Genomic DNA, 55,777 nt, shown 5'->3' on the forward strand with positions numbered 1-55,777 from the left:
GGCATGACGCCGCAGACGGTGAATGCCTACTACAGCTCCACGATGAACGAGATTGTCTTCCCGGCCGCCATCCTCCAGCCACCGTTCTTCGACCCGGAGGCGGACGACGCGACGAACTACGGCGCCATCGGCGGCGTCATCGGCCACGAGTTCAGCCACGGCTTCGACGACCAGGGCAGCCGCTCCGACGGCGACGGCAACTTGCGTGACTGGTGGACGCCCGAGGACAAGACGGGCTTCGAGCAGCGCACCAACATGCTGGTGAATCAGTACAACGGCTTCAGCCCGCTGGAGGCCATGAACGTCAACGGCAAGCTCACGCTGGGTGAGAACATCGGTGACCTGAGCGGCCTCACCGTGGCGTACCAGGCCTACAAGCTGTCCACCCAGGGCAAGACGCCACCCGTCATCGACGGCTTCTCCGGCGACCAGCGCTTCTTCCTGGGCTGGGGGCAGATCTGGCGCGGCCTGTACCGGGACGATGCCATGCGGCAGATGCTGCTGACCGACCCCCACTCGCCGCCGCGGTACCGCGTCAACGGCGTCGTCCGGAACATGCCGGAGTTCTACGAGGCCTTCGGCGTGAAGGAGGGGGACGCCAACTGGCTGCCGCCCGAGCAGCGCGTCAAGATCTGGTAGCCCCGCGGTATGGGGCCGGTGGACAGCGGCCACGGGCTGTTTAGGCTGGAGGCGTGAACGCTCTCGCTGTCCGGCTCGTCTGTGGCCTGCTGTTCTCCGTGTTGGTGTTGGGGGCCATCGTGAAGCCCCCTGACAACTTCAGTCAGGGGCTGGGAATGCTGCTCCCAGCCACCATGCTGTTGGGCGTGGCCCTCAAGGGGCCGCGGCGCTCCATCATCCCGAAGCGCCGCGCCTCCGCCACGGCGGCTCCCAAGGTCGGGGAGCCGCCTCGGCCCTGAGCGTCAGGGGAGGGTGGCTCCCGTTCAGGCCTTCTTCGCCGCCGACGGCTTGTTGATGTTGGCGAAGAAGTCGTTGCCCTTGTCGTCCACGACGATGAAGGCCGGGAAGTCCACCACTTCAATCTTCCAGACGGCCTCCATGCCCAGCTCGGCGTACTCGAGCACCTCCACCTTGGTGATGCAGTCCTTGGCCAGCCGCGCCGCCGGGCCGCCGATGGAGCCCAGGTAGAAGCCACCGTGCTTCTTGCAGGCCTCGGTGACGGCGGTGGAGCGGTTGCCCTTGGCCAGCATCACGAAGCTGCCGCCCGCGGCCTGGAACTGGTCCACGTACGCGTCCATGCGGCCGGCCGTCGTCGGGCCGAAGGAGCCCGAGGCATAGCCTTCCGGCGTCTTCGCCGGGCCCGCGTAGTAGACCATGTAGTCCTTGAGGTACTGGGGCATGCCGTTGCCGGCGTCCAGCACCTCCTTGATCTTCGCGTGGGCGATGTCGCGCGCCACCACCAGGGGGCCGCTGAGCGACAGGCGCGTCTTGATGGGGTAGCGCGACAGCTCTGCGCGAATCTCGCTCATGGGGCGGTTGAGGTCGATCTTCACCACCTCGCCGCCCAGCTCCCCGTCCGTCGTCTCCGGCAGGTACTTCGCCGGGTCGGCCTCCAACTGCTCCAGGAAGATGCCGTCCTGGGTGATCTTCCCCAGGATCTGCCGGTCCGCCGAGCACGACACCGCGATGGCCACCGGGCAGGACGCGCCGTGGCGGGGCAGGCGGATGACGCGCACGTCGTGGCAGAAGTACTTGCCGCCGAACTGCGCGCCAATGCCGGTGCGCTGTGTGAGCTTGAGGATCTCCTGCTCCAGCGCCACGTCGCGGAAGCCGCGGCCCAGCTTGTTGCCCTCGGTGGGGAGCGAATCCAGGTAGCGCGCGGAGGCGTACTTGGCCGTCTTCAGCGCGTATTCGGCGGAGGTGCCACCAATGACGATGGCCAGGTGGTACGGCGGACAGGCCGCGGTGCCCAGCGAGCGGATCTTCGCGTCCACGAAGTTCAGCAGGCTCTGCGGATTGAGCAGCGCCTTCGTCTCCTGGAACAGGTAGCTCTTGTTGGCGGAGCCGCCGCCCTTCGCCATGAAGAGGAACTTGTAGGCGTCACCGTCCGTCGCGTAGAGCTCGATCTGCGCGGGCAGGTTGTTGCCGGTGTTGACCTCTTTGTACATGTCCAGCGGCGCCATCTGGGAGTAGCGCAGGTTCGACGTCTGGTACGTCTCGAACACGCCGCGGGAGATGGCCTCCTCGTCATTGCCGCCGGTGATGACGTACTGGCCCTTCTTGCCCATGACGATGGCGGTGCCCGTGTCCTGGCAGGAGGGCAGCACGCCGCCGGCGGCGATGTTGGCGTTCTTCAGCAGCTCCAGCGCCACGAAGCGGTCGTTGGACGACGCCTCGGGGTCCTCGAGGATGTGGGAGAGCTGCTTCAGGTGTCCGGGGCGCAGCAGGTGCGCGATGTCGCGCATGGCCTCGCGGGTGAGCAGGGTGAGCGCCTCGGGCGCGACCTGGAGGAAGGTGCGGCCGCCGGCTTCGAAGGTGGAGACGTGGTCCTTGGAGAGCAGCCGGTATGGCGTCTCGTCCTTGCCCAGCGGCAGCATGTCCTGGAACTGGAAGTCGGTCATACCCGTAGGCGTAGCGCTGATGCGGCCCTCGTGGGTAGCTGGAACTCGTGGCGCGAGAAAACCTCCCAGCATGGGAGCTACAAGTCCCTTCACTCCAGATACAGCCTGATACATGGATAGAGGAGGGAAGGTGGGCGAGGGTTGGCTGGTCGTCAGCCCGGGTGGCGGACAACTCGCGGAGCCGCCAGGTTGTGCGATGCTGTGAGCCCCCGTGGCCGCCATCTCCGTTCAAGTTCCCCTTCTTGTTTTCATGGCCCTGCTCGCCGCCTCCGCGCGCGCGGCGGAGCCGTCCGCCGTGGAGCAGCGGGCGCGCGAGGACCTGGACCGTCAGCTCCAGGAGATGGTGAAGACGCCGCCGCCGGAGATCGTCATCTCCTTCGAGGGCCTTCCCGGAGCGGGCACGTCGCGCGGCTACAAGCTGGTGGAGGCGGACTTCCTCGTCAACGGCCAGCCCCTGGCCATCCCCGGCCTGGACAAGCTCAACGGCCCCGGGCTGCACCGGCTCGCGGTGCTCACGGTGGAGGAAGGCTCCTACACGCTCGTCTCGCACGTCACCTACGCCAACGAGTCCTGGAACCTCTTCAGTGAGGAGAGCGGCTTCCTCTGGAAGCTGACGGCGTCGGTGACGGTGCAGGTGCAGCGCGGCCTGCGGGCGCGGGTGCGGGTGCTGCCCGCCATCAACCCCACCGCGCCGGACCCCCGGCTGAAGCTGAAGCTGTCCCATGACGTGAAGGCGGAGATGACGGCCGCCATGGCGGACGTGGCCATTCCTGACGTGCCGGATGCGGGTGCGCCCGTGGCCGCGGTGGCGCAGGCTCCCGCGAAGCCGCCCCCGCCCCCCGTGACGACCCCCATCTCGCCGTCGCCGCCCGTGGTGGCCGCGCCGGTGAAGACGGTGGAGGCGCCGGAACAGGGGCCGGTGGCGCCCGCGAAGCTGCTGCTGAAGGTGCTCGCGGGGAAGCGGCCCGCCGCGGCCACCGTGTACGTGAAGTCCGTCAGCGGGGCGCCGCAGCGGGTGATGGTGGACCGCAAGGCGCGCAAGCCGGTGGAGGTCCTGTTGCCGCCCGGGGAGTACCGGCTGGACGTCCTGTCCCAGGGCTACCTGGCGCAGACGCGACAGGTGACGCTCTCCCGGGAGGCGGTGCCCACGGTGTCCTTCACCCTGGCGAAGGCACCGGTGTCGAAGTCCCAGAAGGTCCGCCTGAAGAATGAGGTCGTGGAGCTGCCGCGCATGCCGCGCTTCGCGGAGAAGCAGGCCGCGCCACGCAAGGGAACGACCGCGGGACTGGCCCTGCTGATGGACATGTTCGTGCGGGACGAGAAGCTCCGGCTCCGCATTGAAGGCCACACCGACAACCGCGAACGCCCCGCGGCGGCCGCCCGCAAGACGCTGTCCGAAGCCCGCGCCGCAGCCGTGGCCAAGGCCCTGGTCGACGCGGGACTGGACGCGTCGCGCATCGAAACCGTGGGCCTGGGCGACACCCGGCCCAAGGCGCCGAACCTGTTGCCTCGTGGGCGCGAGCTGAACCGCCGCGTGGAGTTCGTGCTGCTGCGCAAGGAGTAGGTGGACAGGTCGGCCCATCAGGGCGGACTGCCGGGCTGTTCGGACGCGGCACCGGAGGGGGGGATTCCATCTCCGCCGACAACCGAGTCTCGGGCCGCGCACTTGCGGCGCGTCGCGGAGCGACAAGATGGGCTTGGGTTCACCCGAACGGAATCCCCAACATGAGACGAGGTGCCGGGAAATGCGTTCGATACGGCACAGTTCGCGGGCCCACCGCGGGGTGATGGGTTCTGAATAGAGCCTCGGTGCACGCGTCTGTCCTCATGAACACGACGGCGGGCCCTGAGCTCACGAGGACGCACCCCATGAACCGCATCGCTTCCGCGCTGGTTGCAGCCCTTCTCCTCACTGGCAGTGCCCAGGCCCAGGGTTACGGCCCCCGTCCCACGCGCGTGGAGCGGGGCGAGCTGCGCGATGACCGCCGCGACCTGGAGGACCTGCGGAAGCTGCTGTCCCGCTTCGACGCCGCGTGGAGCAGCCGGAGCGAACGGCAGATGGCGAACGTGGAGGTCAGCCTGCGCAAGCTCCTCCGTGCCGAACTGGCGGAGAGCGAGCGGGAGCTGTCCAAGGACAGGGCACAGTCGCGGCGGACCCGGCGGGATGCGCGCGTGGCTCAGTGGGGCGGTCCCCGGGCGGCCATGTGGGGCCGTGCCTCCGCAGTCGAAGCGCGGAACGACCTGCGCGCCGAGCACGCCGCGCTGCGGACACGGAAGGCCATTGCCCGTGAGCTCGACGAAATCGAGGGACTGCGGCAGCCCGGGGCCTTGAGCTACAAGCGCACGCTCATCCTGGAGCTCATCCAGGTGGCGGAGCGGGAGCTGAACCAGACCCGGCGGGAAGTCCGCGACGACCGGCGCCCCTCCGGCCGGCGCTATTGAGCGCCTGCCGCAAGGCCCCGCCCGCTAGGTCCGGCGGTGGGGCTACTCCGCTTTCTTCGGCGCGGTGGCGGAATCCACCACGCGGTGCACCGGGTACAGCTCACCCGTGGTGATGGCGCCATCGAGAAACTGCCAGCGGCAGAAGCCATCATCGGAGTGGGGCTCCAGCAGGTACACGGCGAGCGTGCCGGCGCGCTGGGCCGTGGGCACGTAGAGCGTCCCCGCGGGGAACTCGTGCGTGGTGCGCTCGGGGGCCACCGTGAGGACCGTCTCGAAGCGCACCGGCTTGGGCTTCTGGCTGAGCGGCACCTCGGCCTCGCCGGGCGGCGGCACATTCGCCGCCACGTCGGGGCTGAACGTCTCCTCGCGCCGGGCCACGCGGTAGCTGTCCACCGTGAACGGCCGGGACTTCGGCAGCCGCTCGAACTGGATGCCATGGCCCTCCAGCCGTGACGCGAGTTCCGGGGGGGCCAGATAGGCCTCGGGGGTGCTCACGGACTGGGTGGGAACGAAGGTCCGGTGGTGCGGCATCGCGTAGGTGCGCTTGCGCTTTCCGGGGTAGCGCCGCGCGGCGATGCTCGCCTCGTCGAACGCGAGGATGTTCGCCGTGTCCCCGGGCCGTGCGTATGCGGGGTACTCGAAGGCCAGGGCTCCCTTGTCATCGCGCGTGGCCACGCCGTAGTTGATGCCGACGAGCGCCTCCACGTCGGGAGACTTGCCCCGCGCGATGATGTCCGCCTGCGTCTCGTCGGTGATGGCGCGGTAGGTGGCGGCGTTCCGGGCCGCGTCGCGGAAGAGCTCCAGCAGCCACGCGCGCATCACCGCGCAGCGGCGCGGGAAGTCGATGTAGCTGTACGTCTCCAGCAGCACGTCCAGCCGGCCGAGCAGGCCCCGGTAGTGGCTGCCAAAGCGCGGCAGCGCCGGGTACGTGTGCCAGCCCGAGCGCGGATCGCCTTCGTCCTTGTAGTTGCCGTACCAGAAGCTGTCGAAGCCATGGCGGCCCTGCACGGCCTTGGCGACGCGCTCCAACATGCCCCGGTTGTAGGCGCGAAGCTTGGAGAAGAGCGGCTCGTTCGAATGGGACGTGTCGAACGTCAGGTCAAAGGCGTGGATGCTGCCGTCCGTGGTGTGGCAGTCGATGAAGACATGGGGCCACCAGGTCTGGTGCAGCGCGGCCATGGCGCGCGTCTCCGGGGCCTCCTGCTTCGTGCTGTCCCGGTTGAGGTTCCAGCCTTCGCCCGTGTAGCGGGTGCCCACGCCGCCCTCGGGGTTCACCTGTCCCTCGAGGTCCTTGAGGTTGAGCTTCCGGTTGTTCGGGCTGATGCGGTCGTTGCCGTCGGGGTTGAAGTTGGGCACCAGCACCAGGCACACCTTGTCGAGCAGCGTCTGCCCGAGCCGGGTGAGCGTGAGGTCCCGCGCGAGCGCGAGCAGGGCCTCCTTGCCTTCGACTTCGCCCGCGTGGATGTTGGCCTCCACCATCACCACGACCTTCTTCTGCTTGCGCGCCTGCTCGGGCGTGAAGCAGCCGCGGTCGCTCACCACCAGGGCCACCAGGGGCTGGCCTTCGCCGCTCTGGCCGAAGTCCACCCTGCGGGCGAGCTTCGTGCGGCGGCAGAGCTCGTCCACGAAGGCCAGCACGTCGGAGTGAAGGGACGTTTGCGTGTAGTTCGACGCTTCAGCGCGGGTCAGCAGCCGGTTCATGGGGCGCATCCGAGCGCTCCCGCCCAGGCGCGTCAAGTCCCGCCGCGCCGCTGGAAAAGAGTGAGCCCGAGCAGGGTGTCCTCCTGCCCGGGCTCGGGGTGCTGCCATGGATGAGACCCGCACGTTTAAGTTCCTGCCTGCGGTTGAGACCTCGGGTCCTGCGATTGAACGACCGCCGCGCAAGGGGAAATGGAGCGGCGGGCTGGAATTGCACCAGCATCACGAGGGAGGGGGCGGGAACGGTTGATCGGGCCTGCGACAGCGAATGCTGAGTCTGGAGTGAGAATTTGAGTTTGGGGTGCTTCGCGCGCTCGTGATGCCGCCTGCCTCTACCGTGATTGGGCTACCCCGCCGCAGGTGGTGCTGAATGGCGGGGGCAGGGCTCGAACCTGCACTGGGGACGGCCGGAGAACGCTCGGCGTGAGGCTGCTGCTGAGTTTGAGTCTGGACTCCAAAAGGTCTGCGGCCGTGAGCCTAGCCGAACAGGTAGCCGAGGAGGGCCTCGCCGGCCTTCATTTCCTCCACCTCGACGGCGTTCGCCTCTTCGCGGGCGAACTTGACGGCCTGCTGCAATTTCTCCACGCGCTCCAGCAGGTCATTCATGCGCGTGGCGGGGAGCGCCCCCGAGAACTTCACCGTCTTCCAGTAACCGACGACGATGTCCTCGTAATAGACCTCCACCTGGGCCGGGTGCTTCTCGGTGGCCTCGGACTTCACGTGGTTGCGGGGAACCTTCTTCGTCTTCGCCGTCTGCACGGGCTCGGTGGCCCACAGGCCCTGCGCCGGGTCGGGAACCCACGACTCCGACGGGTCCAGTGTGGGCAGCTTCTTCACGAAGGTGTGAAGGTCCACGAGCTGCTTCTCGAGGAAGAGAAGATAGGTGGCGGGAACACCCTTCAGCAGGACCCGGCCATCCACGCGCACGTCCGCCTTCGCGTGACAGTTGGTGAGGTCCTTGGTGGCGGTGACGTCGAAGAGCCGGGTGAGAATCTCTTGCGTCTTCTTGAGGACGTCTTGCGTTCGTACCTGCACGCGGGTGGATTCGGGGGGGAAGCGCTCACCCTCCTCGTCGCGGGGCTGATACGTGCGGGAGATGCCGCTGAGCAACTGCGGCTTCTGGAGGTCGTGATGGGCCTGGGTCAGCTCTTGCTGGGAGCGGTTCTTGACGCCCTTCTCGACGGCGATGATCTGGTTCAGCTTCGGCATGACGCCCCTGACGCAGCTTGGCGTCTCGCCCTGACATGCCATGTGGGATTCAGGCCTGTAGGGGGGACTCAAGAGGAGTCAGCTCGCCGCCGGGAGTGCGCTCCGTCCGCAGCTGGCCCGGGGATCCGGACGCCTGGGCCTCGTCCGTCGCAGTGTGTGCGTCCATGGGGGTGAGCCCTCATGCATGACGTCAGCACAGCGCCGCGCCCGGAAGGTCGCGCGGAAGGAGACACGCGTCATGACGGAGCAAGAGGCCTACGTGAAGCAGATGGATGCGGAGAAGCGGAGGCTCGACGCCCGGATTGCCGAAACGGAGGCGCAGGCAGACGTCCGCCAGGCTAGCGACGAGCTCAAGGACATGTCCGGCATTCGCCGCGTCTTCGACACGTTCCGCATCAAGCTGGATGAGCTGAGCAAGCGGCAGACGCAGAACTTCGACCAGGGCAAGGCCGAGCTCCGGAAGTCCTACGACGACACCAACCAGGCCGTCATCGAGATGGAATCCAAGATGGCGCTCGTCCGTGCCGGCTACGAGCGCAAGCGGGAGGCGGAGCTTCGAGCGCTTGGCGCGCAGGTGGATGGTTGGGAGGCGTCCGCCACGCAGTCCCGGGCCGAGGACTCACGGCTCACGCGGCAGGAACTCCAGTTCATCCGTCGCTCGCTCCATGACACGGAGTCCGCGCTGCGCCGGTTGATGAGCAGCCACGGCGAGAACTGGTCGAAGCTGAAGAAGGACTACGAGGACTCGTGGCGCGAGCTGCGGGAGCGCTCCGACAAGATTCGGGGGGGCGCGGACGTGCAGCCGTCCTCTCGCGCCTGAACCTGGACGGTACGTGGTCCGGACCGGGGGCGGTCCGGCCTCGCGCCGGGGATTGCGTACGCTGCGTCAGAACGCGCGGTTCACCGCGTAGCCGCAAATCTTGTGCTCGGCCTTGTACGTGTTGGGGCCGGGGATGCCGTCGATGGGGCCCGTATAGCCGAAGCTCCGGCCCACCGTCTGGACGCGCGTCCAATAGACCTTCCCGGGGATGCCGTCCTCCTGCGCGGACGTGCGGGGGCCGCCGCGGCGGTTCAGCTCGCGCGCGGTGATGCGCACGCGGGCCTTCTCCGTGTTGGGCCCGGTGACGCCGTCAATGGGCCCCGTGTAGCCGTAGTCGCGCCGGGCAACCGTCTGGATGCGCTTGTAGTAGATGGGGCCGGGGATGCCGTCGTACTCCGTGGTCGTCTGCGGCAGCCCGCCACTTGTCGGAGGAGGCGCGCCGCCGCCCGCGATGTGCCCGCCCGCGTAGTCCATGGACCAGCCGAGGTAGCGCGCGCCTGTCGCGGCCGAATAGCCGTGGACGCTGTTGACGCCGATGGCATCACCCCAGGACTGCGCCAGCTTGCGCGTGGCCATGAACACGGTGCCGCCACCGCCATTCAAGTCCGCGCCGACGTGGCCGTCCGCGCCAATGTCCCACCAGTGAAACGCACCCGTGGGCGCCTGGGTCGGGTCCATGGAGCTGATGCGTGATGCGCGGAACGCCTCGATGGCGGAGGGCCGCGCCGAGGACTCCGGCAACTGGCCGAAGCGCCACATCAACGAACCACACCACTGGTCCCACGTGCCTCCGTCCCGCTTGGGATTGGCGGCGGCGAAGGCCCGCGCCCTGTCATAGATGGGCGAGTTCAGCTCGGACGTCTCGGTTTCGAGCGCGTCAGGATTGAGCGTCTCCGTGTCCTCGATGGCACCACCACACGCACCAAGCACGATGGCCGCTGACACAAGCGCGGTGCTCCACGTCATCCTGTTCGTCTTCATCCCATGGCTCCTGTCATGGCCGTTCAACGCGAGGTTGTCGGCGGGAGCATGGTTGGAGTTTCCAGGAAACTAAGTTTTGCCTGTGCCTGGAGTTTTCCTGCGAACGTACTCCCAAGCTTCGATGAGCCTGCGCGTTTCCTCCTGCGCCAGGGCCTGCAGTTTGGGGCCGAGCTGCGCGACCTTGTCCGGATGGTACTGGGCCACCAGCGACAAATAGGCTCGCCGTGCATCCGCGAGCGGAGTGCCGGGCGTGATTCCCAGCACCTCCCATGCAGACGCCACCGGTTCCGGTTCAGGTGCGCGAGGCGCTTCGGTGCGAGGTTCCGGTTCCGGCTCCACGTCTGGCGTGTCGTCCGCGTCGTCGGCTTCCTCGGCCTCCGCTGCTTCCTCCTCTTCGGGGGGCTCGGCGGGAGGCGCGGGCCGGTCGAAGCCCACGCCGCAGGTGGTGCACAGGAGCCGCTCCTGGGGCTCTCCGGATGCGGAGGGAACCACGCGTGTGTCGAAGCAGTCCCCACACACGATGTTGCGGCACGACTCACAGCGCGCGGCGGAGGGAGCGTCATCCAGGTCCTGGCCGCACCGGAGACAGTCGTCTGGCAGGGGGGCCTCTTCGCCACACCGCACGCAGTGGGCCCACGCGCGGTCCAGGCGGTGCTCGCACTCCGTGCACTCCAGGTCGCCGCCGCTCGCGGGCTCCCAGTGCTTCGTTTCTCCGCACCACGGGCAGTAGGGCATCAGCCACGCCAGCTTCCCGGTGCAGTCATCCGCGTCGCAGTCGAACTCGATCCGGTAGCCCTGGGCCACGGGCTCGGGCGCGTTGGCCTCGTCGAAGGACTCGCCACATGCCCAGCAGTGATTGAAGAGCGGGTGCGAGGGTGCCTCGCACGCCACGCAGACGGGGTTGCCGTGCTCGGCCTTCCATTCGACTTCGTCGCCGCAGCCGGGGCAGAAGCCCATGGCCTGCGTGACGTCCGGGTGCTGGCAGGATGACCTCGCCGCGTGGGCGGCTCGCTCGCGCTGTCCTGGCGGGGCGGGGAACGGGGGCTTGATGCCTTGCTCCGTCAGGTGCTCCCACCAGCAGGCGCGGCAGACGCGGCCCCGGGCCTTCCGGTTCTCGTGGCCGGGCGCCACCGGGCGTTGCCGGAAGTCACCGACCTCCAGGACCTGCGTGCTCAGGCACACCTGGCAGACCGTGTCGCCGCAAACCTCGCAGCTTCCCGCGAGGCGGCGGACGCCCAGGCCCAGGATGCCGGCGGTCAGCACCTCCCTGCAGCAGGGGCAGGCTCGCATGGACTCCTCTCGCGGGATGGCCGGGCCGGGTGGGGCTCGGGTGGCGGGTGGGCCTCACGCATGCCCCATTCAGCCGGCCAGGTCCAGCGCGCTTACTCGCAGCCGATGCGCCGCGGGCCCACGGCGAGCTCGTCCATCCACCAGTCGGTGGGCACGGAGAGCCCCTGGTAGAGGAACACGCCGGCCTCGAGCACGGTGAAGTCGCTGACCTTCTCGCGCACCGGCCGCTCCTGGGTGGGCGGGTCGGAGAAGACGAATGTCTCTGGCCACTGGAGCTCGGTGCCATTGAGCCAGACGCGCGGCTCGGCGGCCTCCGGTTGCGTGCCATTGGCACCGTCGAAGAGCCATTCCAGACACGCCCATTCGTCGAGCACGAGCGGGGTGTCCGACACCTGCACCCATTCGGGGAAGCCCGGCGGCTCGGGTGGGTGCCAGATGGACATGTATCGCTGCCGGTAAGTGGCGACCTCGTACCAGTCGAGCGTGTCTATGGCTCCACCCGTCTGGCCGGGCCTGGGGTAGCGGGCATTGAAGAGGCCCGCGTGCGACATGGGGCGCGCGGGGGACGTGTAGATGTAGGCGCGGCCCCACAGCACCGGGCCGAAGTGGGCGGGCAGCTCGAAGCGGAGCGTCTTCTTGGGCCCCCCTTGGCTTCCCTCCGTGCCGCCAACGAGCTGACGGGCATGCAGGGCATACCGGCCCCGGTACGCGCGGGTGTCGTCCACGAGCAGCTTGCCGCTGAGCTCGTCGCGGTAGGGCGTCCAGCCGTCGGGGAGGCGGCCTTCCTCGAAGTCCCAGCAGAGCGCTCCGGGGGACTCACAGGCGTGAAGGGGCCGGTCCCCGGCCTGCCTCGCGGGAGGCGGGTGGGCGCAGGCAGCCGCCAGGAACACCAGCATCAGCCGGGGAACCCACCCGCAGCGTCGAGCTCGCATGTCACGACCCAGTTCGGTGAATCCAGGGAAAATAGGATGGCGGCGGGGTGGGGGACAAGCCGGGGGAGGTGACTATCGAAGCCGCGTGGACGCGCTTAATCCAGGCTATATCCAGGGTTTGGGACGTCTTCGCGACGCGCCCGTGCCCTCTACAACAGGACGATCCACGTGGCCGGAAGCAGCCTCCTCACCCTGATTGATGACATTGCCAGCCTGCTGGACGACATCGCGGCGATGACGAAGGTCGCGACCCGGAAGACCGCTGGCGTGCTCGGGGATGACCTCGCCCTCAATGCCCAGCAGGTCTCCGGCGTCAAAGCCGACCGCGAGCTGCCCGTCGTCTGGGCTGTCGCCAAGGGCTCGATGGTCAACAAGGCGATTCTGGTGCCCGCGGCGCTGGCCATCAGCGCGCTGGCGCCCTGGGCCATCACCCCGCTGCTGATGCTGGGGGGCGCCTTCCTGTGCTTCGAGGGCTTCGAGAAGGTGGCCCACAAGTTCCTGCACGGCAAGGAGGAGCAGGCGGCGCAGAAGCAGGAGCGCGTCAATGCGGTGGCGGACCCGTCGGTGGACCTGGTCGCCATGGAGAAGGACAAGATCAAGGGCGCCATCCGCACCGACTTCATCTTGTCCGCCGAAATCGTCGTCATCTCGCTCGGAACGCTCACCGCCGCGTCCTTCGGGATGCAGGTCGCGGTGCTGACGGGCATCGCCATCCTCATGACGGTGGGCGTGTACGGCCTGGTCGCGGGCATCGTGAAGCTCGACGACGCGGGCCTCTACCTGATGCAGGCGGAGGGCGGGTTCAAGCGGAGCCTGGGCCGGGGCATCCTGGCCACCGCGCCGTACCTGATGAAGGGGCTCGGCATCGTGGGCACGGCCGCCATGTTCATGGTGGGCGGCGGCATCCTCACGCACGGCATCGCGCCCCTGCATCACTTCATCGGGCACGCGGGCGCCGCGGCTGCGGCGGTGCCAGGCGTTGGCGGACTGCTGGGCGCGCTCGTGCCGTCGCTGATGGACGCGGTGGTCGGCATCATCGCGGGTGGCCTCATCGTGCTGCTGGTGATGGGCGCCACGCGGGCCGTCCAGTCGGTGCGGGCCAAGCCGAGCTGAGCCAGGTCGCCCCTGCGTGCCCGGGTGCTCCGGGCACGCAGGCGGCGCTTCACGCGCGTCCGCTCCAGGCCTGGACGTGGCGCAGGATGGCGGCGTTCACATCCCGGGCATGGGTAATGGGCCCCATGTGGCCCACGCCTGGGAACACTTGCAGCTCCGCGCGAGGCAGCACCCGGGCCAGCGTGTCGAGCACCCGCCGCTCGAAGGTGGGCGTGCGCTCTCCACCCAGCAGGAGCGTGGGCACGGCAATCGTCGCGTACGTCTCACGCGTCGTCTTGTCCGACGAGAGGCTGACGACCTCCTGGAAGACCTTCCAGCCCACCTTGAGGAAGGCCTGCTGCGTGTCCGCGTTGAGCGCGTCCCACGCGCCGGGCCCGTTCCATCCCGACACGAACGCGGACAGCCAGGCCTCGCCGGTGCCTTCGAAGGTGGACGGCAGGTCGGGCGCCCCTTCCCAGTCGTCCGGTTCGAGCACGCCGAAAGACACCGGCTCGAAGACGGCCAGCGACTTCACCGCCTGGGGACGTGACAGCGCGAGCTGCATCGCGAGGAAACCGCCGTAGGAGTGGCCCACGAAGTGCGCCGGCTGCTCCAGTCGCGCCGCCAAGGCCTCCAGCGCCGCCAGGTCCTGTCGAAAGTGGAAGGGCGTTCCCGCGGGCCACTCGCTGGAGCCGCCGTAGCCAATCAGGTCCGGAATGACGGCCCGGTGGGTCGTGGCCAGGGTGTCGCCCAGCTTCCGCCACTGGCGGCCGGAGAATCCGCCGCTGTGCACGAGGACCACCCGTTCTCCGGCGCTGCCCACATCGCGATAGGCGAGCGTCTGCCCGTCCACCTCCAACGTCTTCGTTGCCGTGTCGGTCGTCATGCCGTTTCGTCCACCTTCACCACGAGCTTGCCGAAGTTGCGGCCTTCCAGCAGCCCGAAGAAGGCCTCGGGCGCGTTGTCGAGCCCGTTGACGATGTCCTCGCGGTAGCGCACGCGTCCCTCGCGAACCCACGCGCCCATCTCCCGGTAGAAATCCGGAAGCTGGCTGACGAACTCCGACTGGATGAAGCCTCGCAGCGTCAGGCTCTTGGAGAGCACGTCGCGCATGACGAGGGGCAGCCGGTTCGGTCCCTCGAAGGGGCCCGTGCTGTTGTACCAGGCGATGAGGCCGCAGACGGGGACTCGCGCGAACGGATTGAGGAGCGGGAAGACGGCGTCCCAGACCGCGCCGCCCACGTTCTCGAAGTAGACGTCCACGCCCTTGGGGCAGGCTTCCTTCAAACGCTCGGCGAAGTCCGGAGCGCGGTGGTCCACGACCGCGTCGAAGCCAAGCTCGTCACGCACGTACGCGCACTTCTCCGGTCCGCCCGCGATGCCCACCGCGCGAGCCCCCTTGATCCTGGCCAACTGCCCCACCGTCGCGCCGACAGGACCGCTGGCCGCGGCGACGACCACCGTCTCGCCCGGCTGAGGCCGTCCAATCGTGAAGAGGCCCGAGTAGGCGGTGAATCCCGGCATGCCGAGCACGCCCAGCGCGGTGGAGACAGGGGCGGCGGCCGGGTCGAGCTTGCGCAGACCTTCACCCTTGGACAGCGAATAGGTCTGCCAGCCCGAGTAGGAGAGGACGATGTCGCCTTCCGCGTAGCCCGGATGCCGGGAGCGGACGACGCGGGCGACGGTGCCGCCGACGATGACCTCGCCCAGGTCCAAAGGACGGGCGTACGACTTCGCGGTGCTCATCCGGCCTCGCATGTACGGGTCCAGCGACAGGTACTGGACCTTCAGCAGGAGTTCACCTTCGCCGGGCTCCGGCACGGAGACGTCCTCGATGCGGAAGTTCTCCCGGGTGGGCCGGCCTTCGGGCCGGGATGCGAGCACGATTCGTCGGTTGGTCAGGTCACTCAACGGATTCCTCCCTGGCAAGTGCGGCTTCCCTAATGACCGTGCTGTGGAGCGTCAATCGAAGTGACGTGCCCATACCGGTCAAGCGCGTGAGCGCTGCGCACGGTGCCCGGCTGGCTGGAATTCTCATGGAGCCCCTTGCATGAGCAGCCTGTACGGGGGAAGACGGATGGATGGCATGGAATCCTCGCGTCATGAACTCCGACCCACGAGGGCGGGATCCGTCAGACGTCCTACGTGAGCTGCGGCGGCAGCTGGGGCCTGGGATGGGGCGCCGCCTCCTGTTCGCGGTGCTCGGCCTGTTCCTGCTGGTGGGGCTGATGACCAGCTACGCCCAGGTGGAGCCGGACGAAGTGGGCGTCATCCTCCGGCTGGGGCGCTTCGTGGGAACGGTGGAGCCGGGCCCGCATTTCCGGGTGCCCTTCTGGGTGGACCGCATCGTGAAGGTCCCGGTGCAGCGTCAGCTCAAGGCAGAGTTCGGTTTCCGCACGGAGGCCTCCCGCTCGCGCGCGGGCTCAGCCTATGCGGCGGAGTCATCGGACATGAAGCGCGAGTCGCTCATGCTCACCGGTGACCTCAACGTCGCGGTGGTGGAGTGGATCGTCCAGTACAAGATCAAGGACCCGTACCAGTACCTCTTCAAGGTGAAGAACGTGGAGAGCATGCTCCGGGACATCTCCGAGGCATCGATGCGGGCCGTCGTGGGAGACCACTCGGTGAACGAGGTCCTCACCACGGGCCGCCAGGCGGTGGCCACCCAGGCCAAGCTGCTGCTCCAGGACCTGGCGGACCGCTACGAGACGGGCGTGGACATCCAGCAGGTGGTCCTCCAGGACGTGAACCCGCCCGACCCCGTGAAGCCGTCCTTCAACGAGGTGAACCAGGCCATCCAGGAGAAGGAGCGCGTCATCAACGAGGCCTACGCCGAACTGAACCGCGTCATCCCCCGCGCGAAGGGCGAGGCCGAGGAGGCGCTGCGCAGCGCCGAGGGCTACGCCATTGAACGTGTGAACCGCGCCAAGGGTGAGGCGGACCGCTTCGCTCGCGTCTACGAGGAGTACCGCAAGGCGCCGGACGTCACCCGCCGCCGCATGTACCTGGAGACCGTGAGCCAGGTGCTCCGGAGCGCCGGGCAGAAGGTCGTCCTGGATGAGTCCGTCAAGGGGCTCACGCCGCTGTTGAACATGCAGGCGACCGACCCCGCGGTGTCCGGGAGCGCGAGCCAGACGGAGGGCCGCCGATGAGCCGCCTTGTCATTCCCCTTGGCGTATTGGCCGTACTGGTCGTCGTGGTCGGCTTCTCCGCGACCTACACCCTGAGCGAGCACGAGCAGGCCGTCATCACCCGGTTCGGCGAGCCGAAGGGCTCGTCCGTCGTGGACCCGGGGCTCCACTTCAAGATGCCCTTTGTCGACACGGTGAACCGCTTCGACAAGCGGTGGCTGGACTGGCGCGGTGACCCGAACCAGATTCCCACCAAGGACAAGAAGTACATCTGGGTGGACACCTTCGGACGCTGGCGCATCGTGGACCCGCTGCGCTTCTTCCAGCGCCTGCGCGACGAGCGCAACGCGCAGTCCCGGCTCGACGACATCATCGATGGTGAGACGCGCAACACCATCGCGTCGTTCGCGCTGATTGAAGCGGTCCGCTCCACCAACCGCCCCTTCGAGGACGACGAGTACACCGCCGAATCGGAGCGGGCCGAGTCGCTGGAGCAGGTCGCCCAGGGCCGGGACAAGCTCACTCGCCAGATTCGGCTGCGGGCCGCGGAGATCGTCAAGGAGTTCGGCGTGGAGCTGGTCGACGTGCAGATCCGCCGCATCAACTACGTGGACGAGGTCCAGGTAAAGGTGTTCGAGCGGATGATCTCCGAGCGCAAGCGCATCGCCGAGCGCTCCCGCTCGGAGGGCATGGGCCGCGCGGCGGAGGTCCGGGGTCAGCGTGAGCGTGACTTGAAGGAGATCCGCTCGGCGGCCTACCGCAAGGCCCAGGACATCACCGGCGCGGCGGACGCCGAGGCGACGAAAATCTACGCGGAGGCCTTCGGCCGGGACCCGGAGTTCTACCAGTTCATGCGGACGCTGGAGGCCTACCCGGATGTCGTGGACGCCTCCACGTCGCTGTTCCTGGGCGGCGACTCCGAGTTCTACCGGTACCTGCGCAGCTCCAAGAAGTAGACGGGAAGGGCGGGGCGTCAACGGCATCCTGGCCGCAGATGCCCCGCTTCCGTGCCGTACGGAGAGGGCCTGGACTGCCTGGGCCGCTTACGGCACGTAGGGACAGTCGAAATAGATGTCGTCAGAGACGCTGTCCCCCATGAACTGGCGGACCTCGAATCGCACGTGCGCCACGGTTCCCGGTGTGCATCTGCCGAAAGCCATCGCGGTCATCGTGATGTCATCGCCGAGCATCATTTCGTCGGTGTAGTACGGAAACGGGCTGCTGATGCCGCCGCAGTCAGTGATGGTGGCCGTCAGTGGCGTCAAGGCCTGCTCTCGGTGCTGGAGCGGCGTGTCATCCTCCGCGCCGAGAGGCTCCGGCAGTCCACCCAGCTGTCGCTGGTGGGCGGTGTCCCACTCGCCATGGAAACGCGCTTGCTGGTGCTCATCGGCTCGGCCTGGCATGGCGAGTCGCAATACCCGGAAGGCGACCGCTTCGACCTGACGCGGACGGGCCCGCAGAACCTGCCCTTCGGACATGGCGTCCACCTCTGCCTGGGCGCACAACTGGCGCGCACGGAGGGGCCGGTGGCGTTGGAGGCGCTGCTGGACCGCTGTGGCGCGCTGGCGCGCGGCCCCAGTCCGATGACGTGGCAGCGCACGCTGGTGGTACGAGGACCGGTCACGCTCCCAGTCGTGTCGCGCCCCGAATGATGCGGGGTGAGTCTTCTCCGTGGGTCGGCGTGCGTCGGGCTCCCGGGTCGCGAGACGCCGTCCGCAAATCAGCGCCGCGCCTTCTGCCCGGCATTGGTGGTCTCCGCCACGAGGCACATCACGGAGTAGAGGTTCATCGTGTAGAGGCTGTTCTCCGGCTCCAGGTCCGCCGCCTTCTGGAACAGCGCCGTGGCGCGGTCGCAATCGCGCTGATGGTTCAGGAGAATCATCCCCAGCCGGTTGTAGAGCGGCGCGGGGGACGACAGCAGGCCGATACCTCGCTCCAGCAGCTCAATGGCCTCGGCCCACCGACCCGCCTGTTCCAGCCGGATGACACGCTGGAGCACGTCCTCGTTCGCGTCCTCCTGCTTGGGCGGCGGTGCCGGACGCACCGGGGCCACGGCGGACTCGGAGACTGGCTGCGCCCTGGGACGATGAGGCACCGTCGCCTGCGTCACCGGTGCGGCGGGGGGCTGGGCCATCTGCGCCGTGCCAACGTCTCGGACAGGGGCTGCGCCTCGCACAGTGGGCGGGGGAAGTTCATACAGCTTCGTGACGCCGCGCTCCTCCAGTGACGCGAAGAGGGCGTGCAGCTCCACTTCCGTGAGCTGGGTGATGAGCGCCAGCTCCGCCAGCGACGTGTGTCCGTCCACCAGCGATAGGACATACGCCTCGAAGGGGCTGAGCTTCAGGTTCGCCACGCTCAAGCCCCCAACGATGAAGGGCCGCGCATGGGTGCCTCCTATGGGCGGCTGGAACGAGGCGACACGCGTGGCCTCCGCCTGCGGTGCGCGCGGCGTGCCCGAGGTTCCACGGCGCTCCGGCTGGGTCAGCAGCGCCCGGACCAACGACACATTGTCCCGGGGCGGCAGGTCCTCCACGTGACGCACGAGCAGCAACTCACAGCGCTCGCACTGGAAGTCGCCCACCTGCGTGGGGGCGCCGCAGTGAGGGCACGCGTCGTCCTCGGGTGGGTGCTCGAATGCGAGCGCATCCGCATAGTAGTGCTTGCGGATGGCCGCTCGGATGGACCTGCGCACCGCGACGAACGGCAACACCTGGGTGACGTCCACCGTCCGGACGATTTCCTCCAGGGCCCGCTGTCGCTGGGGCTCGGCAATGGCCACGTACAGCGTGCCCTGTGCCAGGCGCAGGGGCATGAAGTCGAAGCCCTCCGCGAGCCGCACCGGCACCTTTTCGAGCAACGCGGGCGCCACCGTGGCCTGCGCCAGCTTCTCCGTCGAGACGAAGCGCGTCTGGAGCTCCTGGGCCAGCAGCCGCAGCACCGGCGTCTCGTCCACGCCCAGCCGCACCAGGCACTCCCCGAGCTTCTGGCCTGTCTCCTGCTGATGCGCGAGCGCACGGGACAACAGCTCTGGCGTCAGCACGCCGTCCAGCACCAGCCGCTCTCCGAGTCTCCGCGTCATGAACCGGGATTCAAGTCGCTGTGCCGGCTTCGCGTCCACCGGCATCGTGGGTGACGGCGCCTGATGCGTGCTGCCGGGTTCAGAGCTCGTTGAAGACGAGCAGGCCGCGGGTGGTGTCCACCACGTACACGTGGCCATCTCCAGGGACGCGGATGCCAATGGCGCCCTCGAGCAGGTTGTCGGTCCGGCCGGGGTCTGATTCGCGGAAGGTGTTGAAGTAGGCGACCTCGCGCGGCTGGGTGGGGTTGCCGACATCCAGCACGCGCAATCCCTCATGATAGTAGGCGATGTAGAGCCGCTGACCCTTGAGGATCATGTTGTGGATGGAGGTCTGGGGGCGCAGTTGGTACCTGCCGATGAGCGGGATGGCGGTGGGGTCCGTCACGTCCAGGACGCGCAGGTGGGCGCCTTGGTATTCGCCTCCCTCGAAGGCGATGGTCTTTCTCGCGAAGGTGCCCACCGCGCCCGCGTGGCTGGTCGTGAAGCTGTTGTCGGTGTCGAACGCGTAGTGGCCCAGCTCCCGTGGGTTCGTCGGGTCCTTCACGTCGAAGACGATGTACCCCGCGAAGAAGTGATTGACGTAGAGCCGGTCCTGATAGGCGAAGGAGTCGTGCGCCGAGGGCGTCAAGGACGTCGTACTGGACGCCTGGAAGCGGCTGAGCAGTTGGGGGTTGAGCGGCGTGGAGATGTCGAAGATGAGCGTCTCGCCGTGCGGCGCGGGGCCTGGAGACACGGCATACAGCCGGTTGCCGTCCACGAAGAGGGTGTGGACGTCCAGAGTTGCTCCGCCGGGTGCGTTGCGCACCAGGATGGGGTCCGCGGGGTTGGAGATGTCGAAGACCAGGACGCCCGCGCTCCTGCTGGCGATGTAGAGCGCGTCCTCCTTCGTCCATGCCGCGTTCCAGTACGAGTCGCCCGGCAGGGAGATTTCCTTCTTTCGGATGGGATTGCTCGGGTCGCTGACATCGAAGACCGTGAGCCCGCCGGGCGCATCGGTGCGGTCGTGGTTGATGGCCACGACGTAGGCGTGCTTCCGGTGGACGTAGACATCCACTGGCCGCCCCATGGAGATGGCCTGCTCCGAGATGAGGCGAAGGCCGCCTGACGCCTCGGCTTCATTCCGGCCCCAGGTCATCCGCGCGGCCTCGAAGGTGCCCCAGGAGGAGACCTTGCCATTGGAGCAGCGGACGAAGCAGCCTGTTACCAATCCCGGCTGGGGAGCGTCGCAGCCCGCGAAGGCGAGGTCCCGCTCCACGCCTCGCTGGGTGAACCGTGTCGCGATATGGAATTCGCCATTCAATTGCTGGCGCGTGAGCGCGTGGCCGTCCAGCGTTCCCGTGCTCCCGTCCTGGGGAACCCGAATGCCGGCGAAGTCCGGGAAGCCGGCGGCGTGGCGCATGTCAATCTGGTAGATGCCATGCGCGTCCAGGTTGGCGAGTGACGCGAGGTCGCACTGCGACACGTCGAAGTGGGAGGGATTGTCGCAGTCAATGGCGGTGCCCTGGGGCACGGTGAAGGAGCAGGGCGCGTACTCGCCACGGTCGACCCAGTCCGTTGGCTCGACCAATGGCGTGTACGTCCCGTCCCAGGGTTCTTCGGGAGGCGGCGGTGGTTCCTCCGGCGCCGACGTGTCAGAGCAGCCAATACACAGCCCGATAATGCCGAGGACGAGGGCATGAAGACGCAGTGACGTGAAAGGCATGGCGCGAGCCTCCTGGCGCGGCGTGGTCCGCGAGGAGTGTAGGCGCTCAGGTCAGACACGGCGAGGCATGCGCCGGACGTCATGCCTTGGTGTTCACTAGACAAGGGGTGTTTGGGTTTTGAAGCGTTTTGTTTATTCTGTGCGTTTGTCTTGGACACCCGCGCGTTGCCCCTCATTCGCCCAGGCGAACCGCGATGAGCGCGATGGCCAGGAGGGGCAGGGCGCCCTGGACGATGCTGGCCTTGAGGAAGCGGCGGTTGCTGGGTCCCTTGGCAGCGGCGAAGCTCGCCCGTGCCGCCGCGAGCGAGGTCGAGGATTGGGCTCACTCAGAAGGTGCTTGAGCGCATCTGTGCAAGCACCGCATCCGGCCGCCTGGTTGGCCTGGGCCATGAGGCGGTTGCTCCATCAAGGCGTTCACTCCCTCTGTTGCTCTGCGCCCGTTTGAGGGAGCGGTGCGGTGTTGACGCCGCCATGGGTGGAATCTCTGGGGCGCTGCTTCGTTCAGTTGCGCGATGCACCGGTCCTTGAAATGCAACGATGCACGCGACGCCGCGGCGGAGGCGTCTGGCGCCAGAGAAGGCGTCTGGCCGCCTGGCTACCTCCAGCGGCTGCGCATCGCGCCGCCGTGGGCGCTTCTCCTTCTCACGTTCCTGACGGGGTGCCCGCTCGCGGAGAACTACACCGATGAGGCCGGCCCCCGGTACAGCGGCGACCATCGGGAGCCTGGCACCGTCTCCACCGAGGTGCCCGCTTCCATCACCGTGGTGACGTTCAACCTGGCCTTCTCCGAACAGGTCACCGAGGCCATCACCGCGCTCTCAAGACCTCCGCTCGCGGGGGCGGATGTCATCGCGATGCAGGAGATGGACGCTGCGTCCGTCGACCGAATCGCAAGTGAGCTGGGGTTGGCCTACGTCTACTATCCTGCCTCCGTGCAGGTGGACGACGACGACTTCGGGAACGCGCTGTTGAGCCGGTGGCCCATCGTCGCGGACCGGAAAGTCCACCTTCCTCATGACGACCCGTACCATCAGCGCCGCCGCATCGCGGTCCTCGCGACGTTGGACATCGGTGGGACCCTGGTTCAAACGGCCTCCGTGCACAACGCCACGCCCATCGTCGGGCTCGGCGGGCGACTGGACCAGGCGGAGACCATCATCGACGCGATGGAGGGAACGGGACCGGTGCAGGTCATCGCCGGCGACTTCAATACCTCGGACCCGGGAAGCCTGAGGCAGATGGTGAAGCTGTTTTCCGAGCGGGAGTTCCAATGGGCCTCGAAAGGCGTGGGGGACACGGTGGACTCCGTGATTGGCGGCCTCCCACTCGACTTCGTCTTCGCCCAGGGGCTCGCTCCGCTGGAGCGCGGCGCTGACCGGCGTCCCTCGGGGAGCGACCACCATCCAGTTTGGGTTCGGTTCGCATGGCCCCCATGATGCGGGGATTCGGCACACGGGCACTATGGGTGAGCGGGACACTCGTTCTTGCGCCTGGCTGTCTGAGCGGTGCTCGGAACATCGGCGCCGCGACAACCCCCGTTGGGACGACAGAGGTCGGCGTTTCATTGAACGCGCTGGCCTTCGAGCATGGGCGGGAGCAGGCGTACCTCCCCAGCCCCGAGCTCACCTTCCGCAAGGGCGCTGGAAAGAACTGGGATTGGGGCGGCCGCCTCACGTTACTGGGTCTGGAGCTTGGAACACGGCACCGGCTCATCGAGCAGTCCCGGTGGACGTGGTCCGTCGCTCCGAGCGCGGGAATCTGGTACGTGCCCGTCACCAACAACTACACGGAGCCCGTCAACCTCCGGCTCGGAGCGCAGACCCTGCTCGACTATCGGCTGAGCCGCGCGTGGACTCTGACCGGTGGCGCATCGCTGACAGGCGCCTTCGCGGGACCGCTCACCGCCTTTCAAGGGCGGTTCAATGGATCGAACCTGCTGCTCTCACCGGGGGGCTCCCTGGGGGTCGGGTTTCGCTTGAGTCCCTCCTTCGAAGTGCGAGCAGAGGGGGGCCTCGAGTTTCCCCTGAACATCAGGGGTGGGAGCCGCCCGCCCACCGGCCATGCCGGGCTGACGTTCCGCTGGAGCCGTGCCGACCGTCGATGACGGTGCGCGCACCACCAGGGCCTCTCGGAGAAGCCCTGGCGGCACGAGATTCAACTCACTGCATGTTGGTGACGATCTGCGTCTGACACGTGACCGGGTCGATGAACGACTGGGCCGCGTCGACGGTGCAGACGGCGCCGCCGTAGGTACCGAAGAAGACCTGCGCGTTGCAGGCTCCGGCGACGTCAGTGACCTCCACCCGCCAGACACAGGTCTTCGAGCCGGCCGGATTCGTCGGGTCGACCGTGTAGTAGTACTGCTGGACAACCATCGGGGCGGGGGCGCTGACCTGGAACCCACCATAGGTGCCGGTGGGCACGGGGTGGGTGTTCCAGATGCCATTGAGCGTGCCCGTCAGGATCTGGAGGCCCAGGTGGAGGTCGACGCCAGTCTGGTTGGAGACGAAGAAGTCTTCAATGGCAGGGCCGACGGCCTCCACCGAGGGGCCCTTCCGCACGGGTACCTGCACCGCACCCTCACGGAGGCTGACGTACTCGCCACGCTGGGTGAGGGAGTCGGGAAAGTCGAGCTCGATCTGCCCGGCGAAAGCGATCGACGGGGTGAGAGACAGCAGCGAGCCAGCCAGGAAACGCTTCACGTTCCTCGTCATGGACTACTCCTGTGTTGTTTGTGCGGGGTTGGCCGAAGCCAATTTCTTACTAGCACTGGTCTTGATTTAAATTCAAACATAAACGGACAAATCTGGCAATTCAGTGAATATGGATGATTGCGGCCCGGGCGTGGCGCACGTCATGGGATGTCAGACTAAGGGGTTTCCGCTGGGGCAAGACAGACTTGCGTCGCGGCATGTGCGCCGCATGCCCTGTTAGTTCCATGGGGCATGATGGCTTGTATGTACTGTGATTGGTCGCCTCGAAGGGCAACTTCCCCGTCAGGACGAGTCCCACCGCTGAGCCATGCCGGACACGGCCGGGCTCTCCCGGGCCGTGCCCGCCCTTGTCGCTCAGCGGGATGCTGAAGCGGACGCCCACGGAGGCGTAGATGAAGGTCAGGTACGGAGCGATGTGGAGGCCGGTGGTGGGCAGGTGGTCCTTCGTGCCCGTCTGGTGAAAGACGCCCAACTCTACTCCGCTGAAGAGGAGGGTGCCCTGGATGCCGCCGGAAAGCCTGGCATGGCCGTCGGTCATCCACTGGCCCTGACCGAAGACGCCCAGGGCGCCGATGTCGTCCACGGCGTTGAAGGTGGCCTCCAGGCCCAGACCGAAGTGTGGATTGTCCACGAGGCGTTCGATGCTGACGAGAGGCCCGATGGTGAGCCACTGCTCGTCCTTGGGGATAGAGGGGTCGGCCTGGACTGCCAGGGGGACGAAGACGAGGAGAAGGGCAGGGATGAGACGTGGGAACATGGCGTTGCGGATTGCAACGCGGATACCTTGGGTCGTGCGCTTGGAGGACGCGGCGGCGGCCTGTGCAGCGGGGTACACGGTGCGCAGGGCGTGGCGCATCGGGTTGCCCCGGGGCGCCCGGTTCGCTCTACCAACTCGCGGACGGCCCCACCTTCCAGCACAACGGCGACACCATGATTGCCGGCGTCATCTACAACCAGGAGGCGTTCGACTGGATTCGCGGCAACACCCTGGGAGGAGACCCGCGCTTCGATGAGGGCGACGTCATCACCGGGTCCCTTCCGCCGCAGGGGCAGATGGCGTCGATGTCGGCGTTCCCGGAACGCGCCATCGTGCTCAATCACATGGACTGGCCAGTGCCCGGTGACGCGTGCGGCGCCCTGCCGGTCTGGGACAACCCCACGCCGCCCACGCCGTCGATGTACATGGGCTACGAGAACTTCCAGACGGTCTTTCCTCGAGTGGAGACCCAGGCTTGCTGACCCCGCTGAAACCCAGCGACGCTCTCTTCAAAAGTCTGCTGCTGCTCGACTTCCAGTGGGCGTTGAGCGACCGCGCCCTCGCGCCCACGGTGCCTCCACCTGCCGCTCCGTAGTCTTTCCGTTCCCTGGAGGAAACTCACTTCACGCAGGGTGGACACGCCCAGCCCTGTCTCGATATGGTTTCAATTGCACCTGCGAAACATGTCTCACGACAAGGAGCCCCAAATGGTGCTGTCTCGTTGGGTCGTTGGAATCTCCGCGCTGCTTCTCAGCGCTTGCGGTGGACCGGCCGAATCGGAGGCGGAGGCCGGGCTTCCCGTGGGCGACATGAGCACGGTGGAGCAGCGCGCGGAGGAGCCCGGTGGTGGAGCGAGGTATGGCCAGCACCGGACCTACTACCGCGAGGCGGCCAAGGTGAACTGGGCGGGGGCGTGGCACGCCGACTGCTCGGGGTACATCTCGCAGTCGGGGCAGGTGACTGCGTATTACACGGACGCCTTCTTCATCTGCTCGTAATGGGAGAGTGCGTAGCGAACGAAGTTCTTTGCTTCGTAGAGACGCATGTCCGTGCGCTGGGCGGCTAGTCCCGAGGTGTGGCTGAGCAGGTGTCGTAGCGTCACCTGGCCCTTGAGTCCCTCTTTCCATTCCGGGAACCAGGTCGAGACGGGCGTGTCTACCGAGGGAATCTTTCCTTCGTCGATGAGCATGCCGATGGCCATCGACACCACGCTCTTCGTCGCCGACATGCTCTCGATGAGGTGGCTCTCTCCACCGAAATACCACTCGCCCACGATGTTGCCGCGGTACATGACTACCCGGGCCGAGGTGCCGGCCTCCTCCGCGGCCTTCACCAACGCCGCCCTCCAGCCGAGCCTTGCACGCGTTCATTCGGCACTGATCCACCAGCGCGTCGTAACCTGGGAGCTTGCGCACCGGCTCCAGCGCCTTGGCCTTGCGCATGCCACCCGGGTCGGTCAGTCCGTGTGGCGCACCGCGAGCTCTACCCATGCGTACGAAGCGCTCGTGTCACCCGCGCGTGCCGCAATGAGGGCAGCGGACCACGCGACCTCCGGGAACCGGTGTTCCTGCTCCCAGGTCTGCTTCAACCGTTCGTGCGCCTTCGCGTGTGCCCCCTCGAGCGTCTCCTTCCAGGCCAGGTTGATGGCGTAGGTGACCTCCGGCGGTGGGGCTGGAGCGATTTTTCGCGAGGGTCCGGCCACCAGATGGGTCACTGTGGGCTTCGGTGACTCAGTGATGGGCGGGGCGGAGTTCGACGTAGGGGGGAGGGATGGTCGCACAAGCCAGCAGGGGGCAAAGCGAGTGAGGCTGAATTAGGGACGTCCTGCAGGAGCAGGGGCACCACTCCGTGCACGTTGGCTCCAGCAGTCCGGTGCGCCCTCGCGCGGTCGAGCGCCCATCGCCCCGTTGTTCCACCGCTGCATGGCAAGGAGGGCAACGCATTGAAGGGGCCGCCTCCGCTGAGCGCCCCGCGCCCCATCAGCCGTGTCTACGGGCTGGCCACCACCGGGGCTCCTGCCTTGGACTCCTGGCCGGACAGGAGCATGGCCTCGTGGAGCGCCTCGGCCATGTCGAAGTAGGGAATCTTGGGCTCCAGCCCCAGGCCGCGCGCGTACTGCGACAGCGCGCCCCGGTGGTGTGCCGTGTGGTCGAGCATGAGCTCGAAGACCTGGGCCGCCGTGAACCACGGAGGAAAGAGGGGATTGGGGAGCAGGGGCGCCTGCGTGAGCTCCTCCATCGTCCTGGCGCCGAACATCGCGCTGGCGGAGTCCATCGACCGGTCGAACAACTCCGCCGCCTTCTTGAGCGAGCGGCCCGCCTCCTGCAGTTCGGGAGTGTCGTTCCGCTCCTGGGGGCTGGTGTTGGCGCTCTGCGCCCAGGACATGTCGACGAAGCCCCGCTGGCGCTGCGACATCGTGGACCAACCCTCGAACGTGCCGAACAGACCCGAGAGGAAGTACTCGATGGCCGCCGCCGCGTGCAGCACCTGGCCCGCGGCGGTCATGCTCTCTTGAGTCAGTCGGAAGCTGGCGTCCCCATCCCTGAAACATTCCAAGGTGCGGTGGAAGTACTCCCGGTGCTTGCGGAGCTTCTGGACGAAAGGGTGGGATGTGGCTGGGCTCGCGGGGGTCTGGGAGGCATCCATGAACAGCTCCGTGGTGGCATCGGAAAGCGCCTATCGCTCCTCCGGATGCGCCCCTGAATCATGACGTGCCTCTCTGACGGGAAAATGGCGTCTTCCTGGGACTGTGCACCTGGGTGATCAACTTCCTGAACATGACGGGCGCGTGGTGTAGCCCCCTGAAGAGTCGGACAGGCTCGTTCCGGCCGGAGTCACCGGGGAGCGCGGGCCGTACTCCCGGCCGGCGGTGGGCAGTCGGGCGGCAGCACCTTGAGGACGCCGATGCTCTCGTCGCGGACGCACCGCCACCCGCTTCTAGCGCAGCGCCGCGAGGGCCGCGCCGACCTTCGCCACCGTCACCGACACGGGCGTCGTCACCTCCGGAGCGAAGATGGCCACGCGGAGCTCCTCGAAGGTCCACCGCAGATCCTGCGCCGCCTCCTGGTCACGCACGGTGGCGCGCCTGGAGAGGAAGGTCTCCCACAGGGGGGTGAAGGGCGCGGCCTTCCCTGCGTCCTTGCCGGGGTTCGCCACCGCACGCGACAGCCGTGCCTGGGCCGCGCAGAGGTAGCGCGGGTAGTTCAGCAGGCGTACGAAGGGAATCCACTCGATGAGGTTCGCAGGGAACATGTGCCCGAGCTGCGAGCGGATGTCCCGCACGGCCGCTGCGCCGCTCGGCCCCTTTGATGCCGACTTGAGTGCAGCGAGCGTCGCGGCGAGCTCCGAGGAGGTGACAACGACGGCGTTCGCCCAGTCCCGGGCCGCATGCTCGATGCGCGGTGAGCCCTCACGGACCAGCGCCTCGAAGGCCGCCTTCGTGCGGGGCAGCGGCGCACCCGGTGCGAGCTTGAACGCATCGTCGACGCTGCGTGCCAGGACGAGCGCTCGGAAGGCGTCGGCCTGGCCCCGCGCGGGCGGCGCGCCGTCCAGGGACGGGAAGGGCAGCGGCATGCGCGCGGCGCTGACGGCCACGTGTCCGCGCGCGGCGAGCATCAGGAGCCGGCGGACCCCCGTGCGCGTGGCCGCCTCGGCGGCGGAGGATGTCTCGAGCAGCACCAGGTCCACGGCAGCGCCCCGGTCGACGAGCGCGGGGTAGCTGCGGACCTCAATCCCGCCGACCCGCCGGGTGAGCACGGGGGGCAGCTCGCCGAAGGTCCAGGCCGTCAGCCCCTTGCGCTCCCAGTCCGAAGGCGGTGCCGCGCTGCGCAGCGCCGCCCGTGCATGTCCCCCGTGCTGTTTGAGCAGCGCGTCGGCGTCGCGGCTCCGCGCGAGCTCCTTTCCCCGCTCATCGAGCACCCGGAGCGTGATGCGCAGGTACGGCGCCACGGCATCCGCCCGGAGGGACTCCTCCGTCACGTCGACGCCGCACAGGCGGGACACCGCACGCGCGAGCGCTGGAATCATCGGCCCGCGGAAGGGCACAAGTTCCTTCTCGAGACGGTCGACCAGGGCCGGCAACGGCCCCAGCTGCTTGCGCTGGGCGCGGGGGACCTGCTCGAGCAGGGCGGTGAATTTTTCCCGCTGCCACCCGGGGATGGTCCAGTCGAGCTCACCCGGGACCAGCTGGGCGAGCAGCAGCAGTGGCACGCTCAGGGTGATGCCGTCGTCCTCGGCCGCGGGATCGAAGGTGTACGTCACCGGCACGGACGCGCCGTGCAGGGTGATGGCGTCCGGGTAGTACGCCGGGGACAGGTCCGGGTCGTGCGAGAGGGCGTCCTCCATCGAGAGCACGAGCACGTCGGGGTCGGCCGCCTCGGCCTTTCGGCGCCAGACCTCGAAGCCCGCTCCGTCCGTCACGTCCGCCGGGAGGCGCTGGTCGAAGAACGTCAGCAGCGCCTCGCTGTCGAGCAGCTCGCTGCGCCGGGCCTTGTCCCGCAGGCGCGCCACGCGTTCGAGCACCTGACGGTTCTTCTCCTGGAACGCCCCCCGGGTGCGGTACTCGCCGCGCACCAGGGCGTGCTCGATGAACATCAGCCGTGCCCGGGCGGGGTCCATGCTGGCCAGGGCCACGGGGCGCTCCTTGAAGACTGGAAGCCCGAAGAGGGTCGCGTTCTCCTTCACGACGGCGCGCGCGGACTTCTCCGACCAGTGCGGTTCGGAGTAGCTGCGCTTGAGCAGGTGGGGGGCCGCCGCCGCGAGCCACTCCGGGTCGAGCTTCGCCACGGTGCGCGCGAACAGCTGGGATGTCTCCACGAGCTCGAACGCCAGCACCCAGGCAGGGGGCTTTTTCGCGAGCGCCGACGAGGGGTGAACCATGAAGCGCGTCTGCTTCGCGCCCGTAAAGTGGCGCTGCTCCGGATGCCACTGGCCGATGCGGGACAGGAGCCCGGTGAGGAGCGCCTGGTGCAGGAGGTCCCCTCGCGCCGGGGCGCCCCGGCCCTTGCGCGGCAGGCGTAGCTCGCGGACGGTCTCCTCGAGCTGGCGCTGGACGTCCCGCCACTCGCGCACCCGCAGGAAGGACAGGAAGTTGTCCCGGCACACGCGCCGCAGATGGGACGTCCCCCGGCCCTCGGCCTCGCGCACGAACGCCCACAGCTTGAGGAGCCCCATGAAGTCCGAGTGCTCGTCACGGAAGCGCCGGTGCAACTCGTCCGCCTTCTGCGCGGACTCGCGTGGCCGCTCGCGCGGGTCCTGCAGGTTGAGCGCCGCGGCGACGATGAGCACCTCGTCCAGGCACCCGTACTCGGCGCCGGCGAGAATCATCCGCGCGATGCGCGGGTCCACCGGGAAGCGCGCGAGCTGGTGCCCGAGCGGCGTCAAGGTGCGCTCCTTGCCCTCGATGGCCCCGAGCTCCTCGAGCACCCGCCAGCCCTCGGCGATGGCCCTCGGCTGGGGCGGGTCGAGGAAGGGGAAGTCCTCGACGTCACCGAGGCCGAGGGACTTCATCCGCAGGATGACCCCCGCGAGCCCGGTGCGCTTGATCTCCGGATCGGTGAAGGCGGGCCGCGTGGTGAAGCTCGCCTCGTCGTAGAGGCGCACGCAGATCCCCTCGCGCACGCGGCCGCAGCGCCCCTTGCGCTGGTCGGCGCTGGCCTGGGAGACCGGCTCGATGTGCAGGCGCGTGGTGCCCGAGCGCGGCTCGTAGCGCGACAGGCGCGCCACACCCGTGTCCACGACGTACACGATTCCCGGGATGGTGACCGACGTCTCCGCGACGTTGGTGGCGAGGATGACCCGGCGCTCGGGGATGGTGGCGAAGACGCGCGACTGCTCGGCGGCCGACAGGCGCGCATACAGGGGCTGCACCACCGTGCCGCGGAGCTCGCGCGCGTTCAGGGCGTTCTCGGCCTCGCGGATCTCCCGCTCCCCGGGGAGGAACACGAGGACGTCCCCGTCCGGGTCGAGCGAGAGCACGTTCGCCACCGCATCGGCGACGGAGTCTGCGAGCTCGGTGTCCTCGGGAGGCGGCTCGTAGAGCACGTCCACCGGAAAGGTACGGCCCTCCACCTGGATGACCGGCGCCCCCCCGAAGAACTGCGAGAAGCGCTCGGTCTCGATGGTGGCCGAGCTCACCACCACCTTGAGGTCGGGGCGCCTGGGGAGGATGCGCTTGAGCCACCCGAGCAGGAAGTCGATGGTGAGGCTGCGCTCGTGGGCCTCGTCGAGCACGATGGTATCGTAGCGGCGCAGGAGCGGGTCGCTGTGAATCTGCGCGAGCAGGACCCCGTCGGTCATGAACTTCACGGCCGTCTGCCGGGACGAGCGGTCCTCGAAGCGAATCTGGTAGCCGACGTCCGTGCCCAGCTCCGTGCCGAGCTCGCGTGCCACGCGCGCCGCCACGCTCGTCGCGGCGATGCGCCGGGGCTGGGTGACGCCAATCTGGCGCGGGCGGCCGCGCCCCATGGCGAGCAGGACTTTGGGCAGCTGCGTCGTCTTCCCCGAGCCGGTGGCCCCCGCGACAATGACCACCTGATGGGCGGTGATGGCCGCGGTGATGTCCTCCACCCGGCTCGAGATGGGGAGCTCGGGGGGGAAGTGCAGGGTGGGCAAGCCGCCGGGGGTGGGGACGGGTGAGTCGCCGGACATGGCAGCATGGCCTATCACTGAAGCACACGCTCCGCCCCTGCCGAATCGTGTGGGCGCCTGCGCGCCCGGCGTTCCTGGAGGGATTCTCCCTGCACGCCGATACGCACCTGCTCTTCACCGGGCTGGAGCTGCTCCGTCGGCTGGCCAGCCTGGTTCCTCTACCGAGGACGAACCTCACCCGCTTCCATGGCGTGCTTGCCCCGGGGGCGAGAGTCCGGCCATTTCTGGTCTCCGCAGCGGCGGCGCTGGGCGAGGAGGAGGCACCCGGTTCAGATGCGGCAGCTGGGGCCATGTGCCGGAAGCATCAGTGCGCCCGGAGGCTGGATGGGGCAGGGTTGCTGCACAAGACGTTCGCAGAGGACGCCTTCTGCGGCCCGAGGTGAGAAGGAATGCGGCGGGTGCTGGGGTACCTCACCCAGGGCAGCGTCATCCGGCGCAGTCTTCGCCACCTGCGGCTGCCCTTTTCAGCATGAAGGTGTGGATGCGGTGCGCGGCCACCGACCGCGCGGTCGTCCAGTTCCGGGGGATGGCCCCTCAGGCGCCCCGCGGGTAGCCGTGTCCGCGGGGCTCTCCAAGGTGCTCACTGACGTTCCGGTGAGGAGCGGTTGCCTGGAGGCCCTGGCCGGCGTGTCCTCGCTCTCTGGTGCCTACGCGCGCCTAGTCCTCTGACCGGGAGGAGATTAACGAGCGGTCCGTACGTGTTCTCCAGTCATGAGGACGCACGCTCGAAATCGAGGGCTGAAGCTGAAGCAGGCGGACAGGGCAGCGCTGGAGGCGCTGACACACCGGGGGCGCGAGTCGGTGCGAGTATTGAGCCGAGCGCGAGTGCTGCAGTTGCTGTCCGAGGGCTGGACGGTAGTGGGAGCAGCCGAGGCGGTAGGCGTCACGCAAACCACGGCGCGCACCGTCCGTCGCCGCTACCAGCAGGAAGGCTTGGTGGGAGCGCTGCATGAGAGGCCACGGCCCGGAGCGGCGCGGCTTCTGACGGAGAGGCAGGCCAGCGAGGTAGTCGCCATGGTGTGTGCGCCGCCGCCGGAGGGCCGCGGCCGCTGGACGGTGCGCCTCATTGCCCAGGAGGCGGTGCGCAGGGGCTTCGTTGCGAAGGTTGGGCGGGAGACCGTGCGCGAACTGCTCCTGCGTCATGACTTGAAGCCTTGGCGGGAAAAAAATGTGGTGCGTGCCCAAACTGGACACCCAGTACATCGAGCACAGGGAGGACGTTCTGGAGTTGTACGCGCGGCCACTGTGCCCGGCTGAGCCCGTCGTCTGCTTCGATGAGAGGCCCGTGCAACTACTGGAGTGGGTACGTCCTGCTTCGCCGGCCTGCCCTGGACGAGAGGCACGCCAGGAATACGCCTACTTCCGCTGTGGCACCGCCAATCTCTTCTGCGCTGTGGCGCCCAAAGCGGGCTGGCACTTCGTGAAGGCCACGCCCAACAGAAAGAGCGAGGCATTCGCCGAAGCGCGGCGAGACATTGCCAGTCACTACCCGGACGCAGAAACCATTCACCTGGTGCTCGACAACCTCAGCACCCACTCCTGCCGCGCCCTGGAGGTACGATACGGGAGGCGGGCAGGCCGTCGACTCTGGCGCCGTTTCACGGTGCATTTCACGCCTGTGCACGGCAGTTGGCTCAATCAGGTGGAGGTAGCGATTTCGCTACTCTCTCGTCATTGCCTGGGCAAGCGACGCATCCCAACCCTCGACAAGCTCGACCAAGAAACAGACGCATGGGAGCGATGGGCCAACCTCCAGCGGCTGCGAATCCGCTGGAGGTCACTGTCCCAAAGGCCCGAGAGAGGTTCGGCTACGACCCACCAAACTTCTCCCGGTCAGAGGACTAGCCTCTGACCGCCCCTAGAACGTACTTGCAAGCATCTCCGACGGTATTGATGAGCTCTGTATGTTCATCGGGAATTGAAATGTCAAATTCCCTCTCCAGAGCCATGAAGAACTCAGCTAGGTCAAGCCAGTCCATTCCCAGGTCGTCGACGAGCGAGGCTCCGTCGGTAACTTGGGAACTCTCGGCTCCGGATTGCTCCAGTACGATTCTTTTTACACTCGAGCAGATAGTTAAAGTACTGGCGGCATCCTGCGCGGGCGATAGTTGAATAGTGGTGGATTGGCTATGTGAGGCCAGTCCCTCGGTTGAGACCAGCAGTGCGGCGAGAAGGCCAAGCGTTGCGTAACGAATAGCGGGGTGGCGCATGTGACTCCTAGGCTTTGGGAGGCTGTCATCTTTGTGTGGTCCGAATTTGTGGTCAAGGATTTATGGTGGTGCTGGTTGTGTTTGGTGTTTGTGCTAATTTTCGCTGGTTGTGCTGCTCGCGCTTCCCGCGTCCGGCTCGGAGGTTATCAGCGTCGAGCGCGCTCAGCTCTTCCCGGATGGAGGTACGGCAGCCGTCGAGGTTGAGGGCGGCTGCTGGCTGTCGGAGAGCCGATGCATTCGAACCGCGTCGGAGATTGCGCGGCTGCGCGCCGAGAACGAATCGTTACGCCAGCAGGCGGGGGACGTGTCCTTCACGGTCGCCGTCGTGGCCCTGCTTGCCGGGCTTGGGGCCGGGTTCGCCGTTGCGAGGCTCGCGAACTGATAGTGGGCGGCTGTGGAATCGGCGCGGTCGGTCTGGGACCTCGCGACGCCGTGAACTGCGTACTCACCGCAGCCGCCCGGCCGCCTTCATACAGAAGCGACGGTGAATGGTAAAGTGGGTCCGCCGAAGTGCCTCGGGACCCGTGGGGAGGGTGCGGCTTGGCGGTCGCCGGTTGCGCCCTTCGGCGGTGCCCATCGGCGCGCTGCTCGCCGTGATTTCATGCTGCCCAGTCCTGGACGACGTAGATGCCGGTGATGCAGTAGACCTTCAAGGTTTCCATGGTCTCGTAGGACCATAGAGATTGTCAGACTTGGCTGGTATGTGGCCTTTCGCTTGCCGATGTGCTGGCGGGCTGACCCGGGGGCTACATGCGAGCTTTAGGAATTGCTGCACTGTTGCTGCTTGCGAGCGGGTGCGCGTCGACTCGTGTCGTGCATCTGCACACTGGGGGCGGAGATCCAATCACCTTCACTCCAGTTGAGTCCGACCCTGTCGAGATAGGCAAAGACGAGTTCAAGCGTGCTGTCGCGCAGCTCGTGCTCGACATGAGGCTCGACGTCGCCTTCAGGGAGGTTGAAGAGGACGGTCGCCGCTCGTTACTCGCATCATCTGAGGGGCTCGTTGACGGCGCACAAGGCAGGTCTGTCCCCTCGGCATACGAGCGCATTTGCCAGCGGCAAGACGAGCCCCATAGCTGCCTGCGCATGGTATCCGTCCGGCCAAGGACGTGCTGAGAGGCGTTGAGTGAGGAGTCGGCGCCGAGGACCCTGGTGGGAATGTCAAAGCCGGTGGAGAAGCAGGAGTGGTTCCGGGTCGCCGAAGCCTTCGAGGCGAGCGGACTGACGCAAAAAGCGTTCTCCTCGCAGCGAGGCGTGCGGCTCAGCACGTTGCAGTCGTGGGTGTACCGGCGCCGACGCCAGCACGGCAGTCAGGCAGAGGTAGTGCGCCTGCTGCCGGTGGAGGTCGCGACGAGGCCCACGGCGACGGAGTCGATGCTGGAGGTGGTAACGGCGAGCGGAGCGCGGGTGCGCTTCGAGGAGGGCACCGACGTCGACTACGTGGCCCGGCTCGTCGCCGCGCTGGGGCGGTGAGGCAGTGTTTGCCCTTCCAGCCTCGGTGCGCGTGGTGCTGGCGACAGAGCCGGTGGACATGCGTAAGTCGATTGACGGCCTGATGGCACTGGTGCGCAGCGCATGGGGCGAGGACGTCTACTCGGGGCACCTCTTCGCCTTCGTCTCGCGCATGGGCGACAGAGTCAAGGTGCTGACGTGGAGTCGAGGCGGCTTCGTGCTGCTGTACAAGCGGCTGGAGACGGGCCGCTTCCGCCTACCACCGGTGGACGCGGGCGCGCAGGTGGTGCACCTGGACGCCACGCAGTTGGCGATGCTGCTGGACGGCATTGACGTGGCGCAGGTGAGGCGCCAGCCTGCCTGGACGCCTCCCGGGCGCACGGGCACCTGACGCGCCGGGCCCGGGACGCAGCGTGGCGGAGGCATGTTGAAGCTGGGTGCCTCGAGAGCTCCCTCAAGACCACTTCTGCCCCTGGCGCGAGGAGGCGGAGGAACTCAAGGCCGAGGTGAGCCGTATCGGCGGGGAGGTGGACGCACTCAAGGGGCAGTTGGCGGCCCTGCAGCGTCACGTCTTCGGCCGCAGGGCGGAGAAGTTGCCGACAGTGGCTGCCGAGCTGCGAGGGGACGCGGACTCGACGGCGGCCCGGGCCGAGGCCGCGAAGCAGAAGCGCCGGGAGAGCCTCAATGGTCACGTGAAAACCGGCCAAAGAGGGTCCCTTCAAAACCGGCCAAAGGGAGAGGACCGAGACAGGAGGACTCCTACCCCGCGGACTCGGAGGTCCGCAACTCCATGGCCCCCTTGGTGCGCCAGCTGCGGGGACCGAATTGGACGACGTGGGCATGGTGCAGCAGACGGTCGAGCATGGCGGCCACGGCGGCGTTGTCCCCCAAGAGCTTCCCCCAGTCCTCCACTGGCCGGTTGGAGGTGATGAGGGTGGAAGCCTTCTCGTAGCGGCGCATGATGAGCTCGAGCAGGTCCTCGGCGGCGGTGGCCGGCAGCTTGCGCATGCCGAGGTCATCGATGATGAGCAGAGGCGCGCCGGTGAGCGCATCGAGCTTCTGGCGTCGGGTGCCTTCGAGGCTTGCTTCGGCGAGCTCCTCGAGCAGGTGGTGCGCCTCGCGGTAGAGGACGCGATGGCCCTGGGACTGGATGACGGCGCGGCCGAGGGCCTGGGCGATGTGACTCTTGCCGGTGCCTGGAGGGCCAAGGAAGAGCGCGTCCTCGCGCCGCTCCACGAAGCCGCCGGTGGCCAGCTCGAAGACGAGGCGGCGATTCATCTTCTTGTTGAAGTCGAAGTCGAAGCCGTCGAGCGTCTTGCCCGCGTCGCGGAAGGCGCCCTGCTTGAGGCGGCGTTGGATGAAGCTGTCGCTTCTGCGAGTCAACTCGTCGTTGACGAGGGCGGAGAGGAAGTCGAGTGGAGCGAGCTTCTCGGCTTGCGCCTGGAGGATGCGGGCCTCGACGGCCTGGGCCATGCCGGACAGGCGCAAGGTGGTGAGGGCGCGGGTGATTTCGACGAGATTCATGTCTCGGTGTCTCCTGGGTGAGGGGTGGGTTGAGTCAGACGGACGATGACGTCGCGGTAGTGGGTGAGCTCGCGGATGAGCGGGTCGACCTGGCGCAGGGTGACGGGAGTGGGCGTGCGTCTTTCGAGGTAGCGGCGCACGAAGCGGTAGGTGGGGACGCCCACCTCGAGAGCCACCTCGCAGGCGTCGTCCAGGGCAGCGGCGCCGTGCTTCTTCACCAGGGACAGCACGCCCAGGATGCGGCGGGTGCCCACCTCTCCTTCTCGGCGGTGCACCTCGGCGCAAAGGGCGGCGACGCCGCGTCCGGCCCTGGCGGCGCGCTCGAGAAGTTGCACGGTGGTGCGCGGCGCGTGGGAAGGCCTGTCCTCCTCGCGTGTGCGGTGGTGGCCGCGAGGGGCCCGGGTGTGCTCCCGGAGCAGTTGCCCCGTAGCGGGCAGCAGCAGGCGGACGTGGAGGCTGTCCCACTGCACGTGCAGCTTGCGGCCGATGTGTCCCGGGGGCACCGAGTAGTACGCGCCGTCCACCTCGACGTGCCCGTCCAGGTGCACCACTCGCTCACCGTAGGCGTAGTAGCGGAAGGGCTCCACGGGCAGGGCCAGCAGCCATGGGCGCTCCTCGCCGAACATGGCGGCCACCTGGCGCTTGGTGGTGCCGTGGATTCGGGTGTCCGCCCACTTCGCCTCCCACGCGTCGAGGTAGACCTGGGCGGCCTCCAGCGACTCGAAGCGCAGGCCCTTCAGCGGCGTGCGCTGCGCGTGGCCCACCGCAGACTCCACCTTCCCCTTCCTGTCCGGGTGGCGGACTCGGGCCGGCAGGGCCGTGGCCCCGTAGTGGGCCAGCACGTCCCGGAAGAGCGGATTGAGGGCCGGCTCGTAGACGTCGGGCGAAAGCACCCCCTCACGCAGGTTGTCCAGCACCACCGTGCGCGTCACGCCTCCCAGCCGCCGGAAGGCCTCCTCGTGCAACTGCGCCCACGCGCGGCTGGAGGACTTCCAGCACAACAGCCGCACTGACTTGCGGCTGTAGCCCAGCGTCATGACGAACATGCGCGTGCGCCGGTATTTCCCCGTCTCCGGGTGGCGCACCATGGGCCCCTCCCCATAGTCCACCTGCGCTTCCTCGCCCGGCGTTGTGTGGATGACGGCCTTGGCCTCCGGGCCCTGGCTGTCGCGCAACGCCCGGACGAAGCGGCGCACGCTAATGTAGCTGCCCGTGTAGCCCTGCGTGTCGACGAGCTCCTCGTAGATGGCGCGCCCGTTGCGGCCCACCTCCAGCCGCTGCCGCACCAGCTCGACGTAGGGCGCGACGATGCTCGCCGATACGTGCCGGACTCCGGCTCGGCTGCGCGGCATGGAGTCGGTGGTCCCCTCATTGGCCGGTTTTGCTCCGGCGGCCTCGGCCTCCGGCTCACTCGCCTCGGTGGTCCCCTCATTGGCCGGTTTTGACTTGCCCCACCGGCGCGGTGGACGGATGCCCACGCCCGCGGCCTTCAGGTAGCCGCTGGCCGTCTCACGGCGCACCCCCGTCGCATCCTCGATACGTCTCAGACTCCAACCCAACCGCCCCAGGGCGATGACCTGCTGCTTCTTCTCGTCGCTCAAGACGTTGCCCATCCCCCGGGCGGACTCCACGTCCTACCCGGGCGTCAACGTCTCGGCCCTCCCCATTGGCCGGTTTTCAGGGGACCTTCATTGGCTGGTTTTGGGTGACCACTGAGGAGAGAGCCTCCCGGAAGGCGGAGGAGGCACCCGCACGGGAGATTCGCCACGCGGTGCCAACCGAGGCGCGCCACTGCCCTGCGTGTGGCGGCGAGGACATGAAGCCACTGGGCAAGGGCCGCGCTTCGGTGCTGTACGAGTACGTGCCGGCGCGCTTCGAGAAGCAAGTGCACGTGCAGGAAGTGCTGGCGTGCGCGTGCGGCCGGGGCGTCGTCACCGCCCCGCCTCCGGCCAGAGTAGTGGACAGGGGCGAGTACGGCCCGGGCTTCATCGCGCATGTGGTGACGTCGAAGTGTGCCGACGCCATGCCGCTGCACCGGCTGGCCCAACGTGTTGAGCGCAGTGGCGTCCCCATGAGTCGCAGCACGCTGACGGACCTCTTCCACCAAGCCGCCTCGGTGCTGCTGCCGCTGTCGCAGCACCTGCTGCAATGCATTGCAGCCGCGGACGTGGTGTGGGCGGACGAGACGCCTCTGCGCGTGCTGGACGTGAAGAAGACGCGGCTGGGTTACCTCTGGACTTTCCTCACCCAGAACGAAGCCGGTGAGTGGCTCATTGGTTACCGCTTCAGCATGGGCCGGGCGAGCAGGACGCCCAAGGAAGTCCTGGGAGGTACCTCGGGTGCGCTCGTGGTGGACGCATACACCGGCTACAACGCGGTGACGCTGCCCCAGGGCCGGGTGCGCGTCGGCTGCTGGGCGCATTGCCGCCGCCGATTCTTCGACGCGCTGGCCACCGCGCCCGAAGCGCGCCATGCCATGGACCTCATCCTCGAACTCTACCGAGTGGAGGCCCAGGCGAGAGGCGCGGACGTGGTGCGCACCGCCGCCCACCGCGCTCTGCGCCAATTGCACAGCGCCCCCGTCCTCGCGCGACTGCACGTCTGGCTTGAAGAACAGACGCCGCGGCACCCACCCAAGAGTCCGCTGGGCCAGGCCATTTCCTATGCCCTCAAGCAGTGGGCGGCCCTCACGCGCTTCGTCGAGAATGAGCGCCTACCCCTGGACAACAACCGCGCGGAGGCGGCGCTGAGAAAGGCCGCCCTGGGGAGGAAGAATTTTCTCTTCGTCGGCCACGAGGCCGCGGGGGAGAACCTGGCCGGTCTCTACGCGCTGGTGGCCACCTGTGAGGCCAACCAAGTCAATCCCGAGGCATACCTCGCGGACGTCCTGCTGCGCGTTCAGACGCACCCCAACTCCCGCATCGACGAACTGCTGCCCCACGAGTGGAAGCGACGGCGTATCGCCGACCCGCCCAACTCACCTCTCCAGCTCTGCATCTGAACAACTCGCTCGTCGCGGCGCCCGCCGAACACGCTCCTCGTCCGCCTGCAACCTCTCGCGCCACATCACTGGCCGGACGGTTACTGCGCATGCTTGCCGGTGGGTTTTCGCTGGGGCCTTCCGAGCGGCGAATGCTCGCGCTCTACTTCGCGCTCGACACGGTGTGGGCGGGCGTCGAGGACGCGATTCGCGACATGGTGAACCCTGCCGTGCTGCGAGCGATGGTGACAAGCATGATTGGGGTGGCGCTCGTGATGCTGGTCGCGCCTGAGCCGATTACGAAGGTCATCGCGATTGCCCTGACGGCCTCGCTGATTGCCTACCTTGGGACGGGGCCGGTGTGGAATCTCGGGCAAGGGTTTCTGCGCTTGCTCGACGAGTCCCGGGATGCGGCGGGCTTCGCGGACCTGGAGCGGGCCGGGCATCGCTTCGGAAAGGTGCTGGGGGACAACGGGGCCCGCGTCCTGGTGATCGTCGCGCTGTCAGCGCTGGGGGGGAAGAGCGCGATGGCGTCACAGGGACCGAAGATGCCGGGCTTCGCTCAGGCGGCTTCCCGGGCGCAGCTTGAAGGGGCTTCCAGCTATCGGGCGCCCTGGCCGGGGAGGTTCAGGCGATCTCGATTTCGTCGGCTGGGGTGCTGAACGTGACGCTCGCACCGACAGCGGTTGCCGCGGTTGCGATGGGCGCAGGCGAAGGCACTGCCCCTGCCGTGGGAGTCGGAGGGCGGATTCAGGGCGACCCTGATGGCGAAATTCACCATATTTGCACTGACAAGAATGATAAATCCGACAGGACAGGTGGCCCGTGGACTCCTGTCTTTAGGGACTTCTTTAAGCAGGCAGGGTTGAGTTTGGATGACGCCGCAAACCTGGTTCGCATCAGAGGCCACAAGGGCTCTCACACGCGCGAGTACCATCAGGAAGTGCTGAACCGAATCAGCATTGCGATGAAGGGATGCAGAGACACCGCGCAGTGCCGGAGTAGGTTGGTCAACGAGTTGAGCAAAATTGCTCGCGACCTTACGACGGCGGGAACTAAGATGCGGAAGCTCATTCTGAAAGACCCGGGAGTATGATTCATGGAACGACGATTCTTCGGCCTCGACTTCGATGTGTATGTGCCGGGTCGTTGGTATCTCGCTGAACCCACCAGTCCAGCGGGGCAGACAGTTCCAAATATCTGGGCGTTCGTCGAAGGAAGGCCAGTGGCTCCCCCTGAGTTGCTGCGAGTCCCATTGTCCCGACCGGGGAGGCCGCTCGACTTCGACAAGACGACCGTTGGAGGAACGCCGATTGTTGGCGCGCGTGTGGCCTACGTGTTCCGTGAGATGGCGCCCGATGACGTTCAGCTATTCCCCGTCGTGGTTGAGGGGCAACGCGAGCCGTACTACCTACTGAACGTCGCTCGCACCGTTCGCTGTATTGACGACGCGGCGTGTGAAGAGGTTCAGCGCTTTACGGAAGAGGACGGAGACCCGGAGCGACTTGGCGAATACCGTTCCGTTTCGGGGCTGCGGATTGATAAGTCGAAGGTCCGTGACGCCCGCGTCTTTCGGCTCTGGGGCTATCACATCCCCATCATTGTCGACGAAGAGGTCAAGGCTGCGCTCGAAGCGAATGGCATCGCCGGGGGCAAGTTCGAAGAGGTCTGAACCACCCATCGCAGTCCCCATGTCGCCTCGGCGCTACCGTGAGCGGTGCTGGGGTGAGCTGCTCTTGAAGGGGGCTCTGGCAGAGGATGGCTGCCCGTGGCAGGCAGAGGCTTTGCTAGATGAACCCACTGCGCGCGGCTTCCTGGTGGTCTGAGGCGGTTGAATTGCCAAGCCGGGCGCAAGTAGCCTCCCGGGCATGCGCGCTCTCCGATTGCTGCCCGTTGCTGGTGTGGTCCTGATTCTGGCCTGCAGCGAACCGGCGGGGAAGGCACTGGCGAAGCAGCCCACGGCTGCGGAGGTGCTGGGCGTCAAACCCGACTTCACTCCCCGCTACGAGATCATCAACATGGATCGCCTTGACATTGCAGGGGTCCCCCGCCTGCTCGTGAGGGTGCGCGTGCCCCGTGGGCTTTCTCGGGAGGACCTGGAATCAAACGTCCGACATGCGCTGCTCAAGTCTTACGACAGCGTGCCCGTGAGGCTCGGGGCAGTCAGCGTGGCTGCGTATGGCTCGGAGCGGATGAACATGGGGGCCGACGCCGCAATCGGTGAGTTTGCCCCTGGTGGGCAGTGGAGCGCAGCCGATCCGGGCGTGCCACTTTCCGAGTGGCAGGCGAAGATCAGCCTGGATGATTCCTATTTCAATCAGAGGTCGTATTTCGCAAAGGGGACGCGCGCCACCCTCGTCTTTTCATCCGAGTTCTCGGACACCATCAGTCTGTCGCGCAAGGCAGATCGGTGGCTCGCTGAGGACCTCTTGGCGGAGCTGAAGCCCGGCGTCTCGGTGGTCGTGGTCGGGTATGAGGACTTCGGCAAGGCCGGCGTGCGCTACGAGGTGGAGACGGCCAACAAGCCGAAGCGGAAGGGGTGGGTCCACAGCTTCGCGTTGAAGGCCGAATAAGCCCATCCTTTGAGAGAAGTGGATGACCCGCTACTTTGAGGCACCGAGTCCCAAGGCGGGACCAACAAGCCAAGAGTGAGGCAAGGGGGACCGCTCACCGCACGGGGCGTGCTGGCCTGTAGGAAATAGGCCCACTGCGCGAGTATCTGCGATGGTAGCTTCCTGCTCTGGGAGGTCATGCGCCTTTGATCCAACCGGTCAGATTGGCCCTTACGCTCGTTCTCGCGTGGGAGGCTGCGACGCCAGCCATGGCGGCACAAGAGGAACGCGCGAAGCGGGACCGAGCGGTGTCCGTTGCAAACAGCCCCGCAGATGCTCTTCCTGTCGTCCGCGTTGCGCATGACACGCCGACGCTCTTCCTGTTTCCGGCTCCCATCAACCGGAAGACCCTGACCTTCGACGAGTCGCGGATTCGCGTCCTCGATGCCGGTGAGCGGTCGGTCATTGTTCAGCCCGTGGCGGACCTCCCTGAAGGCGAGCGCTACGAAGTCGGGGTCTTCTTCGCGGATGGCCGGGCTCCTGCGCGAGCTGCCTTCTCACTGATCACGGACCAGACCGAAGTGGACACGCGGATCGACGTGCAACGTCCCGAGTTGACGGACATTGCGTGCCCGGTAGACGTGCCGCGAACACCTCGACCCGAAGACTTCGTGCTGCTGGGGTTTGTCGACAAGGAAGGCGTAACGGCGACACTGATTAAGCCGTATGACGACGCGTCCCAAGGATTCTCCATAGTTTCAGCTATCGCTTATCGTGGGCAGGGATGGGTGTTGGTCGATGCGACAATACGAAATCATCCTGGGCGGTCAATTTGGGAGCCGCGAGAGGCCGTGTTGACGGGACGTGCTGGCTTGCCGCTGCGCGCTCGGATTGTGACAGTGGAAGCGGGGGAGATCGTTCCAGGTGGAAGTGGGCGCATTCTCGCGGTTGCTGAAGTAAATCAGTTGAGCGCGAGCCCGGTCTTCACGTTGGAGATGGTAGGGGATGGACGCATGCTCACGATTCCCAATGTGAGGCTGCCGAAGGTCGCCTCTGGGGGAACTCCATGAACGTGATTTCGATGTTCCCGGCATCTGGCATGACCATCGATGGTTGGAGTGTTGTCAGGGAGCTTGGAAACGGAGGGTTTGCAGTCGTCTACCTCGTCGAGAAGCACGGTCGTAAATGCGCGCTCAAGTTGGCGCGTCATCGTGATTCGAGCGGGGACGACAAGCAAACACATGCGAGGACGCTTCGGGAGCTTTCGGCGCTCCTTCTCCTAGACCATCCGAATATCGTCAATCATCGAGGGTATGGGTACTCCGAGCCGGGGAATGTCTATCTTGCGCTTGAGTACATCGATGGGTGGACCCTTGCCGAATGGGCGGAGCGTAAACACCCCACGGTTCAAGAGGTCTTGCAGGTCTTCGATAAGATTTCCGCCGCGCTTTCCTACATGCACGGCCGTGGCGTTCTGCATCGGGATTTGAAGCTGTCCAACGTTTTGATCCGGAAGAGCGATGGCGAGCCGGTCATTATCGACTTTAGCTGTGCAAGCTACTCGTTGGCTGAAGAGCTGACGGATTGGGGCTTGCCTCCGGGGACGGATCGCTTTCGCGCGCCGGAGCAGTTCGCATGGCTTCGGGAGCACAAGGCCGAACAGCGCGCGAAGTACGCCTTCCGTGTCGCGGACGAGATTTTCGCGGTCGGCGCCATGCTCTATGAGTTACTGACTGACCCGCGACCGACGGAAGTCCAAGCGCGAGTTACGCTCAACAGCACCGTCATGAAGCCGCCTCCCGCGCGTGCGTTGAACGAGCGTGTTCCAGAAGCTCTGAACGACCTCGTTGATTGCATCCTGTCGCGTGACCCGGCCAAGCGTCCCGTCGACACCGAGGCGCTACGTCGCGAACTGGGCGAACTCCTGGCCTATTCGAGCGCGGAGTTCCTGTCCCCGGTGCATCCTCCGTCCGAACAGCGGCAGCAGGATGCGCCGGAACAGGTGCTGCCTCCCGTGGAGGTTCCGGACCCGCGAGAACCCCTTGATCGTGGTCCTGGGCGTGCTGGAAGGGGGCTCCTGGCGGGTTTGGCTACGCTCGTCGTGCTAGCTGTGGCCGGGGGATTCTGGCTCAGCCTCGGAGAAGCGACGCAGTCTCGGGAGTCGCAGGTTGCTAGTGCGTCACCCCCTCCCAGTTCCCCGCATTCCGCGCCGCTCCCATCGGCCGCCCCTGCTATGTCACCTCCTAGCCCCCCTCCTGTGCTGCTGACGGGGCAAGTAACTGCCGCTCCGAAGGAAGGTTCGACCGTGAAGACGACTCCGTCACCCGAAGTCCCACCCCAAGGACGCCAGTCACGCGGGAGGACGAAAGCCGCCGCTGCTGCCGACTGCGCGACGATGACGCTCGTTGCGGCGCTCGCGGCGGGTTGCCCTGGGGCGCAGATTCGGCCCGAAGCGTTCACCTGTCCGGCTGGTGCGGAAGAGGTGATGCGGGAGGATCTGCGTTGGAAGGTGAATCAGAGTTTTGTCCTCACCTTGGATTCCCGACATGCGACAGACGACGACGTTTGGTTCACGGCTGGCGCGGATGTGGTGGGGGTTGTTCCAAAGGGCATTCCGTCGGGGCAAAGAGCGTTCGCTCCCCCAGGAACGCGCTTCTATGGCAAGGCATACTTCCTTTCCGACCGATTGGGCCGCTCGGAGGGGCCTGCATTGGTCATCCGCTACGACCGAGTGAAATTGCCAGGACAGGACGAGCGCCCCGTTTGCTTCGTCGTAGAGAACCCTTCTAAGGGGTATTCGGATGGCAGGGTGAAGGCGAACAACTTTGGGGGCGGCTACGTCGTGGACCGGTGGCCCTGAACGCCCCTGGGAGAACGTAATAGGTAGGAGGTGTCAATTTCGGCCCGAACAAGCCGTTTTGACCCCATGACCCGTGAGGGCGTTCCCTCGATCAGATGCCGCAGGTAGCGTTTTCCTCGTCGCATTGGTTGCGAGTTCGCACACGAGGGGCAACGGCATGTCGAAGGCAATCGAGTTCAAGATTCCGCGAGGGGCAATCCTCTTCTCGGCGGACGGGGTCGGCTACGAGTTCCGCGAGGACTTGGGGCCAACGCACCACGGGATGTCCCTGTTCGTAGCGCGGCTGCGGTCTGCGTCCGGGGCGCCTCGTGGGAAGGTGCTGCTCAAAGCGGTTCCGGCTCCATCGGAAACGGAAGGCGCTCGGGTCATGCGTGCGCGAACGAAGCTCGACGAACAGGTTCGCCTTGCGACGTTCCTCAAGCATCCGGCCATCCTCAAGGTGCATGGACTGCACAAGGTCGAGGGCTACTGGTACGTCAGCACGGAGCACCCGGATGGCCACTCCCTGAACGAACTGCTGACGCTCGTCGGTGAGAGTAGGCGATGGTTCTCGCCGCTCTTTGTGCTCTACGTCGGCGCTCAGGTCGCGGCGGCCCTTGATCACGCGCACTCCGCGAAGGACGGGCAGGGCTGGCCGCTGAACATCGTTCATCGGGCCGTCGACGTTGAGCACATCTTCGTCAACTGGGACGGGACGGTTCAGCTCGCCGACTTCGGCCTCGCGCTGTCCGACTTGCCGGGCCGAGTGGCCTCGTCGGCGCGCGGCCCCTTAGGGGACCACTTCTATTCGTCGCCAGAAATGCTCCTCGGGGGGAGTGTCGACGCGCGCTCCGACCTCTTCACGCTGGGCGTCGTGCTGCTCGAACTGGCGACGGGGAAGAACCTGCTCTTCTGCCCGGACGACATCACGCCCGAAGTCATGGCCTCGCTGCCCACGAAGAAGCGTCGGCGGGTGGCTCGGGCGGTCAAGCGGGCCACGCTTGCGGGGGCGCCGCCGTTGGTGTCTGACGCGATTTGGCGCGCGGCGACGCTGACGGCTGCGGACGTAGACGCGATGACTGAGGGGCTTCCCCAGGGGCTACGCGTGACGCTGAACCGGCTCCTTCGGGTTGCGCCTCGTGAGCGCTACCAGTCGGCAGGGGAGTTGGCGGCCCACCTGACGGCCTGGCTTGGCGGCACCTTCACGAAGGCCGACGCCGCAGCCGAGGTGAAGTCTCGAGCTGCTCAGGCAGAAGCGGCGCTGGATTCGATGGCGACCCTGCCGCCTCGTGGTCGCGGCAAGCGCAAGCCGGATGACGTGACGACGGCGTGATTGAGGTGCTTCTGGGCCAGTCGACGCAGTCGGGAAACAGGATGCGTTGGCCCGCGAAGGAACAACAAAGGAACAACACGGAGCGGCCAAAAACGAACGGGGTTGGACAGTTCGCACTGTCCAACCCCGCGTTTTTACATGTCCCCGACGGGATTCGAACCCGTGTTACCGGCTTGAAAGGCCAGCGTCCTGGGCCTCTAGACGACGGGGACAGCACACCTTCACTTCAACCACATGAGTCGCGGGGGGCTCGAACCCCCGACCCTCGGCTTAAAAGGCCGGTGCTCTACCAGCTGAGCTAGCGACTCGCACTATTCTTTTTTAAATTTTTCGCCACCACCCCGGAAGCCCCCGGGGCAGGCGCTTCCTACCAGCACTCAGCGACGCTTTCCACTGGCGAGCGCATGGGGCCGTTTCTGACAGCGCCCCGACCGCTTTCCGGTGAACGTCCGGGCCAGTGCCCTTCGCCCCGCGTCACCCCGTGGCGATATACAGGAGCCATGTCCCAGGACGTACATCCGGATGAACAGGAGACCGAGGACGACGCCGAGCGGGCTCCGTTCCGCCGCTACCTCACCCGGGCGGGCGCCGAGCGCCTGCACCGCGAACTCGTCCACCTTCTCAACGAGGAGCGCCCCAAGGTGACGGCCGAGGTCTCCGCTGCCGCCGCTCAGGGCGACCGCTCCGAGAACGCCGAGTACATCTACGGGAAGAAGCGTCTGCGTGAAATCGACCGCCGCCTCCGTTTCCTCCAGAAGCGCCTGGACACCGCCACCATCGTCACGCCCGCCGAGCAGACCGACCGCTCCCGCGTCTTCTTCGGGGCGACGGTGAGCCTGGAGGACGAGGACGGCGGCCGCAGCACCTACCAGATCGTCGGTTCCGACGAGATTGACGCCTCGGGCGGGCGCATCAGCGTCGAATCCCCCATGGGGCGGGCACTCCTTCGCAAGGCCGTGGGAGACTCGGTCGAGGTGCGGCGGCCACGCGGGGACATCGAACTCACGGTGGTGGACATCCGCTACGAATAGGTGGAAGCCATGCCTCGGATTCAGCCCGTCAACCCCCGCTACCGTCGCATCTATCAGGCGCTGAGCGGGCCGGACCTGGCCGTTTCCGAGAGCGCGGGGATGACCCTGGAAGACCTGGGGCTGGGCAGCGCCGAAGCCTCCCGCGCGGACCTCGTCTTCGGCACCTACAGCCCCCAGGGCCTGGAGCGGGCCCTGCGTGCCTATGGGCTGTTCCAGCGCGTCGAGGAGCGGGTAGGGCCGCTGGAGCTTCGCGTCGTGTGCACGGACCCGTACCGGCCACGCATCATCCTTTGGAGCAGGCGGTTCTATGTCCCCGTGGCGGACCTGGACCTGCGGCGGACGACCGGGGCCGAGGTGGGGTTCGGTGACGCGCTCGCCGCCACGCCGCTGCTGTACCTGGACTCGCTGTTGCTCCAGAACCCGGGGCGCGCCTTCGACTGGAACCGGCCGCCGCTGCCCGGGCAGAACCACCCCGGGCTCAAGCTCGCCGGCCACATCCTGGACGTGCTCCTGCTGATGGCCCGCCGTATCGGCACCGAGGCCCTGGCCCTCACGCCTTCCACCTTCGCCGCCGCTTGCGTCTATGACCGCCGCTTCCTCTTCGTGGATGGCGCCGCGCAGGGCCGCTTCCTCGCGCTTCGTCAGGCGGGGCGGCACCTGCCGCGCTGGCTCCATGCGTGGGCGGTGGAGCTGCACTGCATGCGGGACCAGCACGGAGAGGCCGTGACCTTCAAACCTTCGCCCATGGTGTCTCCGCTGAGCTCGCGGCTGGGGCAGCACTTCGATGCGAACGCGTGGGATGACGCGCTCCAACTAGAGGCCCGGCGGCAGCTCACGCTGGATGAGGAGACGCTTCAGCGGCGCTTTCCCTGGGAGCGGATGCCCCCGGGGCCGCCGCCCGAGCGGGTGGCGGAGCTGCTCGGATATGATCCGCTCGCGCCTGTCGTGGCGCACTGAACGGACGGCCGCTCGTGCTACAGGGCTGATCCATGGTGACTCGCCGAAAGGCGCCATGCGGACCGCCGTCATCCCCGGCGTCTGGGGCGTGGGGTTTCGGACAGCCGCACGTCCTGGCGACAAGCAGGCTGTTTCCCCTGAAGCCGGTGCCTATAGTGGTCAGGAGACTCACCGTCGCACGGTCCCTCGCGGTCGCAGCCGAACCTTCAGGTCGCGCAACCCACGATGCGTAAGAACTTCATTCTCGACACCAACGTCCTTCTTCACGATCCCCGCAGCATCTACGGCTTCAAAGACAACAACGTCATCATCCCCATCTACGTCATCGAGGAGATCGACCAGTTCAAGCGCGATCTCTCCGAGCTGGGCCGCAACGCGCGCCTGGTGGCGCGCTACCTGGATTCGTTCCGCGCCGAGGGCTCCCTGAAGGAAGGGGTGCCTCTGCCGCACGGTGGCTTGTTGCGGGTGAGCTTCACCGAGCGTGCGCTGCCTCCGTCCATGGCGGACAGCAACCTGATGGACAACCGCATCCTCGGGGTGGCGCTCGACCTGATGAAGGCGGAGCCGGACACGCAGGCCGTCTTCATCACCAAGGACACCAACCTCCGCATCCGCGCGGACGCCCTGGGCCTCATTGCCCAGGACTACGACACCGAGCGGGTGGAAATCACGGAGCTGTACACCGGCTTCGCCGAGCGGCTGGTCCCCAAGGACCTGGTGGACCAGATGTACCGCCAGGGCGCCGAGGTGGAGCTGCCGGACGCCGAGTCCCTGTTCGCCAACCAGGTGGTGCTCCTCAAGGACGAGACGAACCCGTCCCACACCGCCATGGGCCGCTTCAATGGGTCCAAGGGCCGCCTGGTGCCCCTGGTGCGGCAGATCAAGGACGGGACGTGGGGCGTCCGCCCGCGCAACATGGAGCAGGCCTTCTGCCTGGACCTGCTGCTCAACGACGACATCAAGCTGGTCACCATCGTCGGCAAGGCGGGCACGGGCAAGACGCTGCTCGCCATCGCCGCGGGCCTGCAGAAGGTGACGGAGGAGGGGCTCTACCAGAAGCTGCTGGTCAGCCGTCCCATCTTCCCGTTGGGCCGGGACATCGGGTATCTGCCCGGCAGCGTCGAGGAGAAGCTGAACCCCTGGATGCAGCCCATCTTCGACAACGTGGAGTTCCTGATGAACCTCAGCCGCGCGGACAAGAAGGCCGGGCGCGGCTACCACGAACTGCTGGACCTGGGGCTGATGGAGATTGAGCCGCTCACGTACATCCGCGGCCGCAGCCTGCCCAATCAGTTCATCATCGTGGACGAGGCGCAGAACCTCACGCCGCACGAGGTGAAGACCATCATCACCCGCGTGGGCGACAACACGAAGATCATCCTCACGGGAGACCCGTTCCAGATCGACAACCCGTACGTGGACGCGACGAACAACGGCCTGGTCCACGTGGTCAACCGCTTCAAGAGCGAGAAGATCGCGGCGCACATCACCATGTCGAAGGGTGAGCGCAGCGCCCTGGCCGAGCTCGCCGCCAACCTGCTGTAGCCGCTGGTACGAGACATGACGAAGGAAGACGCAGGAAGCCCTCCCGCCGGCGAAGGGGAGAAGAAGCCCCTCATCGAGTTCCCCTCCGTCTACACCTTCAAGGTGATGGGCGCGCAGGGGGCCGGCTTCGTGGACCATGTCCGTGAGCTGTTCAAGCGGCTCCTGGGCACGGAACTCTCGCCGGACTCCATCCACGAGCAGCCCAGCAGCAAGGGCAAGTACGTCTCCCTGAGCGTGTCCGTGTACCTGTTGTCCGAGGAGCAGCGGCGCGCCATCTACGACGGGCTCCACAAGGACGAGCGGGTCATCTACTACTTGTAGGGGACCGTGGCTGGAAGTCTCTGGAGGAGGCGGGTATATGGGGAGCCATGAGCCCGCCTGAGCCCTTCCCGCTGTATCACCCCGCGGATGTCCGGCGCGCCTTCAGCTCGGATGACGCAACGCGGCGCTTCGCGAAGGTGGCCCAGCTGGAGCCCGGCTCGCGCGTGCTGGTGCTCGGCTGTGGCCCCGACGGAAGCGCCGCGCTGCTGTTGGCCCGGGAGATGGGCTGTACCGTCGTCGCGGCCGACACCGACGACGCCCTCCTCAACCCGGTGCGTGAGCGCGTGCGGGCGCAGGGGCTGGCGGAGCAGATTGAAGTCCGCCGCGTGTCGCTGGACGCGCTGGGCCTGTCCGACGGGGATTTCAACGGCATCCTCATCCAGGGCCGCGTGCTCTACCCGTTGAAGGCCACGCTGGCGAACATGCGCGGTCTGCTGTCGAAGCGCGGGCGGCTGGGCTTCACGTTCCCCGCGCGGGTGGGGCGCTTTGCTCCCAAGGCCACGCTCGACTTCTGGGAGCGCCGCGTCTCCGGGCCGCTGCTGTTGCCGCGCGAGCTGCTGCAGGTGGTGGAGGGCGCCGGCTACGAGCCCGAGTCCGCCGAAGCGCTCCATGACGCGGAGCTGGACGCGCACTACCGGGACATCGAGTCGTTCCTGTCGTCCATCCCCGGCGCGCAGCCCGCCGCGCTCCGCGAGGAGCTGGCGCTGCACCGCGAGAGCAACGGCAAGGCCAGTGTCAGCTACGCCTTCGTGGTGGGCCGCCGCAAGGAGCAGGGCGAGAAGCCCCCGGCGTCCCGCGACCGCGGGTAGCCGAGGGCGGCACCCGGCGGGCTCTCAGTTCAGCGCGCCGGTGAAGTCCACCAACTCGACGGACTCCGGGGCCACGGACATGTGGACCTGCTCGCGGTAGCCCGCCGCATCGCCACCCACCTGGAAAGGCATGGGGTTGGCGAAGCGGATGGTGACCTCTCGGGCGTGGAAGTCCATCAGGCCTTCGGGGAACCAACGACCATTCCACAGCTTGGGCAGGTGGGTGAGCACCTGCGTGGGCGTCACCTGGCCCAGCCGCAGCTGCATGTAGCCCTGGCGCTGGCCCGCGAAGGGGAACATGCGGAAGCCGTAGCCGTAGTAGGGCATGGTGCCCGCCGCCGCCATCATCAGCCGGCCGCGGAAGAGGGTGGCGCCCGGGGCTAGCGGCTCGCCCATCGCGCTGCCATCCGGCCCTAGCCGGTAGGCCTCGGAGGCGCCATTGACGACCTCACACTCCACCCAGTGGGAGTGAGTGAGATAGTGAGGCACCGTCTTGCAGGCCACCGCGGAGAAGTACCCGCCGCTGCCGCTGAGGACGCTCTTGAAGAAGCCCTTGCCCAGGTGCTCCTTCACCCAGATGTAGTCGTTGAGCACCTTGCCATCCACGCCCAGCCCGGCGAAGGGCGCGCGCTGCCCGTCCACCATCAGCAGGTCCATGGGGCGGTAGCCCGGAACCTCGCCCGTGCGGGCGCGCAGCACGTCATTGAGGATGCCATCGCCCCGGGTGCCGGAGGCGTTGACGTAGGCGGCCAGGCCATTGCCGGTGCCCAGCTTGAGGACGCCGAAGCGAGGCGCCGTCTTCCCCGCGAAGCGGCCGCGCGGGCCGACCTGGTGGAGGACCTCGTTCACGAAGCCCATGAAGGTGCCGTCACCGCCGCCCGTGAAGACCATGGGGTAGCCACGCTCCAGCACCGTCTGGATGATGCGGCGGGAGTCCAGCGGCGAGCGGGAGAGGAACAGGTCCTGCTCCGGCACCACGTGGGACAGGGACTTCACCACCCGAGCGTCGACCTTCCGGGCATTGGCGTTCAGCAGGACCGCGACCTTGGGCTCCGCGGTGACGTCCGATGTGGGCGCACGGCGGAGATCGGGAGAGCGGAGGGGCTGGACCAGCATGAGGGCGGCTCCGAAGGTTGCGCCGGTGGGGGACCGGGCGGCGACACCCGAACCCAGTGCACATTCCTCGCCAAGCCCTGACGCAGGGCGTCAGCAAGCAAGCAGGCTTGAGATTCCAAGGGGTTGAATCGTTCCCTGCTGTCCAAAAGCCCGCCCGGTTGCTACCTCGGGGTGACGGCGGTGTAGAGCGCGTTACGCACCCGTGGCGTGCGGGTGTCACGACTGTGACGCGGTGCGTGTGGGCCTGCGCACTGCGCTACGCAGCGGGGAGTGCCACCTTCAGGTGTGCGGCCCGGTGGTCCCTCGCGTTTGACAGCGAGGGGTGGGTGGTTACGTTGGGCGTACATCAGAAGTTTTCAGAGAAAACGCAGTCTTTTCCGGAGGATAGGAACCGTGGGCAAGATTATCGGGATCGACCTGGGCACCACGAACAGTGTGGTCGCGATCATGGAGGGTCGCGAGCCCAAGGTGATCGTCAACGAGGAAGGCAGCCGCATCACGCCCTCGGTGGTCGCGTTCACGAAGGACGGGGAGCGTCTGGTCGGTCAGGTGGCGAAGCGCCAGTCCATCACCAACCCGGAGCGGACCATCTACTCCAGCAAGCGCTTCATGGGCCGGCGGCACGACGAGGTATCCGAGGAGGCCACGCTGGTCCCCTACAAGGTCGCCCGGGGGCCCAACGGCGATGCGCGCGTGGACATCGACGGCAAGCAGTACAGCGCGCCGGAGATCAGCGCGCAGGTGCTGCTGAAGCTGAAGCGCGCGGCGGAGAACTACCTGGGTGAGAAGGTGACGGAGGCGGTCATCACCGTCCCCGCGTACTTCAACGACGCCCAGCGCCAGGCCACCAAGGACGCGGGTGAAATCGCGGGCCTCACCGTGCGCCGCATCGTGAACGAGCCGACCGCCGCGGCGCTCGCGTACGGTCTGGACAAGAAGAAGGACGAGAAGATCGCCGTCTACGACTTCGGCGGTGGCACGTTCGACGTGTCCATCCTCGAGGTGGGCGAGAACGTGGTCGACGTGCTCGCGACCAACGGTGACACGCACCTGGGCGGTGACAACATCGACCTGCGGATCATGGACTGGCTGATCACCGAGTTCAAGAAGGACACCGGGCTCGACGTCAGCAAGGACAAGATGGTCCTCCAGCGCCTGAAGGAGGCGGCGGAGAAGGCGAAGATCGAGCTGTCCGCCGCGATGGAGACGGACGTCAACCTGCCGTTCCTCACCGCGGACGCGACGGGGCCGAAGCACCTCAACGTCAAGCTCACGCGCGCCAAGTTCGAGGCGATGATCGACGACCTCATCGAGCGCTCGCTGGAGCCCTGCCGCAAGTGTCTCAAGGACGCGGGCGTGGAGCCGAAGGACCTCAACGAGATCGTCCTCGTCGGCGGCACCACGCGCATCCCGAAGGTGCAGGAGGCCGTGAAGCGCCTGTTCGGCAAGGAGCCGAACCGCTCGGTGAACCCGGACGAAGTCGTTGCGGTGGGCGCCGCGGTGCAGGCCGGCGTGCTCTCCGGCGAGGTGAAGGACATCCTCCTGCTGGACGTGACGCCGCTGAGCCTGGGCGTGGAGACGCTGGGCGGGGTGATGACGAAGCTCATCGAGCGCAACACCACCATCCCCACGCGCAAGTCGGAGACCTTCTCCACGGCCGCGGACGGCCAGACGCAGGTGGAGATCCACGTGCTCCAGGGCGAGCGTGAGATGGCGGGCGACAACCGCAGCCTCGGCCGCTTCCACCTGACGGGCATGCCGCCGGCGCCGCGTGGCGTGCCGCAGATCGAGGTGACGTTCGACATCGACGCGAACGGCATCCTCAACGTCAGCGCCAAGGACAAGGCCACGGGTAAGGAGCAGAAGGTCACCATCACCCACTCGTCCGGTCTGGCGAAGGACGAGGTGGAGAAGATGGTCGCCGACGCCCGCTCCAACGAGGCGGCCGACAAGACCCGCCGCGAGCTGGTGGAGATGAAGAACCAGGCGGAGAGCCAGTCCTACGCGGCCGAGAAGCTGCTGAAGGAGAACAAGGACAAGCTGTCCGCGGACACGGCGAAGGCGCTCGAGGACGCGGTGGCGGAGCTCAACAAGGTCCGCGACGGCCAGGACAAGGACGCCATCAAGGCGGCGCTCGATGCGCTCCAGGCCGCCAGCTACAAGGCCGCCGAGGAGATGTACCGCGCCACGGGCGGCGCGCCGGGCGCCGAGGGCGCTCCGGGTGCCGGTCCTTCCGCGGCGCCGGGCTCGCAGGCCAGCGCCAAGAAGGACGACGTGGTGGACGCCGAGTTCCGCCAGTCGTAGTGGCGGAGCGATGAGCCGCTGAAGTGACGCAAAGGGCCGGTGCTCCCACTCGAGTGGGGGGCCGGCCTTCTGCTTTGCGGGGCGGAGGGGTGTTCCGAAAGGGAGGATGGGCGTACGGGAAGCGGGACGTCGGGCCGTGCCAAGGGGTTGATGGGACTGGGGCGAGGACTGGCGGCGGGGGTGCAGGGGCTGGCGTTCCATGTCCCGCATCCAGTCGTCACCGTCCTTCCTCCCGCCGGGTACCGCTCCCTCCGAGGGCGCCGCTGCGCCGGCGGTCGTTCCTCCTCCCACGCGCACGGCGCAGTGCCGGCCGGCCTCCGCCGTGGCGTCCTCGACGGTGGAGCCCTACCGGGGGCCTCCCACGGGGCATCCACCGGCGCTGTCTGTGCCCGGGCCGCGCTCGGGGCCCCGCACGGGCGCCGACAACCAGTTCGACTTCGGCGTGGGCGGCGCGTTTCCGCCCAAGCCCACGGGCAACCTGATGGAGCAGGTGCGGCAGGGGGCGCTCACGGCCGCTCAATCCGAAGCCGCGGCTGCCAGCCGGTTGATGGGGGATAGTGCCGCCGTGGATGGTTATGCGCGCATCCACCTGGACCACCTGAAGCCCAGTCCGCCCATCCCCGGCGCGCCCACGTCCTTGACGGACTACGCCAGCAGCATTCCGGACGTGGCGCCCGCCCAGGCCTACGCCTACTTCGTCCGTCACCCATCTGCGGTGTTCGAGGCCGCCGGCATCCGCGTCCGCCCGGCGACCGCGGCACTCGTGGATGGGGCGAAGTTGTTCCTGGAGGAAAAGGGTTTTCCGCCCGTGTGGGCGCCCATCACCGTGCGCCTGGAGCCGGGCGCGAACACGCTGCACATCACCACGCTGGATGGGCACCCGCTGCGCGGCACGAATCGCTTCGTCTTCGCCGAGGACGGCGCGGGGGGCACGCAGGTGCGTCAGTACTCGGCCTTCCAGGGCAGCTCGCCCGCGACGTCGGTGGGCATGTCGCTGATGGACCCCATCGAGCGGCAGCACGACATCTGGCGCGCGGTGCATGCGCACCTGCATGACACGCTGAGGCCTCGCTGATGGCGCCCGTGCTGCGGACGACGCCTCCCGGGCATGACGTGATTCTCTATGACGGGCACTGTCGCCTGTGCGGTGGGGCGGCCCGGCAGCTCCAGCGGCTGCTGGGCGGGACGGGGACGCGCCTGCGCTCGTTTCGGGAGGACGGGGTGCTGGCATCCTTCCCGGGTGTCACGGAGGACCGCTGTGAGCGGGCCCTGCAGCTGGTCCTACCGGATGGGGCCGTGGTGGAGGGGCTGGAGGCCATTGTCCTGGCGCTGGGCCGACGGCCGCTGGGACGGCTGCTCCGCGTGTACTACGTGCCGGGCCTGCGGCAGCTCCTGGATGCGCTCTACCGCGTCGTGGCCCGCTTTCGATTCCGCATCGCGGGACGTCAGTGTCCGGACGGGGCGTGCGCGGTCCACTTCAAATAGGACGCGCGTGGCGGATAGCATGGCGTTTCCCCGCCACCTCGGGTTCGTCCGTGCAATCTCCACCGTCCACATACCTCCAGGCCGCGCGCGCCTTCCGGCACTTCTTCACCGAGCTCCGGGACGCCTACCTGGAGCGAGAGACGCTCTTCACGCAGCTGGAGCTGGCGCTCCTGGGGCGCGAGCACGTCCTGGTGGTGGGGCCCCCCGGAACGGCCAAGAGCGCCATCGCCAGCGCTGTCCTGGGG

Annotated in this window: 54 protein-coding genes, 2 tRNA genes and 2 pseudogenes (2 of these 58 running past the window's edge); 35 read left to right on the forward strand and 23 right to left on the reverse strand. The window is 67.3% G+C overall.

Features of this window, described 5'->3' with window-relative positions:
- Positions 1–639, forward strand: the final stretch of a protein-coding gene (locus BHS09_RS15575) for a M13 family metallopeptidase (RefSeq protein WP_140790889.1). Its footprint begins 1,473 nt before the window's first position; the window shows 639 of its 2,112 coding nt (coding positions 1,474–2,112); its start codon lies off the left edge, out of view; the stop codon is at positions 637–639.
- Between the two features lie 53 nt (positions 640–692).
- The gene (locus BHS09_RS15580; protein ID WP_140790891.1) at positions 693–917 is read left to right on the forward strand and encodes a hypothetical protein; all 225 of its coding nucleotides are present in this window, start codon (positions 693–695) and stop codon (positions 915–917) included.
- A gap of 24 nt (positions 918–941) precedes the next feature.
- Here the strand turns inward: BHS09_RS15580 and BHS09_RS15585 are convergent, their stop codons facing one another.
- Positions 942–2,579, reverse strand: a complete 1,638-nt coding sequence (locus BHS09_RS15585; RefSeq protein ID WP_174258790.1) for a fumarate hydratase — start codon at positions 2,577–2,579, stop codon at positions 942–944.
- Positions 2,580–2,829: 250 nt separating this feature from the next.
- Between BHS09_RS15585 and BHS09_RS40050 the strand changes: the two genes are divergently transcribed.
- Both BHS09_RS40050 and BHS09_RS15595 read left to right on the forward strand, forming a co-directional pair.
- Positions 2,830–4,143, forward strand: coding sequence for an OmpA family protein (locus BHS09_RS40050; RefSeq protein ID WP_261344620.1), 1,314 nt, complete (start codon positions 2,830–2,832; stop codon positions 4,141–4,143).
- Between the two features lie 305 nt (positions 4,144–4,448).
- A complete protein-coding gene (locus tag BHS09_RS15595) occupies positions 4,449–5,021 on the forward strand; it encodes a hypothetical protein (RefSeq protein ID WP_237078320.1) in 573 nt (190 codons plus the stop codon).
- A gap of 42 nt (positions 5,022–5,063) precedes the next feature.
- On the opposite strand, the gene BHS09_RS15600 is transcribed toward BHS09_RS15595, so the two are convergent.
- A complete protein-coding gene (locus BHS09_RS15600) occupies positions 5,064–6,722 on the reverse strand; it encodes a M14 family metallopeptidase (protein ID WP_140790897.1) in 1,659 nt (552 codons plus the stop codon).
- A 474-nt stretch (positions 6,723–7,196) separates the two neighbouring features.
- Positions 7,197–7,928 (reverse strand): DUF7873 family protein, encoded by a 732-nt coding sequence (locus BHS09_RS15605; RefSeq protein ID WP_026114162.1) that lies wholly within the window; start codon positions 7,926–7,928, stop codon positions 7,197–7,199.
- Between the two features lie 238 nt (positions 7,929–8,166).
- Between BHS09_RS15605 and BHS09_RS15610 the strand changes: the two genes are divergently transcribed.
- The gene (locus BHS09_RS15610) at positions 8,167–8,748 is read left to right on the forward strand and encodes a sll1863 family stress response protein (protein ID WP_140798262.1); all 582 of its coding nucleotides are present in this window, start codon (positions 8,167–8,169) and stop codon (positions 8,746–8,748) included.
- 66 nt (positions 8,749–8,814) lie between these two features.
- Here the strand turns inward: BHS09_RS15610 and BHS09_RS15615 are convergent, their stop codons facing one another.
- From BHS09_RS15615 to BHS09_RS15625, 3 genes are all read right to left on the reverse strand, one after another.
- The gene (locus BHS09_RS15615) at positions 8,815–9,729 is read right to left on the reverse strand and encodes a hypothetical protein (RefSeq protein WP_140798263.1); all 915 of its coding nucleotides are present in this window, start codon (positions 9,727–9,729) and stop codon (positions 8,815–8,817) included.
- A gap of 69 nt (positions 9,730–9,798) precedes the next feature.
- Complete coding sequence (locus BHS09_RS15620) at positions 9,799–11,019, reverse strand: J domain-containing protein (RefSeq protein WP_237080371.1); 1,221 nt, start codon at positions 11,017–11,019, stop codon at positions 9,799–9,801.
- A 92-nt stretch (positions 11,020–11,111) separates the two neighbouring features.
- Positions 11,112–11,951 carry a hypothetical protein gene (locus tag BHS09_RS15625; RefSeq protein ID WP_237080372.1) on the reverse strand — a complete coding sequence of 280 codons (840 nt, stop codon included), beginning with the start codon at positions 11,949–11,951 and terminating at the stop codon, positions 11,112–11,114.
- A 168-nt stretch (positions 11,952–12,119) separates the two neighbouring features.
- On the opposite strand from BHS09_RS15625, the gene BHS09_RS15630 reads away from it, so the two are divergent.
- Positions 12,120–13,064: a DUF808 domain-containing protein gene (locus BHS09_RS15630; protein WP_140790901.1), complete on the forward strand. Its 945-nt coding sequence runs from the start codon at positions 12,120–12,122 to the stop codon at positions 13,062–13,064.
- 49 nt (positions 13,065–13,113) lie between these two features.
- On the opposite strand, the gene BHS09_RS15635 is transcribed toward BHS09_RS15630, so the two are convergent.
- Complete coding sequence (locus BHS09_RS15635; RefSeq protein WP_140798264.1) at positions 13,114–13,929, reverse strand: alpha/beta fold hydrolase; 816 nt, start codon at positions 13,927–13,929, stop codon at positions 13,114–13,116.
- The gene (locus tag BHS09_RS15640; RefSeq protein ID WP_140790905.1) at positions 13,926–14,972 is read right to left on the reverse strand and encodes an NADP-dependent oxidoreductase; all 1,047 of its coding nucleotides are present in this window, start codon (positions 14,970–14,972) and stop codon (positions 13,926–13,928) included. Before BHS09_RS15640 ends, BHS09_RS15635 begins: the two co-directional genes overlap by 4 nt.
- A 245-nt stretch (positions 14,973–15,217) precedes the next feature.
- Between BHS09_RS15640 and hflK the strand changes: the two genes are divergently transcribed.
- Both hflK and hflC read left to right on the forward strand, forming a co-directional pair.
- Positions 15,218–16,195: an FtsH protease activity modulator HflK gene (gene hflK / locus BHS09_RS15645; RefSeq protein WP_237080373.1), complete on the forward strand. Its 978-nt coding sequence runs from the start codon at positions 15,218–15,220 to the stop codon at positions 16,193–16,195.
- A complete protein-coding gene (hflC, locus tag BHS09_RS15650) occupies positions 16,192–17,130 on the forward strand; it encodes a protease modulator HflC (protein WP_140790908.1) in 939 nt (312 codons plus the stop codon). The genes hflK and hflC overlap by 4 nt, the downstream gene beginning before the upstream one ends.
- A gap of 87 nt (positions 17,131–17,217) precedes the next feature.
- On the opposite strand, the gene BHS09_RS15655 is transcribed toward hflC, so the two are convergent.
- Positions 17,218–17,439 (reverse strand): hypothetical protein, encoded by a 222-nt coding sequence (locus BHS09_RS15655; protein ID WP_140798265.1) that lies wholly within the window; start codon positions 17,437–17,439, stop codon positions 17,218–17,220.
- 12 nt (positions 17,440–17,451) lie between these two features.
- On the opposite strand from BHS09_RS15655, the gene BHS09_RS15660 reads away from it, so the two are divergent.
- Positions 17,452–17,826, forward strand: coding sequence for a cytochrome P450 (locus BHS09_RS15660; protein WP_237080374.1), 375 nt, complete (start codon positions 17,452–17,454; stop codon positions 17,824–17,826).
- Positions 17,827–17,894: 68 nt separating this feature from the next.
- Here the strand turns inward: BHS09_RS15660 and BHS09_RS15665 are convergent, their stop codons facing one another.
- Positions 17,895–19,253, reverse strand: a complete 1,359-nt coding sequence (locus tag BHS09_RS15665) for a GspE/PulE/PilB domain-containing protein (protein WP_140798266.1) — start codon at positions 19,251–19,253, stop codon at positions 17,895–17,897.
- 79 nt (positions 19,254–19,332) lie between these two features.
- Positions 19,333–20,955 carry an LVIVD repeat-containing protein gene (locus BHS09_RS15670; RefSeq protein WP_140798267.1) on the reverse strand — a complete coding sequence of 541 codons (1,623 nt, stop codon included), beginning with the start codon at positions 20,953–20,955 and terminating at the stop codon, positions 19,333–19,335.
- A gap of 512 nt (positions 20,956–21,467) precedes the next feature.
- Here BHS09_RS15670 and BHS09_RS15675 point away from each other — a divergent pair.
- Both BHS09_RS15675 and BHS09_RS15680 read left to right on the forward strand, forming a co-directional pair.
- Positions 21,468–22,391: an endonuclease/exonuclease/phosphatase family protein gene (locus tag BHS09_RS15675; protein WP_140790916.1), complete on the forward strand. Its 924-nt coding sequence runs from the start codon at positions 21,468–21,470 to the stop codon at positions 22,389–22,391.
- A gap of 128 nt (positions 22,392–22,519) precedes the next feature.
- Entirely contained in the window at positions 22,520–23,059 is a 540-nt protein-coding gene (locus tag BHS09_RS15680; RefSeq protein WP_237078324.1) for a hypothetical protein, read from the forward strand.
- 55 nt (positions 23,060–23,114) lie between these two features.
- Here BHS09_RS15680 and BHS09_RS15685 read toward each other — a convergent pair whose 3' ends face one another.
- Positions 23,115–23,669, reverse strand: coding sequence for a hypothetical protein (locus tag BHS09_RS15685; protein ID WP_140798268.1), 555 nt, complete (start codon positions 23,667–23,669; stop codon positions 23,115–23,117).
- A 100-nt stretch (positions 23,670–23,769) separates the two neighbouring features.
- Positions 23,770–24,525 carry a hypothetical protein gene (locus BHS09_RS15690; protein ID WP_237080375.1) on the reverse strand — a complete coding sequence of 252 codons (756 nt, stop codon included), beginning with the start codon at positions 24,523–24,525 and terminating at the stop codon, positions 23,770–23,772.
- Between the two features lie 74 nt (positions 24,526–24,599).
- On the opposite strand from BHS09_RS15690, the gene BHS09_RS15695 reads away from it, so the two are divergent.
- Complete coding sequence (locus BHS09_RS15695; protein WP_140798269.1) at positions 24,600–24,908, forward strand: hypothetical protein; 309 nt, start codon at positions 24,600–24,602, stop codon at positions 24,906–24,908.
- Positions 24,909–25,133: 225 nt separating this feature from the next.
- The gene (locus BHS09_RS15700; protein WP_140798270.1) at positions 25,134–25,424 is read left to right on the forward strand and encodes a hypothetical protein; all 291 of its coding nucleotides are present in this window, start codon (positions 25,134–25,136) and stop codon (positions 25,422–25,424) included.
- Here BHS09_RS15700 and BHS09_RS39365 read toward each other — a convergent pair.
- The 4 genes from BHS09_RS39365 to hrpA all read right to left on the reverse strand — a co-directional run bounded on the left by BHS09_RS39365 (position 25,394) and on the right by hrpA (position 31,074).
- Positions 25,394–25,759: a serine hydrolase domain-containing protein gene (locus BHS09_RS39365; RefSeq protein WP_201800640.1), complete on the reverse strand. Its 366-nt coding sequence runs from the start codon at positions 25,757–25,759 to the stop codon at positions 25,394–25,396. The two genes, BHS09_RS15700 and BHS09_RS39365, sit on opposite strands and share 31 nt — an antisense overlap.
- Positions 25,760–25,882: 123 nt before the next feature.
- Complete coding sequence (locus BHS09_RS39370) at positions 25,883–26,128, reverse strand: hypothetical protein (protein ID WP_140874816.1); 246 nt, start codon at positions 26,126–26,128, stop codon at positions 25,883–25,885.
- 287 nt (positions 26,129–26,415) lie between these two features.
- On the reverse strand, positions 26,416–27,072 hold the full coding sequence (locus BHS09_RS15710) for a DinB family protein (RefSeq protein ID WP_140790926.1): 657 nt from the start codon (positions 27,070–27,072) through the stop codon (positions 26,416–26,418).
- A gap of 291 nt (positions 27,073–27,363) precedes the next feature.
- Positions 27,364–31,074, reverse strand: coding sequence for an ATP-dependent RNA helicase HrpA (hrpA, locus tag BHS09_RS15715; RefSeq protein ID WP_140798271.1), 3,711 nt, complete (start codon positions 31,072–31,074; stop codon positions 27,364–27,366).
- A 711-nt stretch (positions 31,075–31,785) separates the two neighbouring features.
- Here hrpA and BHS09_RS40290 point away from each other — a divergent pair.
- Complete coding sequence (locus BHS09_RS40290; protein ID WP_140798273.1) at positions 31,786–32,331, forward strand: helix-turn-helix domain-containing protein; 546 nt, start codon at positions 31,786–31,788, stop codon at positions 32,329–32,331.
- On the forward strand, positions 32,243–32,926 hold the full coding sequence (locus tag BHS09_RS40295; RefSeq protein WP_140798274.1) for an IS630 family transposase: 684 nt from the start codon (positions 32,243–32,245) through the stop codon (positions 32,924–32,926). Before BHS09_RS40290 ends, BHS09_RS40295 begins: the two co-directional genes overlap by 89 nt.
- Here BHS09_RS40295 and acpP read toward each other — a convergent pair.
- A complete protein-coding gene (acpP, locus tag BHS09_RS40115) occupies positions 32,916–33,284 on the reverse strand; it encodes an acyl carrier protein (RefSeq protein WP_140790937.1) in 369 nt (122 codons plus the stop codon). The genes BHS09_RS40295 and acpP overlap by 11 nt on opposite strands.
- A gap of 103 nt (positions 33,285–33,387) precedes the next feature.
- Here acpP and BHS09_RS40120 point away from each other — a divergent pair, with 103 nt between their 5' ends.
- From BHS09_RS40120 to tnpB, 4 genes and pseudogenes are all read left to right on the forward strand, one after another.
- Positions 33,388–33,666 (forward strand): hypothetical protein, encoded by a 279-nt coding sequence (locus tag BHS09_RS40120; RefSeq protein WP_140790939.1) that lies wholly within the window; start codon positions 33,388–33,390, stop codon positions 33,664–33,666.
- A 368-nt stretch (positions 33,667–34,034) separates the two neighbouring features.
- A pseudogene (locus tag BHS09_RS40430) lies at positions 34,035–34,379 on the forward strand (AHH domain-containing protein); the annotation flags it as partial.
- A 63-nt stretch (positions 34,380–34,442) separates the two neighbouring features.
- Positions 34,443–34,757, forward strand: coding sequence for an IS66 family insertion sequence element accessory protein TnpA (gene tnpA, locus BHS09_RS15750; protein ID WP_140787622.1), 315 nt, complete (start codon positions 34,443–34,445; stop codon positions 34,755–34,757).
- A gap of 4 nt (positions 34,758–34,761) precedes the next feature.
- Positions 34,762–35,127, forward strand: a complete 366-nt coding sequence (tnpB, locus tag BHS09_RS15755) for an IS66 family insertion sequence element accessory protein TnpB (RefSeq protein ID WP_140797277.1) — start codon at positions 34,762–34,764, stop codon at positions 35,125–35,127.
- 368 nt (positions 35,128–35,495) lie between these two features.
- On the opposite strand, the gene istB is transcribed toward tnpB, so the two are convergent.
- Positions 35,496–36,260, reverse strand: coding sequence for an IS21-like element helper ATPase IstB (gene istB, locus BHS09_RS15760; RefSeq protein WP_140787629.1), 765 nt, complete (start codon positions 36,258–36,260; stop codon positions 35,496–35,498).
- Positions 36,257–37,873, reverse strand: a complete 1,617-nt coding sequence (gene istA / locus BHS09_RS15765) for an IS21 family transposase (RefSeq protein WP_140793108.1) — start codon at positions 37,871–37,873, stop codon at positions 36,257–36,259. The genes istB and istA overlap by 4 nt, the downstream gene beginning before the upstream one ends.
- Positions 37,874–38,031: 158 nt before the next feature.
- Between istA and tnpC the strand changes: the two genes are divergently transcribed.
- The 7 genes and pseudogenes from tnpC (at position 38,032) to BHS09_RS15800 (ending at position 45,964) form a co-directional block, all read left to right on the forward strand.
- Complete coding sequence (gene tnpC / locus BHS09_RS15770; protein ID WP_237080376.1) at positions 38,032–39,261, forward strand: IS66 family transposase; 1,230 nt, start codon at positions 38,032–38,034, stop codon at positions 39,259–39,261.
- An 83-nt stretch (positions 39,262–39,344) separates the two neighbouring features.
- A pseudogene (locus BHS09_RS40125) lies at positions 39,345–40,336 on the forward strand (AHH domain-containing protein); the annotation flags it as partial.
- Positions 40,337–40,339: 3 nt separating this feature from the next.
- Positions 40,340–40,912 carry an imm11 family protein gene (locus BHS09_RS38860; RefSeq protein WP_174260551.1) on the forward strand — a complete coding sequence of 191 codons (573 nt, stop codon included), beginning with the start codon at positions 40,340–40,342 and terminating at the stop codon, positions 40,910–40,912.
- Between the two features lie 196 nt (positions 40,913–41,108).
- Positions 41,109–41,813, forward strand: coding sequence for a hypothetical protein (locus BHS09_RS15785; RefSeq protein WP_140798276.1), 705 nt, complete (start codon positions 41,109–41,111; stop codon positions 41,811–41,813).
- Between the two features lie 185 nt (positions 41,814–41,998).
- Entirely contained in the window at positions 41,999–42,862 is an 864-nt protein-coding gene (locus tag BHS09_RS15790) for a DUF2381 family protein (protein WP_140798277.1), read from the forward strand.
- Entirely contained in the window at positions 42,859–44,652 is a 1,794-nt protein-coding gene (locus BHS09_RS15795) for a serine/threonine protein kinase (protein ID WP_140798278.1), read from the forward strand. Before BHS09_RS15790 ends, BHS09_RS15795 begins: the two co-directional genes overlap by 4 nt.
- A gap of 157 nt (positions 44,653–44,809) precedes the next feature.
- The gene (locus BHS09_RS15800) at positions 44,810–45,964 is read left to right on the forward strand and encodes a serine/threonine protein kinase (protein ID WP_140800688.1); all 1,155 of its coding nucleotides are present in this window, start codon (positions 44,810–44,812) and stop codon (positions 45,962–45,964) included.
- Between the two features lie 139 nt (positions 45,965–46,103).
- On the opposite strand, the gene BHS09_RS15805 is transcribed toward BHS09_RS15800, so the two are convergent.
- Together BHS09_RS15805 and BHS09_RS15810 are read right to left on the reverse strand one after the other, a co-directional pair.
- Positions 46,104–46,176: transfer RNA gene (locus tag BHS09_RS15805), tRNA-Glu, on the reverse strand.
- Positions 46,177–46,199: 23 nt separating this feature from the next.
- Positions 46,200–46,272, reverse strand: a tRNA-Lys gene (locus BHS09_RS15810).
- A 192-nt stretch (positions 46,273–46,464) separates the two neighbouring features.
- Here BHS09_RS15810 and greB point away from each other — a divergent pair.
- From greB to BHS09_RS15835, 5 genes are all read left to right on the forward strand, one after another.
- Positions 46,465–46,995, forward strand: coding sequence for a transcription elongation factor GreB (greB, locus tag BHS09_RS15815; protein ID WP_011553233.1), 531 nt, complete (start codon positions 46,465–46,467; stop codon positions 46,993–46,995).
- Positions 46,996–47,004: 9 nt separating this feature from the next.
- Entirely contained in the window at positions 47,005–47,952 is a 948-nt protein-coding gene (locus BHS09_RS15820) for a deacetylase (protein ID WP_174258792.1), read from the forward strand.
- A gap of 225 nt (positions 47,953–48,177) precedes the next feature.
- On the forward strand, positions 48,178–49,497 hold the full coding sequence (locus BHS09_RS15825; protein ID WP_140790952.1) for a PhoH family protein: 1,320 nt from the start codon (positions 48,178–48,180) through the stop codon (positions 49,495–49,497).
- 15 nt (positions 49,498–49,512) lie between these two features.
- Complete coding sequence (locus BHS09_RS15830; RefSeq protein ID WP_140790954.1) at positions 49,513–49,818, forward strand: HP0495 family protein; 306 nt, start codon at positions 49,513–49,515, stop codon at positions 49,816–49,818.
- Between the two features lie 47 nt (positions 49,819–49,865).
- Positions 49,866–50,627: an SAM-dependent methyltransferase gene (locus tag BHS09_RS15835; protein ID WP_140798279.1), complete on the forward strand. Its 762-nt coding sequence runs from the start codon at positions 49,866–49,868 to the stop codon at positions 50,625–50,627.
- Between the two features lie 24 nt (positions 50,628–50,651).
- Here BHS09_RS15835 and BHS09_RS15840 read toward each other — a convergent pair whose 3' ends face one another.
- Complete coding sequence (locus tag BHS09_RS15840) at positions 50,652–51,743, reverse strand: diacylglycerol/lipid kinase family protein (protein WP_140798280.1); 1,092 nt, start codon at positions 51,741–51,743, stop codon at positions 50,652–50,654.
- Between the two features lie 393 nt (positions 51,744–52,136).
- On the opposite strand from BHS09_RS15840, the gene dnaK reads away from it, so the two are divergent.
- The 4 genes from dnaK to BHS09_RS15860 form a co-directional block, all read left to right on the forward strand.
- A complete protein-coding gene (dnaK, locus tag BHS09_RS15845; protein WP_140790960.1) occupies positions 52,137–54,047 on the forward strand; it encodes a molecular chaperone DnaK in 1,911 nt (636 codons plus the stop codon).
- A 199-nt stretch (positions 54,048–54,246) separates the two neighbouring features.
- A complete protein-coding gene (locus BHS09_RS15850) occupies positions 54,247–55,122 on the forward strand; it encodes a hypothetical protein (protein ID WP_140790962.1) in 876 nt (291 codons plus the stop codon).
- Positions 55,122–55,532 carry a thiol-disulfide oxidoreductase DCC family protein gene (locus BHS09_RS15855; protein ID WP_140798281.1) on the forward strand — a complete coding sequence of 137 codons (411 nt, stop codon included), beginning with the start codon at positions 55,122–55,124 and terminating at the stop codon, positions 55,530–55,532. Before BHS09_RS15850 ends, BHS09_RS15855 begins: the two co-directional genes overlap by 1 nt.
- Before the next feature lie 50 nt (positions 55,533–55,582).
- Positions 55,583–55,777 carry the beginning of an AAA family ATPase gene (locus tag BHS09_RS15860; RefSeq protein WP_140798282.1) on the forward strand. It continues 2,337 nt past the right edge of the window, so the window shows 195 of its 2,532 coding nt (coding positions 1–195); the start codon lies at positions 55,583–55,585; the stop codon falls past the right edge of the window.

Source organism: Myxococcus xanthus, assembly GCF_006402735.1.
Taxonomy (GTDB): Bacteria; Myxococcota; Myxococcia; order Myxococcales; family Myxococcaceae; genus Myxococcus; species Myxococcus xanthus_A.

Bases quoted from the DNA above. Each gene is read 5' to 3' on its own strand.
- BHS09_RS15665 (WP_140798266.1), bottom strand. From the start codon at position 19,253: ATGACGCGGAGACTCGGAGAGCGGCTGGTGCTGGACGGCGTGCTGACG.
- BHS09_RS38860 (WP_174260551.1), top strand. From the start codon at position 40,340: ATGGAACGACGATTCTTCGGCCTCGACTTCGATGTGTATGTGCCGGGT.
- BHS09_RS15620 (WP_237080371.1), bottom strand. From the start codon at position 11,019: ATGCGAGCCTGCCCCTGCTGCAGGGAGGTGCTGACCGCCGGCATCCTG.
- BHS09_RS40290 (WP_140798273.1), top strand. From the start codon at position 31,786: ATGAGGACGCACGCTCGAAATCGAGGGCTGAAGCTGAAGCAGGCGGAC.
- BHS09_RS15700 (WP_140798270.1), top strand. From the start codon at position 25,134: ATGGTGCTGTCTCGTTGGGTCGTTGGAATCTCCGCGCTGCTTCTCAGC.
- BHS09_RS15670 (WP_140798267.1), bottom strand. From the start codon at position 20,955: ATGCCTTTCACGTCACTGCGTCTTCATGCCCTCGTCCTCGGCATTATC.
- hrpA (WP_140798271.1), bottom strand. From the start codon at position 31,074: ATGTCCGGCGACTCACCCGTCCCCACCCCCGGCGGCTTGCCCACCCTG.
- BHS09_RS15850 (WP_140790962.1), top strand. From the start codon at position 54,247: ATGTCCCGCATCCAGTCGTCACCGTCCTTCCTCCCGCCGGGTACCGCT.
- BHS09_RS15825 (WP_140790952.1), top strand. From the start codon at position 48,178: ATGCGTAAGAACTTCATTCTCGACACCAACGTCCTTCTTCACGATCCC.
- BHS09_RS15595 (WP_237078320.1), top strand. From the start codon at position 4,449: ATGAACCGCATCGCTTCCGCGCTGGTTGCAGCCCTTCTCCTCACTGGC.
- hflK (WP_237080373.1), top strand. From the start codon at position 15,218: ATGGGGCGCCGCCTCCTGTTCGCGGTGCTCGGCCTGTTCCTGCTGGTG.
- BHS09_RS15615 (WP_140798263.1), bottom strand. From the start codon at position 9,729: ATGAAGACGAACAGGATGACGTGGAGCACCGCGCTTGTGTCAGCGGCC.
- BHS09_RS15605 (WP_026114162.1), bottom strand. From the start codon at position 7,928: ATGCCGAAGCTGAACCAGATCATCGCCGTCGAGAAGGGCGTCAAGAAC.
- BHS09_RS15820 (WP_174258792.1), top strand. From the start codon at position 47,005: ATGCCTCGGATTCAGCCCGTCAACCCCCGCTACCGTCGCATCTATCAG.
- acpP (WP_140790937.1), bottom strand. From the start codon at position 33,284: ATGCGCCACCCCGCTATTCGTTACGCAACGCTTGGCCTTCTCGCCGCA.
- BHS09_RS15840 (WP_140798280.1), bottom strand. From the start codon at position 51,743: ATGCTGGTCCAGCCCCTCCGCTCTCCCGATCTCCGCCGTGCGCCCACA.
- BHS09_RS15785 (WP_140798276.1), top strand. From the start codon at position 41,109: ATGCGCGCTCTCCGATTGCTGCCCGTTGCTGGTGTGGTCCTGATTCTG.
- BHS09_RS15830 (WP_140790954.1), top strand. From the start codon at position 49,513: ATGACGAAGGAAGACGCAGGAAGCCCTCCCGCCGGCGAAGGGGAGAAG.
- BHS09_RS40050 (WP_261344620.1), top strand. From the start codon at position 2,830: ATGGCCCTGCTCGCCGCCTCCGCGCGCGCGGCGGAGCCGTCCGCCGTG.
- BHS09_RS15600 (WP_140790897.1), bottom strand. From the start codon at position 6,722: ATGAACCGGCTGCTGACCCGCGCTGAAGCGTCGAACTACACGCAAACG.
- BHS09_RS15585 (WP_174258790.1), bottom strand. From the start codon at position 2,579: ATGACCGACTTCCAGTTCCAGGACATGCTGCCGCTGGGCAAGGACGAG.
- tnpA (WP_140787622.1), top strand. From the start codon at position 34,443: ATGTCAAAGCCGGTGGAGAAGCAGGAGTGGTTCCGGGTCGCCGAAGCC.
- greB (WP_011553233.1), top strand. From the start codon at position 46,465: ATGTCCCAGGACGTACATCCGGATGAACAGGAGACCGAGGACGACGCC.
- hflC (WP_140790908.1), top strand. From the start codon at position 16,192: ATGAGCCGCCTTGTCATTCCCCTTGGCGTATTGGCCGTACTGGTCGTC.
- BHS09_RS15610 (WP_140798262.1), top strand. From the start codon at position 8,167: ATGACGGAGCAAGAGGCCTACGTGAAGCAGATGGATGCGGAGAAGCGG.
- istA (WP_140793108.1), bottom strand. From the start codon at position 37,873: ATGGGCAACGTCTTGAGCGACGAGAAGAAGCAGCAGGTCATCGCCCTG.
- BHS09_RS15625 (WP_237080372.1), bottom strand. From the start codon at position 11,951: ATGCGAGCTCGACGCTGCGGGTGGGTTCCCCGGCTGATGCTGGTGTTC.
- BHS09_RS15835 (WP_140798279.1), top strand. From the start codon at position 49,866: ATGAGCCCGCCTGAGCCCTTCCCGCTGTATCACCCCGCGGATGTCCGG.
- BHS09_RS15685 (WP_140798268.1), bottom strand. From the start codon at position 23,669: ATGACGAGGAACGTGAAGCGTTTCCTGGCTGGCTCGCTGCTGTCTCTC.
- BHS09_RS15795 (WP_140798278.1), top strand. From the start codon at position 42,859: ATGAACGTGATTTCGATGTTCCCGGCATCTGGCATGACCATCGATGGT.
- BHS09_RS15695 (WP_140798269.1), top strand. From the start codon at position 24,600: ATGATTGCCGGCGTCATCTACAACCAGGAGGCGTTCGACTGGATTCGC.
- BHS09_RS40295 (WP_140798274.1), top strand. From the start codon at position 32,243: ATGTGGTGCGTGCCCAAACTGGACACCCAGTACATCGAGCACAGGGAG.
- BHS09_RS15855 (WP_140798281.1), top strand. From the start codon at position 55,122: ATGGCGCCCGTGCTGCGGACGACGCCTCCCGGGCATGACGTGATTCTC.
- BHS09_RS15800 (WP_140800688.1), top strand. From the start codon at position 44,810: ATGTCGAAGGCAATCGAGTTCAAGATTCCGCGAGGGGCAATCCTCTTC.
- BHS09_RS15690 (WP_237080375.1), bottom strand. From the start codon at position 24,525: ATGCGCCACGCCCTGCGCACCGTGTACCCCGCTGCACAGGCCGCCGCC.
- BHS09_RS15635 (WP_140798264.1), bottom strand. From the start codon at position 13,929: ATGACGACCGACACGGCAACGAAGACGTTGGAGGTGGACGGGCAGACG.
- istB (WP_140787629.1), bottom strand. From the start codon at position 36,260: ATGAATCTCGTCGAAATCACCCGCGCCCTCACCACCTTGCGCCTGTCC.
- BHS09_RS15710 (WP_140790926.1), bottom strand. From the start codon at position 27,072: ATGGATGCCTCCCAGACCCCCGCGAGCCCAGCCACATCCCACCCTTTC.
- BHS09_RS15675 (WP_140790916.1), top strand. From the start codon at position 21,468: ATGCACCGGTCCTTGAAATGCAACGATGCACGCGACGCCGCGGCGGAG.